Raw genomic sequence first — 52828 nt, 5'->3', positions numbered from 1 at the left:
CAAAGTGCGTCAGCAATACGCGCAAGGCTTGGTCAGCCGCGAGGTGTTGCTGCAAGCCGAACAAGCGGCCTACCACAGCGCGGGCACGTGTACGTTTTACGGCACAGCCAACTCCAACCAAATGCTGATGGAAATCATGGGTTTGCATTTGCCTGGCTCCTCCTTTGTCAACCCTGGCACACCGCTGCGTGAAGCCCTCACCGTGGAAGCTGTCAAACGTGCTGTAGCTTTGTCGCAAGACAAAGAAACAGGCGTGGGCTACCAAATCAATGCCAAGGCCATCGTCAATGGCATCGTGGGTTTGCTGGCCACAGGGGGCTCGACCAACCACACGCTGCACATCGTGGCCATGGCGCGTGCAGCGGGCCTCATCATCAACTGGGACGACTTCTCTGATCTCTCAGCTTGCGTTCCTTTACTGGCTCGCGTGTACCCCAATGGCAGTGCCGATGTGAACCACTTCCAAGCCGCAGGCGGCATGGGCTACCTGATAGCCCAGTTGCTCAGCGCAGGCTTGTTACACGACGATGTGCACACCATCATGGGCCAAGGCCTGCACCGCTACACCGTTGAGCCTTGGCTGAATCCCGCTCTAAATGGCCAACTTGATTGGCGCGATGTGCCAGCCAAGTCGGCCGACGAAGCTGTGTTGCGTCCCGTCACGCAACCCTTCAGCACCGATGGTGGCTTGCGTTTGCTCAAAGGCAACTTGGGTCGCGCCGTGGTGAAGGTGTCTGCCGTCAAGCCTGAACACCGCCAAGTGCGCGCACCCGCCATCGTGTTGACCGATCAAAAGCAACTCGGCCAACTCTTCAAAGAAGGCAAGCTCGAACGCGACTTTGTGGCCGTGGTGCGCAACCAAGGCCCACAAGCCAACGGCATGCCCGAGCTGCATCGCCTCACCCCCGTGTTAGGCCTTCTGCAAGACAAGGGCTTCAAAGTGGCTTTGGTCACCGATGGCCGCATGTCAGGCGCATCGGGCAAAGTGCCAGCGGCGATTCACCTCAGCCCCGAGTCGGTCAATGGCGGCTTGATTAGCAAGGTGCAAGACGGCGACATGATTGCGCTGGATTGCGACACCCAAACTTTGCAGCTGGAAGTCAGTGAGGCGGAGCTCGCCGCACGCACCGCGCCCACGCCTGACCTGTCTGGCAACCAACATGGCACGGGGCGCGATCTCTTCGCTTTGTTTCGCGCCCATGCCGCGCTGGCCGAGGAAGGCGCATCGCCTTTGTTCACACCCATTTGAAAAACACATTCGATATGTCCCCACTCAACCCCGCTTTCTCTCAGCCCGCGTTCACCTCGCGCGTCGTGCCCGTCATCGTCATCACCCATCCCGACCAAGCCGTGCCCATGGCACACGCGCTGCTCGAAGGTGGTGTGGATGTGATGGAAATCACCTTGCGCCATGCCGCAGGTTTGCCCGCGATGGAGCAAGTCGCCAAGCATGTGCCGCAGATGCACGTGGGCGCAGGCACCGTCACACGTGCCGACGAAATGGCGCGTGTACAAGCCGCAGGTGCCAGCTTTGCCCTCTCGCCCGGCATGACCAGCGCCTTGGTGCAAGCTGCTATGGCTTGCAAGCTGCCCTTCATGCCCGGGGTAATGACGCCCGGTGAAGTGATGGCGGCGCGTGACTACGGTTTTGGCCTCGTCAAACTCTTTCCCGCCGCACAAGCAGGCGGCTTGGCCATGCTCAAGGCTTTGGGCGGGCCTTTGGGCGATATGCGTTTCTGTCCTACGGGCGGTGTGTCGCTGGCCAACATGGGCGATTTTTTGAAGCAACCCAATGTGGCGATGGTTGGCGGCTCTTGGCTCACGCCTGTGGATGTCGTCGAGCGCGGTGATTGGGCTGAAATAACCCGCTTGGCCCGCGAAGCCACAGACGCAGCGCGTTCAAGTTAATTCAAGCATCCGATCAAAAGTTTCATGCCATGAACTCAAGAAAGTTCATTAATTTGACGAAAATCCAAACATGACTCCATTCGTGCCTCCACAAAAGCGCCAAGCTTGGCAAGCCCTCCAAGCCTTGGCCCAAGGTCCACAACCCCACTTGCGTGAGTTGCTCAAAAGTGCGGAGCGCAACGCGGCCTTGCACGCCAGTGGTGCGGGCATCAGCATCGACTACGAGCGCCAACGCGTCACCCGCGAAGTGATGACGCAGCTCTTGGCCTTGGCCGAAGAGTCACACGTCATGCCGCAAGCGCAAGCCATGTTCAAAGGCGAGCCCATCAACGCCACCGAGCAACGCGCCGTGTTGCATGTGGCCTTGCGCGGTAGCCATGTGCCCAACCCACCGTGGGGCCATGAAATTTCCAAACAAGTGGCGCATGAGTTGCACCGCGTGTGTACCTTCGCCGAGAAAGTGCGTGAAGGCCAAATCAAAGGCTTTGGCGGCGAGTCCATCACCGATGTGGTCAACCTCGGCATTGGCGGCTCCGACCTCGGCCCCCGCATGACCACCGAAGCGCTCAGCCACTTGACGCGTGACAGTTTTAAAAACAAAGTGCGCGTGCACTATGTGTCCAACGTGGACGCTTGGAGCCTGTACACCGCGCTGGCCTACCTCAACCCAGCACGTACCGCCTTTGTGGTGCAAAGCAAAACATTCACCACGCAAGAGACCATGACCCTGGCGGCATCTGCCAAGCGCTGGCTGACCGACGGTGGTTGCCCCACCGAGCAACTGGGCCAACACCTGATTGCGGTGACCGCCAACCCTCACATCTCTGCCGCACAAGGCTTCACGCCTGAGTACACCTTTGGGTTTTGGGATTGGGTGGGTGGCCGCTACTCGGTGTGGTCGGCCATTGGGTTGCCACTGGCCATCTCCATCGGTGCGTTTGCCTTCCAAGACATGCTCTTGGGCGCACGTGCGATGGACGAGCATTTTTTAACCGCCCCTGCTGACCAAAACTTGCCCTTGCTGATGGCCTTGTTTGGTGTGTGGAACCGCAACTTCTTGGGGGCCACCACACACAACATTGCGCCCTATGCCTCACCCTTAGGCAAGTTCGCCTCGTTCTTGCAACAGATGGACATGGAGTCCAACGGCAAAGCCACGCACATCGATGGCAGCCCTGTGCAAGTGGCCACCGCACCTGTGCTGTGGGGTGGCTTAGGGATCGACGGCCAACACGCTTACTTTCAGCTCATCCACCAAGGCAAGCACTTGGTGCCGATGGACTTCATTGGCTTGCGCACCGAGCGCAGCCCCTTGCCATTTGCAGCAGAACACCACCGCGTGGTCTTGCTCAACATGCAGGCCCAAGCCCAAGCCTTGGCGATTGGCCGCACACCTGAAGAAACCGTGCATGAACTGCGCAGCAGCGGCATGGATGAAGCCGAAGTACAGCGCCTGGCCCCGCACCGCAGCTACCCCGGCAACGTGCCCAGCACCACCATTTGGGTGGATGCCCTCACGCCACGCAGCATGGGTGCACTGATGGCCTTGTACGAACACAAGGTGTTCTGCCAAGCTGCCATCTGGGGCATCCACGCTTACGACCAATGGGGCGTCGAGCTGGGCAAGAAAATGGCGAAGGACATCGAGGCCGCAGAAGCAGCCCGCCTGAAAGCGTGATGCATGTTTGAGTCACGTGACCCAGCGGTTGCCAACGCACCGGCTTACCCACGTTTGTTGGGTGATATCGGTGGCACCAATACCCGATTTGGCTGGCAAGCCACTGAACACGCCGCCATCACCCACGTGCAAGTGTTGCCCTGTGCCGAGCATGAGTCGCTGCTCGTCGCGGCACAAACGTATTTGAAAGAACAAGACCTCACCGCCCCACCCTGCGCGGCGTTTGGCATTGCCAACCCTGTCACGGGTGATCAAGTGGCGATGACCAATCACCACTGGAAGTTTTCGGTCAACGCCCTGCGCGAAGGCTTGGGCGTGTCGCGCTTTTTGTTGCTCAACGATTTCACCGCACTCGCTTTGTCGCTCACGCTGTTGCCCGATGCACAAAAGCGCCAAGTGGGCAGTGGCACTGCGGCGGCGAATGCCGCCATTGGTTTGATTGGCCCAGGCACGGGCTTGGGTGTGTCGGGCTTGTTTCCTGTGGGCTACCAAAACAAGTGGATGCCGATTGCGGGTGAAGGCGGCCACGTCAGTTTGACGGCCAGCACGGCACACGAATTTGCTGCCATCCAACAATTGCAAAAACGCTACGGCCATGTGTCCGCCGAACGTGTCATTTCAGGTGCGGGTTTGGTGGACCTGTATCACGCGCTGTGTGATTTGAAAGATGGTCAGGGCCAAAATGGGAATCACGATCTACGTCGTGAAATCACCACCCCAGCCGAAGTGATTGAGCGTGCGCAAGACGTGCCCACCTCCACCGCCAACGAGGCGCTAAATATGTTCTGCGGCTTCTTAGGCTCTGTGGCGGGTGACTTGGCTTTGACCTTGGGCGCACGAGGCGGCATTTACATCGGCGGCGGCATCGTGCCGCGTTTGGGTGAACGCTTTGATGCGTCGCCCTTTCGTGAGCGCTTCGAGGCCAAGGGTCGGTTCAAAAAGTATTTGCAAGAAGTGCCGACGTGGGTCATACACAGCCCTGTGTCGCCGGCCTTGCAAGGGGCTTCGCAGGCTTTGTCTTTGACGCAATGGCAATAGTTTCTTCATCAGCTGCGCTTGTTGCGCTTTCTCCGACTGCGGTGACGCAGCTGACGGAGCGGCAGTTTCCTCATGTTGGAGTACCAGAAATCGTCAACTGCCGCTCCGCCAGCTGCATCACTTTGGGTTTGCGGAAAGCACGGAGCTTCACTCGTTGCACTGCGCTCGCTCAACTGCTCACCTCTGCGCCATCTGGCCTTACGCAGGTTCACCACTTCATCACGCCGCAGCTTGGATGCAGGGGAATGCGCAGGTGACGATTTCTGGTACTCCAGCATGAGAAACCTGCGCATTCCCCTGTAGCCAAGCGAGCACAGCAATCAAACGCAAGAACCAAATTCAAACATCACAAACAAGAGCACCCCATGACTGACAAAACTTCAGCCAAAGCCAAAGAAAACGAACGCCCGCTAGTAGAAGACATTCGACTCTTGGGCCGCATCTTGGGCGACGTGATTCGTGAACAAGAAGGCAAAGAAGCCTACGAGCTGGTCGAACAAGTGCGCAAACTCTCCGTGGCCTTTCGCCGCGACGCCGATGCCAATGCCGACAAAGCCCTGAAAAAACTCTTGGCCTCACTCAGCGCAGAAGCCACGGTGCGTGTGATTCGCGCCTTCACCTACTTCAGCCACTTGGCCAACTTGGCCGAAGACCGCCACCACATCCGCCGCCGAGCCATCCATGAACGCGCAGGCCACACACAAGAAGGCAGCCTCACCCTCGCCTTGAGCCGTCTCAAGAGCGTGGGCATTGCACCCAAGAGCATTGTGCAAACGCTGGCACACAGCCATGTGTCGCCCGTACTCACCGCACACCCCACTGAAGTGCAACGCAAAAGCATCTTGGACGCCGAGCGCGGCATTGCTCAGCTCTTGGGTTTGCGTGACGACATCAAATCACGCTCTTCCCTGTACGCCTCAACCAAAGTACCCGATGCGTTGGCACAACGCGAACTCGCCGCCAACGAAATGCAATTGCGCGCCCGTGTGCTGCAACTGTGGCAAACCCGTTTGCTGCGCTTCACCAAACTCACGGTGTCGGATGAAATTGAAAATGCGCTCAGCTATTACGAATCCACATTCCTCAGTGAAATTCCCAAGCTCTACGCCGACCTCGAAGCCGAGCTGGGTCACGCCCACGTACACAGCTTTTTGCGCATGGGTCAATGGATTGGCGGCGACCGCGATGGCAATCCCAATGTCAACGCCGAGACCCTGCACTACGCCCTGCGTCGCCAGTGCGATGTGGCCTTGCGCCACTACCTGACCGAGCTGCACTACCTTGGCACCGAGTTGTCGATGTCGGCGATGTTGGTGGATGTCACGCCCGAGATGCATGCCTTGGCCGAACACTCACCCGACACCAATGCGCATCGCCAAGACGAGCCCTATCGCCGCGCCCTCACCGGCATGTACGCCCGCTTGGCGGCCACCCTCAAAGACCTCACGGGCGGTGAGGCAGCACGCCATGCGGTGGCACCACAAAACCCCTATCTCTCAGCACAAGCGCTGTTGGCAGATTTGCGGGTGATTGCAGACTCACTCGAAGCCCAACACGGCAGCGCCTTGATGGCCCAACGCCTGACCCCGTTGATGCGTGCGGTGGAGGTGTTTGGCTTTCACCTCGCCACGGTGGACTTACGCCAAAGTTCTGACCAGCACGAGTTGGTAGTGGCCGAGCTGTTAACCACTGCAGGCGTGGAAAAGCACTATGCCAAGCTCGACGAAGCACAACGCGTTGGTGTGTTGACCCAACTGCTGCAAGACGCCCGCCCTTTGCGCGTGATGGGCGCGAGCTACTCCGAACTCGCCCTCAAAGAACTGGCGATTTTTGAAACTGCACGCCAAATGCTGCAAGCGTTTGGCAAAGATGCAATTCGCCACTACATCATCAGCCACACCGAAACTGTGAGCGATTTGCTGGAAGTGTTGTTGCTGCAAAAAGAAACCGGCTTGATGCGCGGCACCTTGGGCAGCAAAACATCGACTTGCAATTTGATCGTGGTGCCTTTGTTTGAAACCATTGAAGACTTGCGATGTGCTGCCGACATCATGGGTGGTTTTTATGCCATCGATGGCGTGGCCAATTTGGTCAAGCGCAGCGGTGGCGAGCAAGACATCATGTTGGGCTACTCGGACAGCAACAAAGACGGCGGCATCTTCACCAGCAACTGGGAGCTGTACCGCGCCGAGATTGCCTTGGTCACTTTGTTTGATGGCCTATTCAAACAACACGACATCACCCTGCGCATGTTCCATGGCCGTGGCGGCACCGTGGGTCGGGGCGGTGGTCCTAGCTACCAAGCGATTTTGGCGCAGCCCCCCGGCACCGTGCGTGGGCAAATTCGCCTCACCGAGCAAGGCGAAGTCATTGGTTCCAAATACGCCAACCCCGAAATTGGCCGCCGCAATTTAGAAACCCTCGTGGCCGCCACCTTGGAAGCCACGCTGTTGCAAACCACCCAGCCAGCACCGCAAGCATTCTTGGATGCAGCGCAGTGGCTCTCACACGCCAGCATGGCGGCTTACCGTGGCCTCGTGTATGAGACGCCAGGCTTTAGCGACTATTTCTTTGCCTCCACGCCCTTGCGTGAAATTGCCGAACTCAACATTGGCTCGCGCCCTGCGGCACGTCCCAAGAGCGGTAACGCGTCGCCGCGGATTGAAGACTTGCGTGCGATTCCTTGGGGCTTTAGCTGGGGCCAATGCCGTTTGACCTTACCCGGATGGCTGGGCTTTGGCTCAGCAGTAGACCAATTCATCCACCAGCACCCCACCCTCAAGCCCAAAGACGCGTTGGCCTTGCTGCAAAAAATGCAACGCCAATGGCCGTTCTTCCGCTCACTGCTGTCGAACCTCGACATGGTCTTATCTAAGAGCGATTTAGGCTTGGCTTCGCGCTATGCCGAACTGGTGAGTGACGCTCGTTTGCGTAAAAGGATTTTTGGTCTGATCGAAGCCGAATGGCACCGCACCTCCGACGCATTGAAACTCATCACGGGTGACAAACAGCGTTTAGTCAACAACGCCGCGCTGGAGCGCTCGATGCGCCACCGCTTCCCCTACATCGACCCGCTGCACCATTTACAAGTGGAATTGATTCGCCGCTACCGCGAAGGCAAACGCCCACAAGACCGCGATGAAAAAGCCCAGCGCGGCATTCACATCTCGATCAACGGGATTGCGGCGGGGTTGAGGAATACGGGATAAATCCACGCAGCCTGCACAAAAAAACGCCACCCAAGGGTGGCGTTTTGCATGGCACGTTACGCTAAAAGAAATTACTTCTTCGCACGCAAGCGTGTGAGTTCTTTCTGCGTGTCGCCCCATAAGTCCATGCCAATGTTGGTGGCAATACCAGCATTGACGTGCGTGAGTTTGTCGCGCATGCGGTTCACTTCGGCCACCGACAGCTCGTTGATTTGCATACCTTTGGCTTTCAAATCATCCAAGGCTTTGGCGGCTTCGTCGCGGGTGTCTTTGCGTTCGAAGTCGCGGCTCACGCGTGCGGCGTCGAGCAAGATTTTTTGTTCGGTCTTGCTCAAGCCATCCCACCACTTTTTGCTCACGGTGACGATCCAAGGGCTGTAGACGTGGTTGGTCACGCTCAGGTACTTTTGCACTTCGTAGAACTTGCTCGACAAGATGGTGTTGTACGGGTTCTCTTGACCGTCCACGGTCTTGGTTTCGAGTGCGCTGAACAATTCAGAGAAAGGCATGGGCACCGCATTGGCCCCCAAGAGCTTGAAGCTATCGAGGTACACATTGTTTTGCATCACGCGCAGCTTGACGTCGTTCAAGTCTTCGAGCTTCGTCACAGGGCGCTTGCTGTTGGTGAGGTTACGGAAACCGTTTTCCCAATAAGCCAAGCCGACCAAGCCTTTGTCTTGCAACTTGTCCATCACCTTTTGGCCAATGGGGCCGTCGAGCACCGTATCCGCCTCTTTGACGTTGTTAAATAGGAACGGTGTGTCCCACAAGGCCATTTCTTTGGTGATGCCCACCAAGGTGGCGGTCGAGCCGACCATCATCTCTTGTGCGCCGCCAATCAAGGCCTGTTGCATTTGTGTGTCGGGGCCCAAGGCAGCGGCACCAATGGCACGCACTTTCATCTTGCCACCAGAGGCTTTCTCTACTTGTTCTGCAAATACTTTGGCTGCACGGCCTTGGTTGCTTTGCTCGTTCAAGCCGTAGCCAAAACGAATCAAGCGGGGCTTGATGTCTTGCGCGAAGGTCGAAAAAGAGGCACTGGCCACGGCCACGGTGGCAGCGGCAATCAGGGTTCGACGAATAAATTTCATAACAGTCTCCTTGGGTTAAAACTTATCGCATCCATACCACAGGGGCTGTCACGATTTCTGGGAACAAAACAAACGCAGTCAAGATGATGAGGTAAGTCACTAAGAATGGATTCACCCCTTTGATGACTTGGTGCATGGACAAACGCCCTACACCAGCCACCACATTGAGCACGGTGCCCACAGGCGGCGTGATCAAACCAATCGCACCGTTGAGCACAAACATCAAACCGAAATACACAGGGTCAATGCCCGCCTTCACCGCGATGGGCAGCATCACGGGTGCAAAAATCAAAATCGTGGGAGTCAGGTCAAGCGCAGTGCCAATCAAAACCAAGGTCACCATCATCACGGCCATGAGGACGCGCGGGCTGTCGACCAAAGGCCCCAGCCAGCCAGTGAGCACGGTTGGCAAATTCGCTAAGGTGATCATGTAGCTGGCGACTTGTGCACCCGCGCACAAGAACATCACCACCGCTGTCGTTTTGGCTGCACGCACCAGTACTTCGTGAATTTCAATCAACTTCATTTCGCGATGAATCACAAGGGCGACTACCAAGGCATAAAACGCAGCAACCACAGCAGCTTCGGTCGGCGTGAAGATCCCCGTCTTCATGCCACCGATGATGATGAGTGGCATGAGCATGGCCCAGAACGCTTTGCGTGTGGCGTGCAAGCGTTCGATCAAAGGTAGTTTTTCACCTTGAGGCAAGTCCATGTCACGCAATTGAAGCTTCCACGCGACGATCAAACCAATGCCCATGATGAGTCCTGGCACGATGCCAGACAAAAACAAAGAGGAGATGGATGTGTTGGTGGTCACACCGTAAATCACAAAGGGCATCGACGGCGGAATGATGGGCGCGATGATGCCGCCCGACGCAATCAAACCTGCCGAGGTGTGCATGGGGTAGCCCTGACGCTTCATCATGGGCAGCAAGATGGTGGCCAGTGCCGCCGTGTCCGCTAAAGCCGAACCACTCATGCTGGCCATGAGTACCGCAGCACCAATCGCCACAAAGCCCAAGCCACCACGGATGTGACCGACCCACGCTTGGGCCATGTCGATGATGCGGCGACTGATGCCACCAGAGTTCATCAACTCACCGGCCAAGATAAAGAACGGTACAGCCAACAAAGGAAAGCTGTCCACACCGGCCACTAAGTTTTGCGCGAGCAACTGGGTGTCCCAAAAGTCGAGTACCCAGGCCATACCAGCGCCCGTCAAGACCAAGGCAAAGGCCATGTTCAGGCCAACCCCCATGAGCAACAACATGCCCGCCGAGAAAACAATGAATGCTTGTGCTTCAGGTGTCATGTTGGTTTACTCCACGTCCACGCCGTGGTCAAAGTCCACAGGCATGTTTTGAGTCAATTCTTTGAGTGCCATCAGGCCAATGGCCAGTGACGACAACAGCACAGGCAATGGCAGCAGCCAATTGGGATAACCCAGCACCACGGAATTACTGGCGAAGCCCACGTCCACTTGTTGCCATGCACCACGCCCCAACAACACACAGCTGAGGACGACCAATGCACGGATCAACACGGTCAAGGCTTGCATGGTTTTGGGATGCTGGCGCAAGCCCGCAACAAAACTGGTGAAGGCCATGTGCTCACCTGCGGGATAAGCCGCCGTGGCACCAATGAACACCATCCACACAAACAACAAACGCGACAGTTCCTCGCTGGCCGCAATGCCGCTGCCAAATCCGTAACGCAACACCACGTTGAAAAACACGGCCACCGCCATGACACCCAGGCACACCGCCATCAGCACGTGTGCGATGGACTGGCTGCGTGAGGGGGATGAATTTGAACTCATACACACTCCTGGTTGGTCATCCAAGCACACACCTGCGCTTGAATGGTTTCGATACTTTGCGTGGCATCCACGCGCAGTACACCTGCCTCGTTGACAGGTTTTTCTAAAGCTGCGAATTGGCTGTCCACCAAAGCGGGCTGAAAGTAATGCCCTGGACGCAGGGTGACGCGTGCGATGGACTGCTCACGTGTGAGCTCAAGATGCACAAAACGTAAGGTCGGTACGCTTTGGCGCAAGCGGTCACGGTAGGCCTTTTTCAAAGCCGAACAGGTGAGCACCGCGCATGCGCCACTGCGGACTAATTCATCGGCCAAGACAGCCAACCAACCCGCACGGTCCTCGTCCGTCAGCGCAATGCCAGCGCGCATTTTGTTGACGTTGGCGATGGGATGAAACTCATCACCTTCAATCAACGGCCAACCCAACGCCTGTGACAGCGCGGCTGCAAAGCTTGACTTGCCGCAACCGGCGACACCCATGATGACGACTGGAACATTCATTTTTAAATACTGGATAGCGCTATCCAATTTGTGCAAAAAGTAGAGAGCTTTACGTGTTTTCGATGACATGCACAGCTCTCGGATAGCGCTATCATAAATAAAGTATGTCGCTCAAACCCTAGCAAAAACCCTAACCCTTATGACATCCAAAAACACACGTTCACGCGCTACAGGCCGTGTCACGCTGGCAGATGTGGCCGCATTGGCAAAAGTCAGCCCCATCACGGTGTCGCGGGCGCTACGGGGTGAACGCGCAGTCGCCCGTGATTTGACAGACCGCGTGAAAGCCGCCGCATTGAAACTTGGCTACACACCAGACCCCGCAGCTCGTGCCCTCGCCTCACGCCACAGCGACCATGTGGCCGTGCTCATTCCCATGTTGTCCAACAACTTGTTTGTCGACGTGTTGGAGTCGATTCAAAAAACGCTGCGTCAAGCGGGCTATCAAACGCTGATTGGTATCACCCATTACGACACGCGTGAAGAAGAACAACTGTTGCGCGAGCAACTGCAACATCGACCTGCGGGCATTCTTGTGACGGGCTTAGATCGCAGCGACGCGGCACAAGCCTTGATCGAAAAAAGTGGCATTCCCTGCGTACACATGATGGAGCTGTCGCCATTGCCCCATGTCAACAGTGTTGGGTTTTCTCAAACGCAAGCGGCCAGCACACTCACCCAGCATTTGCTGAGTCGTGGGCGCCAACGCATTGCATTTGCAGCAGCTCAGTTAGACCCACGCACCTTACAACGGCTGGAGGGTTGGCGCAAAACACTCAAGTCAGCCAAACTCTACGACAAAGCGCTGAGTTACACCAACAAGTCGCCCTCTTCCATGGCTCTTGGCGGCGAAATGTTGCACCACATCATGACAAACGACCCGAGCATTGATGCCATCTTTTTTTGCAACGACGACTTGGCCCAAGGCGCTTTGCTGGCAGCACAGCGTTTGAAAATCAAAGTCCCGCAGCAACTGGCTATTGCGGGTTTCAATGACCTCACGGGCAGCGACCTGATGGGCCCGGGCTTGACCACCATCCGCACCCCACGCGCAGTCATTGGCGAGGCTGCGGCCAAGATGCTGCTGGCTTTGATGCGCAACGAAGCGCTGGCCTCGTCCAGCGTCGATGTGGGTTATGAGTTGGTGGTGCGTGGCAGCACCTGAGTCACCGCCATGACGCAGCCCGACAGGCTGACTGATTACACTCAAACTCATGCATGCAAATACACCTACCCCAACGCCACGTTTGACGGGCAAAGTCAGCCTCATCACAGGCGCCGCACAAGGCATTGGCTTGGCCACTGCCCTCAAATTTGCACAGGAAGGCGCCAGCGTCATCGTGTGTGATGTCAAGCAAGCAGCAGTCGATGCCGCTGTCGCGCAGTGCCAAGCCAAAGGCGCACAAGCCGTGGGCTATGTGATGGATGTGACGCAACGCGACATGGTGGATGCCACGGTCAAAGCCGTGCTCGACAAGTTCGGGCGCATTGATGTGTTGGTGAACAACGCAGGCATCACCCAAGATGCGCGTTTGCAAAAAATGACACTCGAACAATTTGACCGCGTGATTGATGTCAATCTGCGCGGTGTATTCCATTGCTCGCAGGCCGTGACCGATGCAATGGTGGCGCAAGGCAGTGGCGTGATTTTGAATGCCTCATCCGTGGTGGGCATCTATGGCAACTTTGGCCAAACTAACTATGCGGCCACCAAGTTTGGTGTGATCGGTTTCACCAAAACGTGGAGCCGTGAACTCGGTCCTAAAGGGATTCGTGTGAATGCGGTCGCCCCCGGTTTTATTGCCACGCCAATCCTGTCGACCATTCCAGAAAAAGTGATCACAGAAATGGAAGCACGTGTGCCACTCAAACGCCTCGGCCAGCCCGAAGACATTGCCAATGTGTATGCCTTCTTAGCCAGTGATGAAGCGTCTTATATCAACGGCACGGTGATTGAGGTGGCAGGCGGCCTCACCCCATGAGCGCGAACGACCAGAGCTATCACAGCGCAGCGGCTCAGGCGCCTAACAGCAAAACAGACCTGTTCATCTCCTTCACACTGCTCGCTTTGCAAGGCTTTGGTGGTGTGCTGGCCGTGGTGCAACGCGAGTTGGTGGACAAAAAGCAGTGGCTTACCACCGATGAGTTTGTAGAAGACTGGGCTGTTGCACAAATTTTGCCTGGCCCCAATGTGGTGAACTTGGCGCTGATGATCGGCGGGCGTCACTTCGGTCTTGCGGGTGCGTTGGCGGCTTTGAGTGGCTTGTTGTTGGCCCCCACCATCCTTGTGCTGTTACTCGCCGCTGCTGTCGCTGGCGTAGCGGACACGCCCGCTGCTCAAGGCATGTTGCGCGGCATGGGGGCCGTCTCCGCGGGTTTAATTGCGGCAGTGGGCATCAAGCTCATGGGGGCACTCAAAAACAACCCCATGGGCATGTTGACTTGCATCGGCATCAGCACCCTCACCTTCATCGCGATTGGTTTGCTGCGTTTGCCATTGGCTTGGGTTCTTCTCACACTGGGCCCCTTGGCCAGCATGTGGGCTGCGCATTGCATCAAGCAGCGAGGTGCAGCATGAGCATCACCTTAACCCTGGCCGATTGGGGCTCGCTGTTTTTACACTTCATCTCACTCTCACTCTTGGCCGTGGGCGGCGCCATCACCACCGCCCCCGATATTCACCGCTACTTGGTAGATGAAACGCATTGGCTCAGCGACACCCAGTTCACCTCGTCCATCGCTTTGGCACAAGGCGCACCCGGACCTAACGTGATGTTCATCGCCTTGATGGGCTGGAATGTGGGTCTCAACGCAGGCGGTGGGTTGGCGGCGGGTTGGCCTGCCGTGGCATTAGCCTTGTGGGGCGTGCTCATCACCATGGTGGGCATCATGATTCCGTCATGCACCCTCACCTTCGTTGCCACGCAATGGGCGCATCGCAATCGCGACATGCTGGCGGTCAAAGCCTTCAAAAGTGGCATGGCTCCGATTGTGATTGCACTACTCATCGCCACAGGCTGGTTGCTCACGGGCAATCACGAAAACCCTGCACATGATTGGCCGCTCTGGGTGTTGGCAGGTGCCACCACACTGATTGTGTGGAAGACCAAAACGCACTTGTTACTGCTCTTAGGTTTTGGCGCCTTGCTAGGCGTCCTAGGTTGGATCTAAGAAAATGAGATCTAAAAACCATGTAGGCCGCAGTCTTCGGCGGTTGGGTATTGGCCGCAACGATTTCTGGTACCCCAGCATGAGGAAGCGGCCAATACCTGACTGCCGAAGCGAGCCCAGTAAAAACTAACCAGCAGTCCGCTGACGCCGTGCCTCGTACAAGCACACCCCACTGGCCACCGACACGTTCAAGCTCTCCACACCACCGCACATCGGAATGCTGATGTGCTCGTCACACGTCTTGCGCGTGAGCTGACGCATGCCGTCCCCCTCGGCACCCAACACCAAAGCAGTTGGGCCTTTGAGGTCGACTTGGTACAAGGTCTTGGGTGCATCGTCGCTGGTGCCGATGATCCAAATGTTGCGCTCTTTGAGCTCGTTCAAGGTACGCGCCAAGTTGGTCACCATGAAATACGGCACGGTCTCTGCCGCACCGCTGGCGACTTTGGCCACGGTGGCGTTGATGCCCACCGCGTGGTCTTTGGGCGCGATTACCGCATGTGCACCCGCACCATCGGCCACACGCAAACAGGCACCGAGGTTGTGCGGATCGGTCACACCGTCAAGCACCAAGATCAAAGGGGCTTCAATTTTTTCAATGCCTTCGAGCAACTCATCCAACGAATGCACTTGTTTGATTTCGCTCACACGCGCAGCCACACCTTGGTGGCCATGACCGCCCGAGAGTTTGGTCAAACGTGGGCCATCGGCCTCGATCAAACGGATGCCAGACTCGGTGGCACGCTCGATGAATTGACGCATGCGCGCATCGCGACGTGTGGGGTCGAAATAGATTTCGATGACGGATTGCGCCGCTGTTTTGACGCGCACGCCAACGGCGTGAAAGCCGAAGAGAACTTTAGGGGCTGAAGACATATCGAGGGATTATCCCTTGACCTGCCCTGCCTCAATCGTGATGGCTTGGTCACACCTTGCCGCCAGCTTCAAATCATGCGTCACCAACACCAGCGTGGTGCCCAATTCTTTGTTCAATTCGAACATCAAATCCATGATGCGCTCGCCACTGGCATGGTCTAGGCTGCCTGTAGGCTCGTCGGCCAGCAGCAGCGCGGGTTTGACCACAAAGGCACGGGCCAAAGCCACGCGTTGTTGTTCACCGCCTGACAGCACTTTGGGGTAGTGGCCCAAACGCTCGCCCAAGCCCACGCGCACCAGCATGTCTTTGGCGGCGGCGCGCGGGTTGGGCAGGCCTGCCAGCTCTAAGGGCAGCATGACGTTTTCTAGCGCCGTCATATTGCCCAAGAGCTGAAAGCTCTGAAACACAAAGCCCACTTGCCGCGCACGCACAGCGGCGCGAGCGTCTTCGTCCATGGCAAACAGGTCCACACCAGCCAGCCACACCGTCCCCTGCGTGGGTGTGTCCAGTCCCGCCATGATGGACAGCAAGGTGCTTTTGCCCGAGCCCGAAGCGCCCACAATGGCCAATGATTGTTGCGGCGCAAGGTGGAAGTCGATATCGCGGAGAATGTGCAAGGTACCGCTGGCGTCTTGTACCGATTTCGACAAGTGCGAGACGACCATCAACGGTGCAGGCGATGAGGATGAATTTTCAAATGAAGGCTGGGTCATGAAGCGCAATGGGTGGTTAAGACGTGACTTTAACTTGGGCGCACTGAGCGCTGGCTTGCTAGGGACTTTTGGCCTTGGCACAGCCACGGCGCAGCAAAGCATCATCACCTCCACAGGTCCACACCGCCGCCGTGGCCAACCCATGCCCAACAACGTGCCACCACCAGGCTCTGCCCCGGGCACGATGCCCGCAGCCACCATCTTGGTTTTGGGCGATTCGCTCAGTGCCGAGTACGGCATTGCGCGTGGCAAAGGTTGGGTGGCCTTGCTGGCCGACAAGCTGCAAGCCGAGCGCCCCGATGTGCGCGTGGTCAACGCCAGCATCAGCGGTGACACCACCGCCGGTGGCCGCTCTCGTCTGCCCGCCATGCTCGACCAAGTGCGCCCCGTGCAAGTGGTGATTGAACTCGGCGGCAACGACGCGCTGCGCGGCCTCGACTTGGACGGCACCCACAATAACCTCGAAGCCATGATCCAAGCCTGCCACGCCGTCAATGCGCGCGTGGTGCTGGTGGGCATGCAAATACCGCCCAACTATGGGCCGGACTACAGCGCCAAGTTCTCGGTGATGTTTGCCAACCTTGCCAAGAAATACCGCACCGGGCTTGTGCCGTTTTTCCTCAAGGGCATTGCCGATGCGCCCGACACTACCGCGCAGTTTCAACCCGACCGCATCCACCCCAAAGCCGAAGCGCATCCGCGCATGTTGGCCAATGTGTGGCCCGAAATCAAAAAGAATTTATAAACCGTGAGCGTGACCTTTATTTCGGAGCAAGACGCCATGAGCCGCATGGCCATTCCGTTGGGTGCGTCCGGCGGCTTCAGCACCATCATCGATGCCCGCAGCGAAAACGAGTACGCGCTTGACCACCTGCCGGGTGCCGTGAATTGGCCTTCGCTGAACAACGAAGAGCGCATCTTCGTGGGCACCATGTACAAGCAAGTCAATGCCTTTGAAGCGCAAAAACACGGCGCAGCCATGGTGGCCGCCAACATTGCACGCCACATCCAACGCGAAGTATTGGCACTACCCAAGAACTGGCAACCCCTGATTTACTGCTGGCGTGGCGGCAAACGCAGCGGTTCACTGTCTTTGGTGCTGGGGCACATTGGTTTCAAGGTGAACTTGATCGAAGGCGGCTACAAAGCATTTCGTGCAGCCATGGTGGAAGACATCCCCACGCGTGTGGCGCCACTGCACTTCAAAGTCATCTCAGGCCCCACAGGCTCGGGCAAGACACGCTTGCTGTACGCCTTGGCCGCTGAAGGCGCGCAAGTGTTGGACCTTGAAGACTTGGCCTGTCACCGCAGCTCGGTCCTTGGCCATATCCCAGGCCAGCCACAGCCCAGCCAAAAACGTTTTGACACACTGGTGTGGCAAGCCCTGCGCAGCTTTGACCCCACACGCCCTGTGTTTGTGGAGTCCGAAAGTCGCAAAGTGGGCAACCTGTCTATCCCCGAGTCCCTGATGCTCGCCATGCGTGAGAGCCCGTGCTTTGAGTTGCAACTGAGTTTGGATGAACGGGTCGCCTTGCTGATGGAGGACTACAACTTCTTTGTAGATGACCGTGATTTGTTTTGCCGTCGTTTGGATGCCTTGGTGGCCATTCGTGGCAAGGCCGTGGTGGACGCTTGGAAAACACAGATCGACACAGGCCACATCGAAGATGTGGTGCGCGACCTGCTGGTACTGCACTATGACCCCACCTATGCGTCGTCCATGTTGCGCAACTTCACGCAATCGGCACAAGCCACCGTGTGTGTGGCCGAGAACCGTCACAACGACAGTTTGCGCAAAGTGGCTCAGGCCTTTTGCCAAGCCTGAACCGCCGCTGAAAAACCTAGCGCATCACGCCGCTGATGCTGGCGTCACATGCACCGCAGCGCGGTAAGCATGCCAACTGGTAAAACCCAGCCAAGGCCCCACCACCAACAAGCCTGCGGCTGAAGGCAGCATGGCCAACACCACCAACAGTGTGATCAATGCGCCCCAAAACACAGACACCGCGGTGCGGTCCACAAACACACGCAAGCTGGTGATGCAGGCGGTGACGGCGTCTGTGTCGCGGTCCAAAATCATGGGGATCGACACCATCATGCTGGCGAACACCAGCCCTGCAAAGAAGCCGCCTACGCAAATGTAAGCCGCAATAAATTCCCAGTTTTGCGGGTTGAATACAGCTTCTAGCACCGTGGCCGTGGTGGGCATGCCCGCACTGTTGAAAAACACGGCAAACACCACCAGTGATGCACGGCCCCACAACAACTCCATCACCACCATGACCATGATGAGCATGCTCATGCTGCGAATGTGCGACTCCCAGCAGGTGAGAGAACTGCCCATGCTCGGCGGCTCACCGCGCTCCATGTGCATGCTCACGTCATACAAACCCATCGCCAAAAATGGACTGATCAGCAAAAAGCCAGACACCGCTGACAAGGTGTACTCGGGATTACTTTTGAAGACCGCCAACAAAATCAGCGCCATCAACCAAAAACACATCCCATAAAAAAGTGAAATCAAAGGCTGCGACACCATGTCGCACAAGCCATGCCACAGCCAGCGTAAAGGGTCGATCAGGCGAATGGGGTGGATGTCAATACGGTCATGTGCCTCGTCAGGTACCAGTTGCTGCATGCCTCCTCCTCATCTAGGTTTGGTTTTTATCAATGCGCGAGTTTCAGCGCTCGCGACACATCGTTTTGTAAATCATGCACATCCTCCAGCCCGATGCAAAACCGCACCACACGCCCTCTTTGCATGTGGGCCGTCGACCGTGTGCGGCTAGAGGCCATGTTGTAGGGCATGACCAAGCTCATGGGACCACCCCAGCTGTACCCAATTTTGAACAATTGCAAGGCTTCACAAAACGCATCGACTTGTGATGCGGTGAACCTTTCGTCCATCACCACGCTGAAAATGCCGGCTGCCAAACCCTCGGGCGCTTGTGGCGTGACGCACAGCTGCTGCCAATGCGTGTGACCGGGTGAACCGCTGAGGGCAGGATGCAGCACTTGGCTGAATGCGGGCTGTGATGCGCACCAAGTGGCCAAGCTGCGTGCAGCGAGGTCTTGGGCGTGGTAGCGCAGCGGCAAGCTGGGCAAAGCGCGCAACACCGCCTCGGCATCGTTGGCCCCCACGCCTGTGCCCATGCGCATGTGGCTGAGTTTCAACACACGCGCTAACGCATCGCTGCGCGTGACGATGCTGCCCATCAACACATCGCCACCACCACTGGGGTATTTGGTGAGGGCATGGATGGTCAGGTCTACGCCTAGTGAGGCATCGCCCTGCCCTGGCGTGAGGTCAAACGCATTGAAGGCCAAGCCTGCGCCCCAGGTGTTGTCGAGTGCGCACAGCACGCCACGGGCTTTGCACAGCTGCACCATGGCCACCAAGTCTGGGAACTCCATCGTCAGCGAACCTGCCGCTTCGAGCCACACCAAGCGTGTGCGCGCTGTGATGCGAGCGGCCAAGTCGCTCACATCCAGCGGGTCATACACCTGATGCGTGATGTCAAACCGCGCCAACTCGCCCTCAGCCAAGGACTTGTTGGGGGCATAGGCGTTGTCCGGAATCAACACCTCATCGCCTGTTTTCAGCAGCGCGAAATCGACATGCGCAATCGCCGCCAAGCCACTGGGTGTGAGGATGCAATGGGTGCCGCCTTCCAGCGTGGCCAAGCGCTCTTCCAGCGTGAAGGTGGTGGGAGTGCCGTGCAAGCCGTAGGTGTAGGCCGACTTGTCCAGCCACTCGCGTGTGCGCATGGCGGCCACGTTCGGAAAGATCACCGTCGAGGCTTTGAACACCCCCACTTGCGGCGCTTCGAACTCAGCGGGGGGTTGATACGGGTGGTGAATGAGGTCGGTGCTGCGTGACATGCAGCGATATTAACCAGCCGAGAAACGAAAAAATCCGCCGAAGCGGATTTTTAAAACCAGTCATCAGGACGAGTCGCCGTCAAGGGCTGAAGTTAAACCTTCCACTTCTCCAGCAAAGCCGCGGGTCGCATGTTGTCATACGGCTCGAACGGTTGATGAATCCAAGGGTTGGTGGGCAAGTAGTCCATCGAGTAATCAGGCGCAAACGCAGACACGCCCTTTGTCCAGATCACAGCGGTGCGCAACTCAGTGATGGGCGCATAGTTGTTTTTGAGCTGGTCCACCACGGCCTTCAAGGTGTGACCGGTGTCAGCCAAGTCATCCACCAACAGCACGCGGCCCGCGATTTCGCCTTTGGGTGTGGTGATGAAGCGGGCAATGTCCAAATGGCCTTGCACGGTACCGACATCGGCACGGTAGGAGCTGGTAGACATGATGGCCAAAGGCTTGTCAAAGATGCGCGACAAGATGTCGCCCGGGCGCATGCCGCCTCGTGCCAAGCACAGAATGGTGTCGAACTCCCAACCCGATTGGTGAATCTTGATGGCGAGTTTCTCAATCAGGTTGTGGTACTCGTCATACGACACGTACAGGTGTTTGCCGTCTTCAGTCAACATGGTTTGATCCTTTAAAAATTAAGCGATGTAGGGGTGGGTCAGCAAGATCGTGTGATCACGGTCTGGGCTGGTGGACACCATGTGGATGGGCACGCCCGTGGTTTCAGCGATGCGGTTCAGGTAGTGCTGGGCGGCCTTGGGCAGCTTGTTGTAGTCGGTCACACCCACGGTGCTGTCGGTCCAGCCGGGGATGGTTTCGTAGATGGGTTTGCAACGTGAAATCTCGTCGGCGCCCATGGGCAAGATATCGATCTTTTCGCCATCGAGTTCATAGCCCACGCACAACAGCAATTCGGTCAAACCGTCGAGCACGTCGAGCTTGGTGATGCACAGGCCGGTGAGGCCGTTGACTTGTGCGCTGCGCTTGAGCAAGGCCGCATCGAACCAGCCACAACGGCGCGAACGACCTGTCGTCACGCCTTTTTCAGCGCCCACCGTAGACATGTGGTAGCCGGGGTTGCCGGGCGTTTCCCAATCCAGCTCGGTGGGGAATGGGCCTCCGCCCACGCGTGTGCAATAGGCTTTGGTGATGCCCAAGATGTAGTGCAACAAGCCAGGGCCCACGCCTGCGCCCGCAGCAGCGTTGCCAGCGACGCAGTTGCTGGAGGTGACGAAGGGATAGGTGCCGTGGTCCACATCCAGCAAAGTGCCTTGTGCGCCCTCGAACAACAAGTTGGCACCCGCTTGGTGGGCCTCGTTCAGTTCGCGTGAGACGTCTGCCACCATCGGCAAAATTTCTTTGGCGTAGGCCATCGCTTCGTTATAAACGGTGTCGTAGTTCACGGCAGGTGCGTGCAAGATGTCAGTCAACACGTGGTTATGCAACTCGAGGTTTTCACGCAGTTTGGTGGCGAAGCGCTCGGGGTGCTTCAGGTCTTGCACGCGCAAAGCGCGGCGGGCAATTTTGTCTTCATAGGCAGGGCCAATGCCGCGGCCTGTGGTGCCGATCTTGGCGGTACCGGCTTTCTCTTTGGCAGCTTCACGGGCGATGTCAATCGCGGCGTGGTAAGGCAAGATCAAAGGGCAAGCTTCGCTGATGCGCAAGCGTGAACGCACTTCCACACCCGCCTTTTCGAGGCCCGCAATTTCTTCCAGCAACTTGGTGGCAGACAACACCACACCGTTGCCGATGTAGCACTTCACGCCCGGACGCATGATGCCGCTGGGAATCAAGTGCAAAGCGGTTTTTACGCCATTGATGACCAAGGTGTGGCCTGCGTTGTGACCGCCTTGGAAACGAACCACGCCCGTGGCGGTTTCGGTCAACCAATCGACCAACTTGCCTTTGCCTTCGTCACCCCATTGGGTGCCGACCACGACGACGTTACGGCCTTTGGTTGCAGCCACGGTTTGTCCTACGGGTTTACTCATATCAACTCGATTGCTTAAAAAATTAAAGGGCTTGACCGAAGGGAACAGCTTGCACTGCCCATTGGCCGGCGACTTCGATCAGTTCACGATCGCAGTCAAATTCATCGACTTCACTCTCGTGGCCCGGCATGATGCAGACCACGGTTTCACCCTTGGCACGCAAGGCGGCAATGGCTTCGCGCAGGCCTTGGGCCGTTCCCCAAGGTGCGCGGATGGCGGCTTTGAGGGGACGCACGGGCACCACACTGACCAATTCTTTCAGGTCCAAACTGAATCCTACGGCGGGCCGCTTGCGGCCAAACACCGCGCCCACCTCGTCGTAGCGACCGCCGCGCACCAAGGCATCACTGGCACCAGGCACAAAGATGGCAAAACGCACGCCGCTGTAGTAGGCGTAGCCGCGCAAGTCGGCCAAGTCAAAGGTGGTGGGCACACCACGCAAGTCAGTCGCAATTTGGCGCAATTCAGCCAAGGCTTGCACGACCACAGGCCATGCAGCAAATGCTTTTTCAGCTTGGTTCAGCACAGATGCATCGCCATACATGCTGACCAAAGCCAGCAAGGCTGTGCGCACATGAACGGGCAAATCTTTGGTCAGCGCTTGAACACCTGAAGTGTCTTTGGCCGCCAAGGCGCTGTGCAAAGCATCGCGGGTTTGAGCGGTTAAGGCCACACCGTCTAGCAAAGCGGGCACGATGCGGGCATCGCTCAAATCGACCGTGAATTGGTTGATGGACACAGCCTTGAGGCTGTCCAAGGCCAGATGCAGCACTTCAAGGTCTGCCTCGATGCCTGCATGGCCGTATATTTCAGCGCCAAACTGCAAGGGCTCACGGGTGGCAAAGGGGCGGTCTGGGCGTGTGTGCAGCACAGGGCCGCAGTAACACAGGCGCGTCACGCCCGCGCGGTTGAGCAAATGGGCGTCGATGCGGGCCACTTGCGGCGTGGTGTCAGCGCGCAGCCCTAGGGTTCGCCCTGAAAGTTGGTCGACTAATTTGAAGGTTTGCAAATCCAGTGCGCGCCCCGTGCCTGAGAGCAATGATTCAAGGTACTCAAGCAACGGTGGCATGACCAACTCGTAGCCATAGCCCCTTGCCGCGTCCAAATAAAGACGACGCAGCTCTTCGATGTGCCGGGCCTCAGAAGGCAGAACATCGGCGATGTGATCCGGCAGAACCCAAGCAGACATGAAATAAAGGGAGGCTGTTAAAACCGAGATTTTACAGGGCTTATCGCCTGCTAACTCAGCCACCACACCATCACGCAACCGATCAACACACAGACCAAACCAAAAAATCGGATTTGTCCGTCTTCGAGTACCAAGATTTGCGTCATCTTGTCGCGCCACCCTTTGGGGGAGACGAAGGGCACGAGGCCTTCAAAGACCAGCATCAACCCAAACGCAAGCCACAGCGTATGGCTGTCCAAGTTCATACAAGCTGCCTTTTACTTCTTGGATGCAGGTGCGCTGGTGCCACCGCTGCCACGCAGGGCTTTGAAGAAGTCGCTAGAGGGGTCGACTACCATCACGTCACTCTTTTTGCTGAACGTGGTTTTGTAGGCTTCCAAGCTGCGGTAGAACTGGGCAAAGTTGGCGTCACGTCCAAACGAGTCAGCATACAAACGAGCAGCTTCGGCATCGCCCTCACCTTTGATTTTTTGGGCTTCGCGATAGGCATTGGCTAAAGCGACTTCGCGTTGGCGGTCTGCATCAGCGCGGATTTTCTCGCCCTCCGCGGCGCCTGTAGAGCGCAACTCATTGGCCACGCGTTTGCGCTCGGCTTCCATGCGGCGGTAGACCGACTCGGTGATTGCATCCACGTAGTCAGAGCGTGTGATGCGCACATCGATCACATCCACACCCCAAGGCTTGGCGCCTTTGACCGCAGCCAACACTTCACGCTTGACGTTTTCCAGCAACTCCTCACGCTTGAGTGAGAGCAACTCTTTCACGGTGCGTTTGTTGATCTCTTCTTGAAATGCATTGCGTACCACGCGGGCGAGTTGAATCGCGCCTGCGTTTTCATCCAAGCCCACATTGCGAATGTATTGCGAAGGGTCGGTGATGCGCCAACGGGCATACCAGTCAATCACCACACGTTGTTTTTCAGCCGTGAGCATGGGCTCGGTGTCCGCGTTATCAAGGGTGAGCAAGCGCTTGTCGATGTAGCTCACGTTTTGAAAAGGTGGCGGCAGCTTGATGTTCAAGCCAGGCTCTGTGATGACGTTCTTGATTTGGCCAAAGGAATACACCACGCCAAACTGGCGTTGGTCCACGACAAACAGCGTCGAGCTGATCAGTGCCAAGACCACCAGCACCGAGGAAATATAAAAACCGATTTTGTTGCTTTTCATGTTCGTTCCCTATCAACGGCCATCACGGTCGCGTGAACGACCATCGCGTGCGCGGGCATCTGCCGCAGCCGCTGGGTTGGTGGTGATGTTTGCCGCGTTGTGTGCGGGGTCCGTCGGTGTTGCAGGTGCTGCACTGGTGGCTTGCTGGTGGCTCTGCTGAATGATTTTGTCCAGCGGCAAATACAACAAGTTGGAGCCTTGCTTGGTGTCCACCAAGACTTTGGTGGTGTTGCTGTAAATCTGCTGCATGGCGTCGATGTACAAACGGTCACGCATGACTTGCGGGGCTTTTTGATACTCACCCACCAAGGACTTGAAGCGTTGGGCATCGCCCTCGGCTTGCGCCACGATGCGGGCTTTGTAGCCATCGGCCTCTTGCTTCAAGCGCGAGGCTGCGCCCACGGCACGGGGCACCACATCGTTGGCATAGGCTTCGGCTTCATTCTTGGCGCGCTCGCGTTCTTGGCCAGCTTTGAGCACATCATCAAAGGCAGCTTGCACTTGCTCGGGTGGACGCACGCCACCTTGCTGCAAATTGATGCCGACCACTTCGACACCGACCTTGTATTGGTCAAGAATGGCCTGCATGATGGTGCGAATGCGGGGACCAATTTGGTCCCGCTCTTCGGACATGGCCGCATCCATCTTCATCTTGCCCACCACTTCACGCACGGCTGTTTCAGCAGCTTGCACGACGGTGTCAGTGGGGTTCTTGGTTTCGAACAAATAGGCCCGCGCATCCGTCAAACGATATTGCACGGCAAACTTGATTTCGAGGATGTTTTCGTCTTCCGTCAGCATGGCCGACTCGCGCAAGCCCGTGGATTTAACGATGGTGTCGCGTCCCACGTCGACCGAGCGAATTTGCGTGACAAACACCAGCTCGTGGCGCTGGAACGGGTAAGGCAAACGCCAATTAAAACCGGCACCGACCGTGGCGTGGTAACGGCCAAACTGCGTGATCACTGCTTGCTGGCCTTCTTGCACGATGAAAAAGCCCGTGCTCATCCAAATCGCCAAGACCACAGCACCGATCACGCCCACACCAAAGCGTGCCGCTTTGAAGTTGGGGCCTGTGGGGCCGCCGTTGTGACTAGGAGGCTCTGAGCCACCGTTTTTGCTGCCAAACAACCCTGTGAGCTTGGCGTTGAAGTCGCGCCATAACTCATCCAAATCAGGCGGCCCACCTGCGTTGGGGCGCGAAGGCGCAGCTTGCGGTTTTTTCTCGTCGCTGGACGCGGGTGGCTGTTGACTCCCATTGGGGTCAAACGTGGGATTGCCGTCTTTGTCTCGGCCCCAGCGACCATCGTTGAGGTTGAACATACCGCGCAGTCGTGCGCGCCAAGAGGTGGAGCTGACCGTGTGTGTGTTGGAGTTCATGCGTATCGTTGTTTTCTTCTCTGAAGTCTCGATTGTGCCTAATGAATCAGGTCTCATTCCAATTCCTGCGAATTCGCATGGTCTTCGGCTGGCATCTGGGCCACGGCCTCTTGTGCCAAAAACTCACGCAAGGCGGCCAAGCCCTCGCCTGTTTGGGCGCTGACAAAAAAGCGTGGCACGCTGTGGCCTTCCACGGTGTAGTGGTCGTGCAATTGGAGCGGGCGTGTCTCAGGGCTCATAGCGTCAAGTTTGTTGAGCACCAAGACTTGCGGGACATCAGCTGCGCCAATTTCGGCCAAGACTTTTTGCACCTCCGCCATTTGCTCGGGGTAATTGGGATTGGACGCATCCACCACGTGCATGAGCAGCGTGGCATCCGCCGCATCTTGCAAGGTAGCTTGAAAGGCATCAATCAAGCCGTGCGGCAAATCACGGATAAAGCCAACCGTGTCCGACAACGACACCGAACGGCCTGTGCCGTCTTGGTTGCCCAAGTAAAGCTGGCGAGTGGTGGTGTCTAGCGTGGCAAACAACTGATCTGCCGCATAGGCGCGGGCTTTGACCAAGGCATTGAACAAAGTGGACTTACCTGCGTTGGTATAGCCCACCAGCGAAATGGTGAATGCATCGCGGCGGTTGCGTTGGCGACGTTGGGTGCTGCGTTGCTTCTTGACCTTTTCAAGCCGCTCACGCGTGCGTTTGATGGCGTCGTTGATGATCCGGCGGTCCAACTCAATCTGGGTCTCACCGGGACCACCGCGCATACCGATACCGCCGCTTTGACGCTCCAAGTGCGACCAGCGACGCACCAAGCGCGTGCTGAGGTAATGCAGCTTGGCTAACTCAACTTGCAACTTGCCTTCGTGGCTGCGCGCACGCTGGGCAAAGATTTCCAAAATCAACAAGGTGCGGTCAATCACAGCCAGCCCCATGTGGCGTTCTAAGTTGCGTTGTTGTGCAGGGCTGAGGGACTGGTCAAACAAAATCTCCGAGGCTCCATGCATGAGGGCCAACGCTTTGATTTCATCGGCTTTGCCGCTGCCCACAAACAAGGCAGCATCTGGCGCTTTGCGTTTGCAGGTGATGCGTGCTACGGGTTTGAGGCCCGCCGTTTCAGCCAGTAGCCCTAGTTCTTCAAGCTCGCCATCGAAATGCGGCAAGCCAAAATCGACCCCCACCAAAATGGTGGTGCCAGCGGTGGGTTGAGAGGTGTCGTTCAAGCGGTCAGTCTAAAAAGGAGACGTAAAAAAAAGGGCTGAAACAGCCCTTTTCGCAGAGCGTTCAAGCTCAGACTTCAGGCGAACTGCCTGTACCGTCCGTGGGGTTGAAGTTGACAGCGCGGCCCGGCACGATGGTCGAGATGGCATGTTTGTAGACCATTTGCGTCACCGTGTTGCGCAGCAACACCACGTATTGGTCAAATGATTCGATTTGGCCTTGCAGCTTGATGCCGTTGACCAAATAAATGGACACTGGCACATGCTCGCGGCGCAGGATGTTCAAAAATGGGTCTTGCAACAGTTGGCCTTTGTTCTTTGAGTTGTCGGTGTTCACGATATTCTCTGTGTCTGCATAATTAAAAGAAATACCACGTTACCACAGAGTCAGAGGGCTTTTGAACTCAGTTATCTTTATCTGCGTAAGGGTTACTTGAGGTCTTCATCTCAATTCGCAAGGGGGTGCCTTCTAAATTAAAGGCCTTGCGAAAACGCCCTTCCAAGAACCGTTTGTAGGCCTCAGTTACATGCTCTAGCGAGTTGCCATGAATCACGATGATGGGTGGATTCATGCCCCCTTGATGGGCGTAACGCAGCTTGGGGCGATACATGCCACCGCGTTGGGGTGACTGAAACTGTACGGCCTCCAGCAACAAGCGCGTGAGCAAGGGTGTGGGCATCTTGCACATGGCCGCTTTGTGCGCTTGTGCAATCGCGCCCCACAACGGCCCCAAGCCTTGACGCTTCTTGGCCGAGATGAAGTGCATGGCAGCAAACTTCAAAAACGGCAAACGCGTCTCAATCGAGCGCATGAGCAATTCGCGTTGGTACGAATCCACCGCATCCCATTTGTTCACGGCAACCACCACAGCGCGACCGCTCTCCAAGATATAACCGGCAATGTGGGCATCTTGGTCGGTCACACCTTGGGTAGCGTCGAGTAACAGCAAAACAACATTGGCCGACTCAATCGCTTGCAGAGTTTTGACGACCGAGAACTTCTCAATCGCTTCAAACACCTTGCCCTTGCGACGCAAACCAGCGGTGTCGATGAGTTCAAACATCTGACCGTTACGTTCAAACGGCACGCTGATGGCGTCGCGTGTCGTGCCCGGCATGTCAAATGCCACCAAGCGCTCTTCGCCTAGCCACGTGTTGATGAGGGTCGATTTGCCCACGTTGGGGCGGCCCGCGACGGCCAGCTTGATGATGCCGTTGTCGGCATCGGCATCGGCGTCGTCGTCGTCGGGGTCTGCCAAATTCAAAGGTGCCAGAGCACTCGCCATCATGTCGCGGATGCCTTGACCGTGTGAGGCCGACACAGGCAACACCTCACCCAAGCCCAACTCGTAGAACTCCACCAACTGAGCGCCCTCTTTCATGCCCTCGGCTTTGTTGGCCACCAAAATAGTGGGCTTGCCCAAGCGACGCAGGTAGTTCGCAATGTCGTGGTCTTGGGCCGAGATGCCGCCACGGGCATCCACCACAAACACCACCACATCTGCCTCGGCCACGGCTTGCTGGGTTTGACGGGCCATTTCTTTGTAGATGCCTTTGTCGGCGGTCGGCTCAAAGCCACCCGTGTCGATGACGATGAATTCGTGCTTGTCAAAACGAGCGTTGCCGTAGTGACGGTCGCGGGTCAGTCCCGCGAAGTCGGCCACGATGGCATCACGCGATTTGGTCAAACGGTTGAACAACGTGGACTTGCCAACATTGGGGCGGCCCACCAGGGCCAATACGGGTTTCAAAACGGAATCCTTTAACTTCCCAATTACGGGATTTGGAGACCTGTCACGCGACCGTCGCGTGTGACCACCACATAGCGCTCACCAGCCAACACAGGGGCTGTTGCCAACGCTTCGCTGTCCAGCTTGATGCGGTTGAGCAACGCACCATCCGCCAGCGACAGCAGGTAGAGCCAGCCGCCGTTGTCGGCCACCAGCACACCACGCGGCGTCACCAAAGGTGCGCTCAAGATGCGGTATTTCAAGCGGTCGGTGTCCCACACGCGTTCGCCAGTGGTTCGGCTCCAAGCCTGCACCACGCCGTTCGACAAAGGCGTGACCAACAAAGTTTCGTTGCCACTGATACCGTTTTCGCCAGCCGAGGGGCGTGTCCACACGCTCTGCCCACGTTCCGCGTTCACGCAACCCACTGAGGTTTGAAAGGCACGCACACACACCACCTCACCCACACGGCTTGACGGGCTGACCAAATCGACCAAACGTTCAATGTCATTGATGCCGCGCGGCGTGGCAATGGCCGATTCCCAGCGAATCACGCCTGTATTGGGGTCGAGTGCGACCAAGCGACCAGACAACCCCACCAACAAGGTGTTTTTATAAGCCAACATGACGCCCGCTTGTTTGAGCACCAAAGGTTCGCCCGGACGTTGTTGCGTCCACAGTTGGCGGCCAGTGCTGCCATCAAACGCCATGACCGAGCGGTCAGCCGTGAGTACAAACACGCGTGCACCTGCAACCAAGGGCGGTGTGAAGGACTGTGCAGGCAAGCTCTTGCGCCATTGCACTTTGCCGTCTTGCAAGATGACGAGTTCGTTGCTGCGGGTGACCACCGCCACTTGCTGACCATCACTGCCCACACCGGCAGCGATGGCTTGGTCCAACGTTAAGCGCCACACGTCTTTGCCTGTCGTGGCATCCAGCACCGCGACCACGCCTTGGCTGTTCGCCAAAGCGATGCGGTCTTCGCGGGCAGACACAACCAACGGGAAATCAACCTTCCCGAGGGTCGCTATCCAACTGACATGCACGTCTTGCAAGACGGGGACACCGGGAATTTCAGTGGGTTTCGGGCGTGATGACCCCGCGCAAGCGGCAAGCGCGACACAGACGCCAGCCAAAACAAAGCGCACGCCACATACGCGCATCATGTTCGTCCAGCTGAGCGATGTGGTGTTCACTTTTTGCTCTCCACAACGGGTGCTTCTTCAGGGGCTGCGCCCAAGGCAGCCAACTTCACCGCCACCAAACGGCGGTACTCAGCGTTGGGCTCGAAGCCTTTCCACGCATTTTTGTAATGTTGCACAGCCTCGGCAGGTTGCGATTGCAACATGGCCAAGTCACCCAAACGGTCGGCCATCAAAGGCGCAAAGGCATCAGGCGTTTTGGCACTGAGTTGCTTGCGTGCCTCGTCGTAGGCTTTGTCATCGATCAGCAAGGAGGCCAAACGCAAACGGGTCAAGGCTTGGTAGCCCTCGTCGCTGGCTTTTTCGGCAACCCATGTGAGTTGCACTTTGGCATCGGCTTTACGGTTTTTATCCTGGTACACGCGCGCTGCCAGCAACGCAGCCTGTTGCGCGTAAGTGGTACTGGCGAACTTGTCTTTGATGTCTGTGACCGAGCGGTCGAGCAAGGCCATGTCAGACCCCATCGCGGCACGCTCTACCGTGTCGTACAAAGCGGCGGATTGCATGGCTTGCTTAGACGTATAGGACTGCCACCCCATCCAAGCGGCATAGCCACCCAACACGGCAATCAGTCCCCAGGTGATGAGGTCGCCCCAGCGCTTCCAAAAGTGCTTCAGCTCGTCAAGTTGTTCTTGTTCTTCAAGGTCGAGGTGGGATGCCATGGTGTCGTTGCTCAGCTAAAAAATGAAATGAATTGTAGGGTGCGACGTGTCAGACCGTGGTTTGAGGCTGGGCCGTGGTTTACGCCAGTTTCTCGGCTACGCGAGCAGCGACATCGGTCAAAGGTACCGTCGCTTGCGTACCCACACCATCACGCAAAGATTTGAGGGTCACTTCGCCTTGCGCTAGCTCATCCTCACCAAAAATCAAAGCCAACTGTGCGCCACTCGCGTCTGCTTTTTTGAACTGCGATTTCATGCTGCCCATGCCCTCGCCCGTGCCCTGCGCTGCGTGCATTTGCACAGACAAGCCTTGCGCACGCAAAGCTTGGATAGTTTGAAACACCACGGGCAAGGCAGCCGCATCGGGCACGATGGCATACACGTCAGGCCCCGCAGCTTGTGGCAAGGTGCCCTGCTCTTTGAGCAATTCCAGCACACGCTCTACACCCAGCGCCCAGCCCACGGCAGGGGCGGATTTACCACCCACTTGCTCAATCAGGTAGTCGTAGCGGCCACCACCGCAAATCGTGCCTTGCGAGCCCAAGCGATCGGTCACAAACTCAAACACCGTGAGGTTGTAGTAGTCCATGCCACGCACCAAGCGTGGGTTGATGCGGTAGCTCACGCCACTGGCATCCAAAATCGCGCGCACGGCGTTGAAGTGGGCCAACGAGGCTTCGCCTAAAAAGTCCATTAGCTTGGGCGCGGCTTCCACCAGCGCTTGCATAACTGGGTTCTTGGTGTCCAAGATGCGCAGCGGGTTGCTGTGCAAGCGGCGCTTAGCTTCTTCATCCAACACGTCGAGGTGTTGTTCCAAATGCGCAATCAATGCGATGCGATGCGCCGCACGTTCGTGGGGTTGCCCCAAACTATTGAGTTCCAAGCGCACATCTTGTAAGCCCAGCTCTTGCCATAACGTGGCTGCCAACACAATGAGTTCAGCATCGACTTCTGCGCCGGGAAAACCCAAAGCCTCTGCGCCGATTTGGTGGAACTGGCGATAGCGCCCACGTTGCGGGCGTTCGTGGCGAAACATCGGCCCCATGTAGTACAAGCGTTTGCCACCGTCGTAAAGCATGTTGTGCTCCACCACGGCGCGCACCACGCCAGCGGTCGCCTCTGGACGCAGTGTGAGTTGCTCGCCATTCAAGCGGTCTTCAAAGGAGTACATCTCCTTTTCCACAATGTCGGTCACCTCACCCAAACCACGCACAAACAAAGCCGTGGGCTCCACGATGGGGGTGCGTAAGTTGCGGTAGGCGTGTCGCGCCATCAGGCCGCGCACTTTGTCTTCCAACCATTCCCATTGGGCTGAGGTAGGTGGCAGCAAATCATTCATGCCTTTGACGGCCACAAGTGCTTGGGCTTTGCGAGGTTTAGCGGGGGGTATTGGGTTATCGGTCGTCACAGTAGATGGGCGCAGGCGTTAATAAGGACAAGACGTTCATGGGGCAAATGCAGCCCAGCTTCATGCACGTGGTGCAAAGCGTTTTTCAATGTAGTTTTCAACAATCTGGTGGAACTCTTGGGCAATGTTGTCACCACGCAAAGTCAGGGCTTTTTCGCCGTCGATGAACACGGGGGCTGCCTGTGCTTCGCCGTTGCCGGGCAAGCTGATGCCAATGTCTGCATGTTTGCTCTCGCCAGGACCGTTGACAATGCAGCCCATGACGGCCACTTTCAAGTCTTCCACACCTGGGTACTGCTTGCGCCACACCGGCATTTGGGCGCGCAAAAAGTCATCAATGGTTTTCGCCAACTCTTGGAAGGTGGTGCTGGTGGTACGGCCACAGCCGGGGCAAGCCGTCACACTGGGCACAAAGGTACGCAGGCCGAGGGCTTGCAAAATTTCAGAAGCAATCACCACCTCTTGTGTGCGCGCTTCACCAGGCTGCGGCGTCAATGAGACACGGATAGTGTCGCCAATCCCCTCTTGCAGCAAGATAGACAAAGCAGTGGTAGAGGCCACTGTGCCGCGTGTACCCATGCCTGCTTCAGTGAGCCCCAAGTGCAGCGGGTAGTTACAGCGTTGGGCAAGTTCGCGGTAGACCGCAATCAGGTCTTGGACGCCACTGACCTTGCAGCTCAGCAAAATTTGTTCAGGGGACATCCCCATGCTTTGCGCCAACTTGGCTGAATCAATTGCCGAGGTGATGAGGGCTTCGTACATCACTTGCTTGGCATCGAAGGGGTGCACACGTTGGGCGTTATCGTCCATCAGTTTGGCGAGCAACTCTTGGTCTAGGCTGCCCCAGTTCACACCAATTCGCACCGCTTTGTTGTAGCGCATGGCGACTTCAATCATCTGACCGAACTGTTTGTCGTGTTTATCGCCCTTGCCCACATTGCCAGGGTTGATGCGGTACTTGGACAAAGCTTGTGCGCAATCGGGGAATTCGGTGAGCAAGCGGTGGCCGTTGTAGTGGAAGTCACCAATCAATGGAACGTGGATGCCCATGCGGTCGAGTTGCTCGCGCACATGCGGCACAGCGGCGGCGGCTTCGGGCGTATTGACCGTGATACGGACCAACTCAGAACCCGCCAAGGCCAACTCTTTGATTTGAATGGCCGTACCAATCGCATCCACCGTGTCGGTGTTGGTCATGGACTGCACGCGCACAGGCGCATCCCCCCCCACGGTGACCACATGGTCGCCCCAAGTCACACGCGCTTGCAAACTGCGACGTGCTTTGGGTATTGACAAGGCAATCCCTTGCGTGGGGGTGTTAGCGGGCATCTGCGGCCTTGGGTGTGCTAGCAGCAGGTACAGCAGCCGTAACGGATTGGGCTGTTACGGCCGTTGAGTGAACCGTGGTCAACACCATATTGCTGGATTGGGTTTGCGCCTCTGGAGCAACCTCTTCAGAAGGCGGCAGGGTGACGACAGGCAAAGACACAGGGGGCTCAACCACATGGGTGGCAGGCTCTTCTTTAAAAACAAGCAAGGTGTGAATGTCAGGCCAAAAACCCAAGATCAACGCCAACGACAACACCACCAAAGCAGCCCAACGCATCGGCGTAAATAACCGTGCGACAACAAGGAAGCTGGACTGAGGCAAAAACGAAGGACGGTCCAGCGGAAAATCTAGCCCACGCTCGTTTTTAGTAGCCAAACGCGAGACATCTTGGCTCGGCAACAAGGCCAACACGGGCGAGGCATCAACATTCAAATGACGACAAACCGCCAAAGTCAAAGCACGGGCGAACACTGTGTCGGGCAACTCATCTAAACGGTCGGCCTCTAAGGCTTTGAGCTTGGCGGGTGAGACGCGCAGGACTTGCGCCAAAGCCTCCAGCTTGAGTCCACGGTTTTCACGGTGCTGGCGCAGCAATTCACCAGCAGTCACGCTAAGCGTTGTAGGTGTGTAGGTTTCTTCTGTCATCTGTCTTGAAGTTTTATCTAGGCGCTGAGCTTTCACACAACACCCATAGGATAAGTGGATGTCAATTATTACTTTTGGAGGCGCCTGTTTGCATCATTGCGCGATCTTTGCAAAAACGAATGGCGCCCACAGTCTTGTCGACTTGGCGGTAGCTCGCTCGAGACACCGCACGGTCAAACTGGATTTGCGCTTCATCGAAACGGTTTTGTTGGCACAAGAACCAGCCGTAGTTATGTTCTATCGCAGCCAAATCTGCCACACGCACATTGGGCCCAGAGGCTAGCTGCACCGCTTGCTCAAAACTTTGCTGCGCCAACACAGGTCGGTTATCACGCTGGTGAATCAGGCCCAGTAAGCTGTACGCATCCGCAAAATCTGGATCAATTTGCAAAGCTGCACGCACTTCTTGCTGCGCCACCTCGGTTTGACCTTGCTCGTAATAGGCACTGGCTAGACTCAGGCGACGCATGGCACGTTGGCGCGTGTGGTCTGGCTCTGCTTGTGTGAGGCGGTCGAGTCGCGCCGTCGAGGTGCTGCACGCATTCAAGCCCAGCACAATCAGGAACATACTCACGGACAAGCCCACACACAAAAGCAAACGCACCCCACTCACGACGACACCTGTGTGAGTGGAATCACGCGTTGCTTGGCCATGCGCGCGTCGACTTGGGTGCGGTCTTTCACATCGCCGGCGAGCTGGCCACAGGCGGCGTCAATGTCGTCACCGCGTGTTTTACGCACCGTGGTGATGATGCCGGCGTCACTCAGTTGCGCCGCAAAGGCTTTGACCGTGGCCGCACTCGAACGTGTGAGACCCGATGCAGGGAATGGGTTGAACGGAATCAAGTTGAACTTGCAAGGCACACCTTCGTCCTGCCCGCGTTTGGGTTTGACCAAGTCAATCAAAGCTTGCGCATGCTCGGGCTGGTCGTTGACGCCGTCCAACATGCAATATTCAAATGTGATGAAGTCGCGTGGGGCATGCGCCAAGTAACGGCGGCAAGCGTCCATCAACTCGTGCAAGGAGTATTTGCGGTTGAGCGGTACCAAGTTGTCGCGCAAAGCGTCGGTCGGTGCGTGCAGCGACACTGCCAAAGCCACTGGGCAGTCATCGCCCAAGCGGTCCATCATGGGCACCACACCCGATGTGGAGACGGTCACACGGCGACGCGACAAACCATACCCGTGGTCGTCCAACATAGAACGCAAAGCAGGGACCAAAGCGCTGTAGTTTTGCAGCGGCTCGCCCATGCCCATCATCACCACGTTGGAGATCACGCGTTCGGTGGTGTTGAACTGTTGGCGCAGCGTGTGCTCGGCAAACCACAGCTGCGACAAGATTTCACCCGTGGTGAGGTTGCGACTGAACCCCTGATGACCGGTGGAGCAAAAACGGCAGCCCACCGCGCAACCCGCTTGTGACGAGATACACAAGGTGCCTCGGTCATCTTCGGGAATGAACACGGTCTCGACGGCATTGCCGTCGCCCACGTCGAACAACCACTTGATGGTGCCGTCGGCGGAGTCGTGTCTGGAAATGGGGCGAAGCGGCTGAACCTGTGCGCAGGTTTTCAGCTTTTCACGCAGCGACTTGGCGAGATCAGACATTTGATCAAAGTCTTGTGCGCCTTTTTGGTGGATCCACCGGAACAGCTGCGTCGCGCGAAAGCGCTTCTCGCCCAAGCGCTCACAAAAAACGGCCAAACCGCCGAGATCAAAATCAAGCAGGTTGGCCGTCATTTTTTGCGTAGGCGTGGCTGCAAGCAGCGACGCCCATTGCCTCTTAGTGACCGTAAACGTTCATGCCAGCAAAGAAGAAGCTGATTTCAGCTGCTGCTGTTTCTGGACCGTCAGAACCGTGCACGGCGTTGGCATCGATGCTGTCGGCGAAGTCAGCGCGGATGGTGCCAGGTGCTGCGTCTTTAGGATTAGTCGCGCCCATCAAATCACGGTTTTTCAAAATTGCGCCTTCGCCTTCGAGCACTTGGATCATGACGGGGCCAGAGACCATGAAGTCGACCAAATCTTTGAAGAAAGGACGTGCTTTGTGCACAGCGTAAAACGCTTCAGCTTCACCGCGTGAGAGGTGAGCCATGCGAGCAGCCACCACTTTCAAGCCAGCCGCTTCAAAGCGTGCGTAGATTTGGCCAATGACGTTCTTAGCAACAGCGTCAGGCTTGATGATGGAGAGAGTGCGTTCGGTCATTTGGAGTTTCCCTGTATTGACTGTGATTGAAATTTTTGTGCGCCATGCGCGTAGCCTGCTATTTTAACCACTTGAAGGGATTTCCCTTGAGCGCGCAAGCGTTTTGCGTGCATCTTGCGTGCGATTTAGCGCCCGCCTCGGCCACGATTGCCACCCGCCCCGCCCGTGTTGCCTCCACCCGAGCGGCCGCCACCAAAACTACCGCCGGCTGAACCACCTCTGCGCGGTGCGGCACTCGATGGACGTGAGCCACCGACCAAGCCAGCTTTGAAGGCTTTTTGGCCATCTTTTTTACGTTGACGTTCCACCGCATAGCTGTCCGCACCGATGTAGCCCACGGAAGTTTGCATCGGGTCAGGTTGCGGCGCACGCTCTGGTGGCTTGCCGCCCCGTCGACGCTCGGTGCGCACCAACCGCTCGGGGCCACTGTTGCGGTCTTCAGCGATACGCGGCGTCGATGGGCGTGGGCCAATGCTGTTGCCGCGACGGCGGCTGTTGGCGCGCTCGCTGCGGTCATGGCGCGAAGGGCCACTTTGCATCGGAGCTTCTGCGCCCGCCGCCTCCATCAGAGCACGGATGTCACGCTCGCCCAGCTCCACAAAGGCTCCGCGTTTCAAGCCGCGAGGCAACACCATGGCGCCGTAGCGAATACGAATCAAACGGCTCACGGCGTGACCGACGGCTTCAAACATGCGGCGCACTTCGCGGTTGCGGCCTTCTGAAATGGTCACGCGGTACCAGCAGTTGGAACCTTCGCCACCGCCTTCTTCGATCGAGCCAAATTGCGCGGGGCCATCATCCAACTCGATGCCGGTGATGAGTTGTTCTTTTTGGTCTTTGCTCAGTTTGCCCAGCGAACGCACCGCGTATTCGCGTTGCAAACCAAAACGTGGATGCATCAGCTGATTGGCCAATTCGCCTGAGCTGGTGAACAGCAACAAGCCTTCGGTGTTCAAGTCCAAGCGACCCACAGACTGCCACTTGCCTTGGTACAGGCGCGGCAAGCGGCGAAACACCGTGGGACGGTTTTGAGGGTCATCGGTGGTCACCACTTCGCCCGCAGGCTTGTGGTAAGCAATCACGCGGGGGGGTGGCGGTGCAATGCGCACCTTGAGCTGACGGCCATTGACCTTGATTTGGTCACCAAACTGCACGCGTTGCCCCACGTGAGCCACTTCGTTGTTGACGGCCACATGGCCTTCGGCAATCAGGCGTTCCATCTCGATGCGCGAGCCCAAGCCCGATTGGGCTAAAACTTTGTGCAACTTGGGCGATTCGGGTTGTGGCAACAACACGCGTTTTTCGGGTGCGGCTTCGGCACGGATCAGTTCGGCGTCGAACTCGCCAGAGACCACGTCTTCAAAGTCAAAAGCGGTTTCGTCGTCGTTCAAAAATTCGTCGTGTGATTCGGTAGGCTGGCCACCCAGGTCGTGGTGTTTAGTGCTCATGCGTGTCATCGCCAGTTGGGGCGGGGTCTCTGGGTGAGGAAAGTTCAAAAATAGGGGCGTCGTCATGCAGCGCTGTGGAGCTTATCTCTGCCAAGTCCACATCGACCGTGGCGGCCGCTTCACCTTCGGCAGACTCGGATGACTCAAGCACCATGTTGAGTTGCAGCGACGGGTCGTCTTCACCCAAACGGGCAAAAGCATTGGCTTGCGCTTGGGCGCTGTCAAACACAGGCAGTTGATCAAGCGAAGCCAGACCCAAATCGTCCAAGAATTGACGGGTGGTGGCGTACAAAGACGGACGTCCTACCGTCTCGCGGTGACCAATCACCTCCACCCAACCACGGTCCTCCAATTGCTTGAGCACCAAAGAGTTGATCGTCACGCCACGCACATCCTCCATGTCGCCACGCGTCACGGGTTGGCGGTAGGCGACGATGGCCAAGGTCTCCATCACCGCGCGGGAGTACTTGGGTGGCTTCTCGGGGTTCAAACGGTCTAAAAACTCACGCATCTCTGGGCGACTTTGAAAGCGCCAACCCGTAGCTACTTGCACCAGTTCTACACCGCGCTGTGCCCAGTCGAGTTGCAACTCTTCCAGCAAAGTGCGAATCGTGTCTGCGCCTAACGCGTCAGAGAACAGCACACGCAAATCGCGAATCTGAATCGGTTGGTGCGAACAAATCAGAGCGGTCTCAAGTACGCGCTTGGCATCCACGGTGTTCATCGTGAGAGTTCCGGGTCAAGGTTCGAGGAAATGGCCTACGAAAATTCATCTCGAGGCTGGTAAGGGCAATGCGGGGCACCGCCAAAGTCAGAGCCAAAGGGCTCACCGCTTTCACAAGCGTGAGCACAGATTGTAGCGGAGGTGGCTTGAAAGACCTATTCGGGGCGCTTGAGGTTTAAACCGGCCAGTAAATTGACCATGTCGTTAGGCAACGGCGCTTCAAACTTGAGCAGTTCGCCCGTGATGGGATGGTCAAAGCTCAGGCGGAAGGCGTGCAAGGCTTGGCGGTCAATGCCCAGCGTCATAGGGCCCGCGTAGAGCGAATCGCCCACCAACGGGTGCCCAAAGTGCGCCATGTGGACACGAATTTGATGGGTCCGGCCTGTGTGCAAAGTGCATTGCACCAAGCAGGCTTCTTCTTGGCTGCTCAGGCATTCAAAGGTGGTGTGAGCTTCTTTGCCAGGCAAGCGCTCTAAGTCGACTACGGCCATGCGCAAGCGGTTGCGGTAGTCGCGACCAATGGCAGCAACGACATCGCGGACGGGACCGCCGTTCCATTTACGGTAGGCGACGGCCAAGTATTCGCGATGGACGTGACGCCCAGCAATCATGGCGACCAAGGCGTCCATGGCGCGGCGGGTTCGCGCCACGATCATCAAGCCACTGGTATCTTTGTCTAAGCGATGCACGATGCCTGCACGCGGCAGCATCACGGCTTGCGGGTCTAAGGCCAGTAAGCCGTTGAGCAAGGTGCCGCTCCAGTTGCCAGGCGCTGGATGGACAACCAAGCCTGCGGGTTTGAAGATGACACGCAGGTCTTCATCTTCGTGAATGACATGCAGCGGGATGTCTTCTGGCTTGAAGGCTTGGCTTTGGGGTGTGGGCTTCAAGATGAGTTGGTAACGCTCACCCATGCGTACCTTGGCAGAGGCTTTGGTCATCACGCGCGCAAGGGGTTGCAAACAAGACACACAGCCTTCGCTGAGCAACTGCTGCGAGTAGCTGCGCGAAAACTCGGGCAGCAACACGGCCAAGGCACGGTCAAGGCGCTCACCATGCAGCTCAGCCGGAATCGCAAGTTCGCGTGCTTCTACTTCTGGGCCGTCGATGAGATCGATATGTTCATCAAGTAAAACATCTTCCGACATAGCGGTTGGAGATGACGGCTGTGCCGATAGAATAGTTTGACTTTGCTTCAAGAGGTTGACCTGTGGTGTTACGACTTAAATTATCGACGGTATGGATGGCTCTGGGCCTGACCATCACTCTTCTTTTCACAGGATGCGCCGACAGTAACTACGATCCAACCAAAGATTGGAGCATTGACAAGCTCTACAACGAAGCCAAAGATGAAATGACTGCTGGCGCTTATGACAAAGCGATTGGCATGTACGAAAAACTCGAAGGGCGCGCCGCAGGTACCTTATTAGCACAACAAGCTCAGCTCGACAAAGCTTGGGCACAGTACAAAACCAACGAGCCTGTGCAAGCCGTGGCAACGTTGGATCGTTTCATCAAACTGAATCCTGCCAGCCCTGCGCTGGACTACGCGCTGTACTTAAAGGGACTGGTGAACTTCAACGACAACTTGGGGCTGTTTTCATCTTGGACGGACCAAGATTTGGCTGAGCGTGACCCCAAGCAAGCCAAAGAATCGTTTGAAGCGTTCCGCGAGTTGCTGATTCGTTTTCCTGATTCCAAATATTCGGTTGATGCACGTTTGCGTATGGCGTTTATCAAGAACTCACTGGCCCGTTCAGATGTGCATGTGGCGCGGTTTTACTACCAGCGCGGTGCGTATGTGGCCGCGATCAATCGCGCACAAACTACGGTACAAGAGTACCGCGATGTGCCGGCCGTGGAAGAAGCTTTGTTCATCATGGTCCAGTCCTATGACAAATTGGGCTTGAACCAATTGCGCGATGACACCAAGCGCGTCTTGGAAACAAGCTATCCCAACACCGTGTTCTTGTACCCTGAGCGCTTGGCGGCTAAAAAGTCGTGGTGGAAGTTTTGGCAATAAGGTCTTGGCTGAGCGCCTCTAGCGCCTGTGCCAAGTCGTCATGGCTTTGCAGGGGCCGCATAGGCGGCAATGCAGCAATCAGGCGGCGACCATAACCAGTGGTCACCAAGCGGTTGTCACACAAGACCAAGATCCCTTGATCTGACTCGGTGCGAATCAATCGCCCCGCACCTTGCTTCAAAGCCACCACCGCTTCTGGCACAAAGTATTCATTGAATGAGCTACGCCCTTGAGCTTCTAAACGTTTGCTGCGGGCCTCGACCAAGGGGTCATGCGGCGGCGGGAAAGGCAGCTTGTCAATGATGACCAGTTGCAGCGCATCACCCGGCACATCAAAGCCTTCCCAAAAGGTGGCCGAAGCAACCAACACACAGCCGCTCTCACCGGCTTTGGTGCCCTCACGAAAGCGCTCCATCAAATGGCGTTTGGGCCACTCACCTTGCACCAGCACCTCGATGCCTGTGCCGTCAAGCTGCTGCTTCATCACATCGCCAATGGCACGCAAAGCACGCAAGGTGGTGGTGAGTACCAAAGTACGGCCACCGAGGCGGCGTACCGCATCGCTGGCAATCGCGGCCACTTGTGCGCTGTGCGCGGGGTCATTTGGACGCACGATGTCGCGTGGCACATAAAGGCCCGCTTGCGTGGGGTAATCGAAGGGGCTGCTGACGCGCAAGATGGTGGCGGACTCTAAGCCGCAAGGCTCGGTGAACCAACGCAAACGTGGATCATCCCCCAAGGTGGCCGAGGTGAAGACCCAGCTACGCGGGCGTGTGTCTTCGACAGGGCGAATGACCATAGCGCTGTCAAAAGGGGCCCCGTCTAGGCGATGGTCGTGTTCGTGGGAGTCGTCTTGCGTTGCAAACGTTTCTTGCAACAAAGGCTCGTCATGCCAAGGCGGGGGGGCGTCTGACGTGTCTTCTGGCGATGCCAACGGACTTTGTTTCATCAACCGTTCGCGCACGGTTTGGGCAATGTCTAAGGGGGCTTGCATCAAACGCATTTGCGAGGCGCTGACGTCGACCCAACGCACCGCATCAGGGGCGCACGGATTTAAAAAAGCATCCACACGCTGAGCGATTTCACCCACACGGTCATGCAGGCGCATGAAATCGGGGGCGATCTCGCTCACCGTATCGAGCGCTTGCAGGGCTTGCACACAGGCGGCGCCGACGTCTTGCAACGACTGCTCCCACACGCCGAGGTGAATGCCTTCTGGAGCTTCCTGCGTCCAACGCAGTTTGACCGCACCAGGACGCTTGCCGCCAATGAGCCGCAGTTCGCGTGCGGCGCGCTCCAAACCTGCGCACACGCCTTGCCAATCCGCCAAGCCACGTGCCAACTGCAAACCGGTGGCGAGCATGTCGCGCGTCACGTCCAGCAACTGAGCCGTGCCGAGTTGATGGCCCAAGAAGTTGACACCCGTTTCGTTGAGCTGATGGGCTTCGTCAAAGATCACCACCCGTACGCTGGGCAACAACTCGGCCATGCCAGTTTCACGCACCGCCATATCGGCAAAAAACAAATGGTGATTAATGACCACCACATCAGCACCGAGCGCCTCACGACGTGCGGCGTTGACGTGACATGTTTTGAATTTGGGGCATTGAGAGCCCAAACAGTTTTCACGGTTGGAGGTGATGAGTGGAATCAAGGGCGATCGCTCATCCAAGCCAGGCAACTCTGCCAAGTCGCCCGTGCGGGTGCTGAGGGACCAAGTTTCCACACGCGACAACAAGTGCGTGGTATGGCGGTCGGGCATGCTGGTGTCGCGTCGCGCCATCTCTAGGCGATGCGTACACAGGTAGCTCGATCGACCTTTGAGCAAAGCCAAACGCACGGGTAAGTTGAGTGCTTGCACCAAACGTGGCAAATCACGGGCAAAGAGCTGGTCTTGCAAAGCTTTGGTGGCCGTCGAAAGCAACACGCGTTCACCACTCAACAGCGCGGGTACGAGGTAGGCAAAAGTCTTGCCCACGCCTGTGCCCGCCTCCACCACCAAACTGCCCCCGTGTGCAACTACATCAGCGACGGCTAAGGCCATGTCGGTTTGCCCTTGGCGGGGGCTGAAGTGATCGGTGGCACGGGCCAAAACACCGAGGGGTGCAAAGGCCTCTTGCACCAAGTCACGCAAGGGGTGGGTCATTGGCTGGGCACAGGCAGTGGCGCTGCGGGCTCTTTGTTGCGTTCACGTAATTTTTTTTCGGCATCGACCCGACGCTGTGCCGCTTCGCGTTGTTTTTGCTCATACTCGCCGCGTTTGGTGCCTTGCAAGGCATGGTCGATTTGTTTTTGTGCGTTGACGTCAGTTCGCTCTTTGGCGGCGGCGATGGCAGCGGCACGCTCGGCCTCAGCTTTTTTGCGCTCGGCTTCGCTATTGCGTTCAGCCAGGCTACGAATGGCTTCATCACCTTGAATTTGACGCTCTATGGCGTTGAAATGCAGCTCCTCTTTGCGCAGCGCTGCATTGGCTTGAATGCGTCGATCACGCGCTTGAAGGCGACAACTGTTGACATCAAAATTTTGATAACACTGCTTCATCTCTTGCCGGTATTGATCATCGAGTTGTTGGCGTCGGCGCGACAAATCGGCACTTTTGAAATTGCGTTCATCCTCGGAAGGAAAAGCTGCAGCACTTTGGTTGGCTGCCACCACGGGTGCTGACGCTGACAAAACCGCATCCACCGACGGCTGCGCCAGTGCAACAGCTGTAACAACACAGAGCAGCCAAGACAAGCCTATTTTTTTCATATCAGCGAGGTGTCCACGGTGCGGCGCTCTAGCGCCAAAAACTCAGCCGATTGCATCTCGTTCAAACGCGACACAGTGCGCGGGAACTCATGCGCGATCGGACCTTCGGTGTACAACTCTTCAGGTGGCACAGCAGCGGACAGCATCAGCTTGACACGGCGGTCGTACAACACATCAACCAGCCAAGTGAAGCGCCGCGCTTCAGCCGCTTTGTTGACCGGCATGTGGGGCACATCGCTGAGCAAAACGGTGTGAAACTGACTGGCGATTTCAAGGTAATCGTTTTGGGAACGTGGCCCACCACACAAGTCTTTGAAATCAAACCACACCACCCCACCGGCGCGGCGACGGGTTTTGATTTGACGGGCTTCGATGTGCAATAGCGGCTCTTCGTCTTGACACTCCGCCAAGCGGTTGAAGGCATCCGTCATGGCCGCATCGGCCTTCTCACCTAAGGGGCGCAAATACAGATCGACCTGCTCTAAGGTGCGGCGACGGTAATCCGTACCGTTGTCCACGTTGATGATTTCCAACTCTTTGTTCAGCAACGCAATCGCAGGCATGATGCGGTCGCGGTGCATGCCACCCGGATACAAATCATCGGGCTTAAAGTTAGACGTGGTGACAAAGCCCACACCGTTGTCAAATAAGGCGTCGAGCAAGCGATGCAAGATCATCGCGTCCGTGATGTCGGCCACATGAAACTCATCAAAGCAAATGAGCTTGTAGCGCTTGGACATTTGTTTGCCCAACACATCGAGTGGATTGACCGTGCCTTGCAACTCACGCAATTCACGGTGTACTTCGCGCATGAACTCATGGAAGTGCAAACGCGTTTTGCGTTGAATGGGGACTGCCGAAAAAAAGCAATCCATCAAAAAACTTTTGCCCCGTCCCACGCCACCATACATGTAAACGCCACGCGGAATCGCAGGACGGTTAACCAACTTTTTCAACGAGTTCGAACGCTTCTCTTTGTAAGCGACCCACTCGGTCGCGCAACGCTCAAGCGCATCAATCGCGCGCAGTTGCGCAGGGTCGCTTTGAAAGCCTCGAAGCTCGAGTTCTTGGAAGTAATTTTGGTGAACGGACTGATGGTCTGGCATAGGCCTCTATTGTGCCTTGCCCATAAAAAAAGCCCGCTGTCGCCAGCAGGCTTTGAGACGCAAGTTTTTGAAGTTTTTTAGAAGTTCAACGTGCGTTTGTCCACCGCCAACGCCGCTTCTTTGGTCGCTTCGCTCAACGAAGGATGCGCGTGGCAAATACGCGCGATGTCTTCCGCAGAAGCTTTGAACTCCATCGCCACCACGGCCTCCGAGATCAACTCAGACACCTGCGGGCCCACCATGTGCACGCCCAAGATTTCGTCGGTCGTGGCGTCAGCCAAGAACTTCACCATCCCTGTGGTATCGCCCAAAGCGCGGGCCCGTCCGTTCGCGAGAAACGGGAAGGTGCCTGCTTTGTACGCCACGCCCTCGGCCTTGAGTTGCTGCTCGGTGCGGCCCACCCAAGCGATTTCGGGGCTGGTGTAGATAACCCAAGGGATGGTGTTGAAGTTGACGTGACCGTGTTGGCCCGCCATGCGCTCGGCCACTGCCACGCCCTCTTCTTCGGCTTTGTGCGCGAGCATGGGGCCACGCACCACGTCACCCACCGCCCACACGCCGGAGACGTTGGTTTTGCACTCACCGTCCACCACGATGCAGCCGCGCTCGTCGAGTTGCAAGCCAATGGCTTCGGCATTCAGGCCCGTGGTGTTAGGCACGCGACCGATGGACACGATGAGCTTGTCAGCATCCAACACAATGGCTTCGCCTTTGGCGTTGGTGTAGTTGACGGTGACGCCCTTCTTGCCGTTGACGATCTCGCCGACTTTCACGCCGAGTTCGATCTTTAAGCCTTGTTTGTCGAATGCTTTCTTGGCTTCTTTGGCGATTTGCTCGTCCACAGCGCCGAGGAAGGTGGGCAGACCTTCGAGGATGGTCACATCAGCGCCGAGACGACGCCAGACAGAGCCCATCTCCAAACCGATCACGCCAGAACCAATCAAAGCCAGTTTCTTAGGCACTGCGCCACCAACTTTCCCGATTTGCAAAGCGCCGTCGTTGGACAGCACATTCACTTCGTCAAACGGTGTACCGGGCAAAGCGCGGGCGTTAGAGCCCGTGGCAATGATGACTTGCTTGGCCGTGATGGCTTCTTGGGTTTTGCCAGCGACGTGGATGATGTAGCCGCCTTCAGCCTTGCCAGCAAAGCTGCCGCGACCGTGAAAAAACGTGACCTTGTTTTTCTTGAACAAGTAAAGAATACCGTCGTTGTTTTGCTTCACGACGTTGTCCTTGCGGGCAATCATCTTGGCCACATCCATCTTCACATCCTTGACAGTGATGCCGTGGTCTGCGAAGTGGTGGTTGGCCTGCTCAAAGTGCTCGCTGGACTGCAACAAAGCCTTAGAGGGAATGCAACCCACGTTGGTACACGTGCCACCGGGCGCTGGGCCACCGGCTGCGTTTTTCCACTCGTCGATACAAGCGACTTGGAAACCGAGTTGTGCAGCACGAATCGCTGCGATGTAGCCACCGGGGCCACCACCAATGACGACGACGTCGAATTGTTTAGACATGTGAATCCTTCAATCAGATATCAAACAACAGACGCGCTGGATCTTCCAGTGCTTCCTTCATGGCGACCAGGCCCAGCACAGCTTCGCGGCCGTCGATGATGCGGTGGTCATACGACATCGCAAAGTAGTTCATGGGGCGAACCACGACTTGGCCGTTTTCCACCATGGCGCGGTCTTTGGTGGCGTGTACGCCAAGAATCGCAGACTGAGGTGGGTTGATGATCGGGGTGGACATCATGGAGCCGAAGGTGCCGCCGTTGGAGATAGAGAAAGTACCGCCCGTCATCTCTTCGATGCCCAATTTGCCGTCACGTGCTTTCACGCCGAATTCGGCAATCTTCTTCTCGATGTCGGCAAAGCTCATTTGGTCGGCGTTGCGCAAAATGGGCACCACCAAACCGCGTGGTGAACCCACGGCGATACCGATGTCGAAGTAGCCGTGGTAGACGATGTCGTTGCCGTCCACCGAAGCGTTCAGCACGGGGAACTTTTTCAAGGCGTGCACGGCCGCTTTGACGAAGAAGCTCATGAAGCCCAGCTTGACGCCGTGTTCCTTCTCGAAACGCTCTTGCATGCGCTTGCGCATGTCCATGACCGGCGCCATGTTGATTTCGTTGAAGGTGGTCAGAATAGCGTTGGTCGATTGCGATTGCAACAAACGCTCGGCCACGCGGGCACGCAGACGTGTCATGGAAACGCGCTGCTCTGGACGCTCACCCAAGTTCACAGTAGGTGCAGCTACTTGGGGCAATGCTTTTGTGGGTGCGCCTGTAGGAATGGCAGCGGCAGTGGACTGCACGCCACCAGCCACGGCAGAACCAGAAGCGCCGCCTTGCACGGCTGAACCAGAAGCGCCACCTTGCACGGCGGCGAGCACATCACCTTTGGTGACGCGACCGTCTTTGCCTGTGCCAGCCACAGAGCCAGCGGCTAAATTGTTGTCTGCCATGAGCTTGGCAGCGGCGGGCATGGCCACGCCCGCTTTGCTGCTGGATGCAGCGGCGGCAGCAGGCGCGATTGCTGCGGGAGTAGAGGCAACAGGAGCCGCTGCTGCGGGCGCAGCAGCACCCACTTTGCCCTCGGTATCGATACGAGCAATGAGCTGCTCAGCAGCAACTGTGCCGCCATCGCCAACCAAGATTTCGCACAACACACCAGCAGCAGGTGCGGGCACTTCGAGCACGACTTTGTCGGTCTCGATGTCGATCAAGATTTCGTCAGCCGCCACCGACTCGCCGACTTTCTTTTTCCATTGCAGCATGGTGGCTTCGGCCACGGATTCGGACAGCTGTGGAACTTTAACTTCTACGATTGCCATATCAATTCTTTCTGTATTGGGTGTTTCGATTCAACGATTTATTTGGTCAGCACGAAGCCTTTGATCTTGCCGAATGCACCTTCGACCAGCGACTTTTGCTGCTCTTGGTGCAAATGTGAGTAACCCACGGCAGGCGACGCAGAAGCGGCGCGACCCGAGTAGCCGAGCTTTTGGCCAGGCAACATGTTTTCGTGGATGTAGTGCTGCACGAAGAACCATGCGCCTTGGTTTTGTGGCTCGTCTTGCGTCCACACCAATTCGGTGGCGTTCGGGTACTTCTTGAGTTCAGCAGCGAAGGCTTTGTGTGGGAATGGGTAGAGCTGCTCGGCGCGCAAAATCGCCACATCGTCGGCACCCAACTCTTCACGCTTTTTGACCAAGTCGTAGTAGACCTTGCCTGAGCACACCAACAAGCGTTTGACCTTGTCAGCCTTGAGCGCTTTGTTCTCAGGAATGACCGTTTGGAACGAACCCTTGGTGAATTCAGACACAGGCGATGTCGCATCTTTGTTACGCAACAAGGACTTGGGTGTGAAGATGATCAATGGCTTGCGCAAGTCACGCACCATTTGACGACGCAACACGTGGAAGATCTGGCTGGCCGTGGTGGGCTGCACGATTTGCATGTTGGTGTCAGCGGCCAATTGCATGAAGCGCTCTAGGCGTGCCGAGCTGTGCTCTGGGCCTTGGCCTTCGTAGCCGTGTGGCAGCATCAAGGTCAAGCCGTTCACACGACCCCACTTCACTTCGCCAGAGGCAATGAACTGGTCAATCACCACTTGGGCGCCGTTGGCGAAGTCACCGAACTGGGCTTCCCAAATCACCATGGTGTTGGGATCGTTGGAGGCATAGCCGTACTCAAAACCAAGCACCGCTTCTTCCGACAAGATCGAGTCGATCACGATGAATGGCGCTTGGTTTTCAGTCACGTTTTGCAAGGCAACATACGTACCAGTGTCCCACTTTTCACGCTTTTGATCGTGAATCACCGCATGGCGGTGTGTGAAAGTGCCACGGCCGCAGTCTTCACCCGACAAACGCACGGGGTAGCCACTGGCTACCAAGGATGCGAACGCCATGTGCTCGCCCATACCCCAGTCCACAGGGATGTCGCCACGGCCCATCGCAGCACGGTCGTCGTACACCTTCTTCACCAACTGATGTGGTGTAACGGAGGCTGGGATGGTGGTGATTTTCTCGGCCAAGCGCTTCCACTCGGTCATGGGAATGGCGGTTTCGCCTGCATCTGTCCACTTCTTGCCCATGAAGGGTGACCAGTCCACGGTGAACTTGGTTTTGAAGTTGGTCAGCACGGGATCATCGGTGTGCTTGCCCGCATCCAAAGCGGCGCGGTAGGCCTTGACCATGTCGTCGCCCAAAGTCTCGCCCAAGCCTTGAGTGGACAACTTGTCGGCGAACAGCTTGCGGGTGCCAGGGTGTGAAGCGATTTTTTTGTACATCAGCGGCTGGGTCAGCGCTGGCGTGTCTTGCTCGTTGTGGCCGAGTTTGCGGAAACACACGATATCGAGCACCACGTCTTTGCGGAACGTCATGCGATATTCGAGGGCCAACTGGGTGGCCAACACCACGGCTTCTGGATCATCCCCGTTGACGTGCAGCACCGGTGCTTCGACCATCTTGACGATGTCGGTACAAAACACGCTGGAGCGCATATCGCGTGGGTCCGAGGTGGTGAAACCGATTTGGTTATTCACAATGATGTGGACCGTGCCACCTGTGGTGTAACCACGGGTCTGAGCCAAGGCCAAAGTTTCTTGGTTCACACCTTGACCGCCGAAAGCGGAGTCACCGTGGACCAACACAGGCAACACTTGGCCGCCTGTGGGGTCAGCGCGGCGGTCCATGCGGGCGCGCACAGAGCCTTCGACCACGGGGTTGACGATTTCCAAGTGCGAGGGGTTGAACGCGAGCGACAGGTGAACGGGGCCACCCACGGTTGACACGTCAGAGCTGAAGCCTTGGTGGTATTTGACGTCACCGGCTGGCAGTTCTTCGGGTGCGGTGTGGTCAAACTCTGCGAACAAGTCGACGGGCAACTTGCGCATGGTGTTGACCAAGACGTTGAGACGCCCACGGTGGGCCATGCCAATCACAACTTCTTGCACCCCTTTGAGGCCGGCTTGTTGAATCAGCTCGTCCATGGCTGCAATGAAGCTTTCGCCACCTTCAAGTGAGAAACGCTTTTGGCCCACGTATTTGGTGTGCAGGTAGCGCTCCAAGCCTTCAGCCGCAGTCAAGCGCTCAAGAATGGCTTTCTTTTTGTCGGAGTTGAAATTGGGTTTGCTGCGAATGCTCTCCAGCTTCTCTTGCCACCAGCGCTTTTCAGCTTGCTCAGAGGTGTACATGTACTCGGCGCCCAAGGTGCCGCAGTAGGTTTCACGCAGTGCGTTGAGCAACTCGCGCAAGGACATGTTGTTCTTGCCGAAGAAGGTATTGCTGGTGTCGAACACGGTTTCTTGGTCGGCATCGGTGAAGCCGTAGAACGCAGGGTCGAGGTCAGGAATATGAGGACGCTCTGTGCGCTTGAGTGGATCGAGATCAGCCCAGCGTTGGCCAACGTTGCGGTAAGCGGCAATGAGTTGCTGCGCAGCGGTGCGCTTGCGACCCATCTCAGCGTTTTCGCTGGCCATGACGACTTTGGTGCCGCCGGCCTTGGCGCGTTCTGCGAAGGCATTGATCACGGGCAAGTGCGGCACGTCTTTGGCATTCGAACCATCCACGGCAGGCACGTGTTGCAGGGCATCAAAGTATTCGCGCCACGAATCGGGCACGCTACCAGGGTTGGCTAAATAGTTTTCGTACATCTCTTCGACATAAGGGGTGTTGCCCCCGAAGAGATGGGTATTGCCTGAATAGGCTTGATAGACGGTTGTCTCACTCATTTGCGCTGACCTCCGTTCCCCTGCGGGAAACATTAGTTGGTTGGAAAAAAACCTCTGCGACACGGCTGGACCGGTTAGCAGATGCGACTTTGGTCAGGATTGACCCAAGCAACACCCAAGATTGTGCCACCGAAAACTCAGCCGAACGCGCCAAATCAAACGATTTGGTCTTTGATTTGTTGCAAAGCGGTGGGGTCGTCGATGGTGGTCAAGTCACCGGGGTCACGCTTTTCACACACGGCTTGGATGGCACGGCGCAGCAATTTACCGCTGCGGGTCTTGGGCAAGGAGCTCACAAAAATCACGCGAGCAGGACGCGCCACAGCGCCGAGCTGGTTGTCCACCACTTTCATGACTTCGGCTTCTAAGGTTTTGCGCGCCGCGTCATCGGTCAAACCAGACGTGTCTTTGGCGATGGCAAACGCCATAGCGACTTGCCCCTTGAGTTGATCGGCCACACCGACCACCGCCACCTCTGCGATGTTGGGGTGGCTGGAGATGCTCTCCTCGATTTCGCGGGTGCCCAAGCGGTGGCCTGCGACGTTGATCACGTCGTCGGTGCGGCCCAAGATGAAGTAGTAACCGTCTTCGTCGCGCACCGCCCAGTCGAAGGTGCTGTAGACCAGTTTGTTGGGCACGGTGTTCCAGTAGGTGCTAACAAAACGCTTGTCGTCGCCCCAAATGGTTTGCAAGTTGCCGGGTGGCAATGGACCTTCGATGGTGAGCACACCTTTTTGGTTGGCACCTGTCAATTCTTCCCCTGTTTGGTCATCCACCAGCTTGACGTTGTAGCCATACACCGCTTTACCAGGTGAGCCAAACTTGCTCGGGGCTTTTTCGACACCGTTGCAAATCGTCAAGATAGGCCAGCCCGTTTCGGTCTGCCAGTAGTTGTCGAGGATGGCTTTGCCGTTTAGGCCTTCAGAAATCCACTTGGCCGTGGGCTCGTCCAAAGGCTCGCCCGCCAAGAACAAGGCTTGCAAGCTGGATAAGTCGTACTTGGTCAACAAAGAAGGGTCTTGTTTTTTGAGCACACGAATCGCCGTGGGTGCGCTGAACATGACGTTGACTTTGTACTTCTCGACCAAACTCCACCAAATGCCGCCGTCTGGGCGAATGGGTAAGCCTTCATACATGATGGTGGCCATGCCACCGATCAACGGGCCGTAAATGATGTAGCTGTGGCCCACCACCCAACCGATGTCGCTGGTGCAAAAGAACGTACCGCCTGGTTTTCCTTGATAGATGTGTGGAATGCTGGCAGCCAAAGCCACGGTGTAGCCGCCCGTGTCGCGTTGTACGCCCTTGGGTTTGCCCGTGGTCCCCGATGTGTAAAGCGTGTAGCTGGGGTGCGTGGATTCGACCCATTCGCAAGGCACGGGTGTATCCATGTGCTTGGCGCGTTCGGTGGCGTAATCCACATCGCGACCCACCAAGGGTGTGAATGCCGCCAACTTGCGGTCCACCATGATGACGTTGTTTGGTTTGTAAGCGGACAGCTTGATGGCTTCATCCAGCAATGGCTTGTAAGGTACGCCCTTGCCGCCGCGTGAGCCAGCGTCTGCGCTGACGATGACTTTGGGGGATGCATCTTCAATGCGTGTCGCCAGCGAGTGCGATGCAAAGCCACCAAACACCACCGAATGGATCGCCCCCAAACGCGCACAGGCCAACATGGCAAACGCCGCTTCAGCAATCATGGGCATGTAAATCAAGACGCGATCACCTTTGACCACGCCCAAGTCTTTCAAGATAGCAGCCATGCGCTGCACTTCGGCATGCAGTTCGCGAAAGCTGTAGGTGTGCTCTTGATTGGTTTCGGTGGAAACGAAGATCAAAGCCGCCTGTTCAGCGCGGTCCTTGAGGTGACGGTCCACCGCGTTGTGACACAAGTTGGTTTTGCCACCGACAAACCACTTGGCAAAAGGTGGGTTGCTGTAATCGCAGATGTATTGTGGCTGGGTCTGCCAGTCCACCAATTTGGCCTGCTCAGACCAAAAAGCGTCGCGGTCCTCAACGGAACGGCGGTGAAAATCTGCGTACGCAACCATCGACTTCTCCTAAAAATGAATTTGTACTGGATTCATAATTATGAGAAGCGTGGACTTGCAACAAGCTGACTTTTTAGGTGGATGAATACCCTTTATTTGAGCAAGGCGTGAATTTCTTTGAAGGGATCAGCGTCGGCAGAGCGCAGCCATTCAAACAACACCATCTCGGTCGTCACCAGTTCGGCACCAGCCCCTGCGAGACGGTCAAATGCGGCATCGCGGTTACGCTCGGTGCGTGAACCACAGGCATCGGTCACCACCCACACCGAATACTCTTCTTCCAGCAAATCCAAAGCCGTTTGCAGCAAACAAACATGGGCCTCACAGCCTGCAATGACGATGCTTTGGCGCGTGGGCTCTTGCGGCACTGCTTTTTGCAAATGCTTGGGCAAGCTGCGGGCATTGCCAGATGGCGCACGTGCAGCTGGGCGCAGCAACTCGCTCAGGCCAGCGGCACAAGCGCTGAAGCTCATCTTGGCCAAGGTATGGCGGCACAAAGCGCGTAACTCGGCGGGGTTTTGCCCCAGCTTGTCGGGGTTTTGCTCGGTGCCGTAAGTCGGCACCTCCATCCAGTGGGCGGCTTGGGCCAAACGCATGGCGTTGGCCAACACCAGATCAGCCTCGAAAATCACGGGCATCAAGCGTGCTTGGTAGTCCACCAGCACGAGCTGGGATTCTTGGTCGTCGAGCAACATGCTTAATTACATAGGTTTGAAGAAGGCCCTAAGTATCGACGATGGCTCATTCAAAGCCATTCCAACATCAGCGCCTAGGAGTAACCTCAATCAAATCAACGACTTACCTTCTTTACTTGATAAGTCTTAATATCAAAAACAGCTAGGGAACATCTGCATAACCTTCTTGTAAACCCTGACAGCGTGAACGCCATAGACTGCGTTGAATACACATGAAACAAACCAGCCTATCGATCAGCGGCTTTGAGCTGCAAAGTAAACGCACACGTCGACGAGAGTT

Annotated in this window: 48 protein-coding genes; 12 read left to right on the top strand and 36 right to left on the bottom strand. The window is 56.8% G+C overall.

The window, feature by feature from the left end; translation table 11 throughout:
• The 5 genes from RMS03_RS05670 to ppc form a co-directional block, all read left to right on the top strand.
• On the top strand, positions 1-1249 hold a 1249-nt coding region (locus RMS03_RS05670), incomplete at its 5' end, for a dihydroxy-acid dehydratase (protein WP_310626122.1).
• Between the two features lie 14 nt (positions 1250-1263).
• Positions 1264-1908 (top strand): bifunctional 4-hydroxy-2-oxoglutarate aldolase/2-dehydro-3-deoxy-phosphogluconate aldolase, encoded by a 645-nt coding sequence (gene eda / locus RMS03_RS05665; protein WP_310626121.1) that lies wholly within the window; start codon positions 1264-1266, stop codon positions 1906-1908.
• Positions 1909-1978: 70 nt separating this feature from the next.
• The gene (gene pgi / locus RMS03_RS05660) at positions 1979-3586 is read left to right on the top strand and encodes a glucose-6-phosphate isomerase (RefSeq protein ID WP_310626120.1); all 1608 of its coding nucleotides are present in this window, start codon (positions 1979-1981) and stop codon (positions 3584-3586) included.
• Positions 3587-3589: 3 nt separating this feature from the next.
• Positions 3590-4624, top strand: a complete 1035-nt coding sequence (locus RMS03_RS05655; RefSeq protein WP_310626119.1) for a glucokinase — start codon at positions 3590-3592, stop codon at positions 4622-4624.
• Between the two features lie 365 nt (positions 4625-4989).
• Positions 4990-7833, top strand: a complete 2844-nt coding sequence (gene ppc, locus RMS03_RS05650) for a phosphoenolpyruvate carboxylase (RefSeq protein WP_310626118.1) — start codon at positions 4990-4992, stop codon at positions 7831-7833.
• 71 nt (positions 7834-7904) lie between these two features.
• On the opposite strand, the gene RMS03_RS05645 is transcribed toward ppc, so the two are convergent.
• Genes RMS03_RS05645 through RMS03_RS05630 form a run of 4 tightly spaced genes read right to left on the bottom strand, consistent with a single transcriptional unit; the run spans position 7905 to position 11246 of the window.
• Positions 7905-8924, bottom strand: coding sequence for a TRAP transporter substrate-binding protein (locus tag RMS03_RS05645; RefSeq protein ID WP_310626117.1), 1020 nt, complete (start codon positions 8922-8924; stop codon positions 7905-7907).
• A gap of 22 nt (positions 8925-8946) precedes the next feature.
• On the bottom strand, positions 8947-10239 hold the full coding sequence (locus RMS03_RS05640) for a TRAP transporter large permease subunit (protein ID WP_310626116.1): 1293 nt from the start codon (positions 10237-10239) through the stop codon (positions 8947-8949).
• A gap of 6 nt (positions 10240-10245) precedes the next feature.
• Complete coding sequence (locus RMS03_RS05635; protein WP_310626115.1) at positions 10246-10746, bottom strand: TRAP transporter small permease subunit; 501 nt, start codon at positions 10744-10746, stop codon at positions 10246-10248.
• Positions 10743-11246 carry a gluconokinase gene (locus RMS03_RS05630; RefSeq protein ID WP_310626114.1) on the bottom strand — a complete coding sequence of 168 codons (504 nt, stop codon included), beginning with the start codon at positions 11244-11246 and terminating at the stop codon, positions 10743-10745. Before RMS03_RS05630 ends, RMS03_RS05635 begins: the two co-directional genes overlap by 4 nt.
• Positions 11247-11385: 139 nt before the next feature.
• Here RMS03_RS05630 and RMS03_RS05625 point away from each other — a divergent pair, with 139 nt between their 5' ends.
• From RMS03_RS05625 to RMS03_RS05610, 4 genes are read left to right on the top strand one after another with little or no spacing between them, the layout of a single operon-like run.
• Positions 11386-12411, top strand: a complete 1026-nt coding sequence (locus RMS03_RS05625; RefSeq protein WP_310626113.1) for a LacI family DNA-binding transcriptional regulator — start codon at positions 11386-11388, stop codon at positions 12409-12411.
• A gap of 49 nt (positions 12412-12460) precedes the next feature.
• Complete coding sequence (fabG, locus tag RMS03_RS05620) at positions 12461-13228, top strand: 3-oxoacyl-ACP reductase FabG (RefSeq protein ID WP_310626112.1); 768 nt, start codon at positions 12461-12463, stop codon at positions 13226-13228.
• Complete coding sequence (locus RMS03_RS05615; RefSeq protein WP_310626111.1) at positions 13225-13824, top strand: chromate transporter; 600 nt, start codon at positions 13225-13227, stop codon at positions 13822-13824. The genes fabG and RMS03_RS05615 overlap by 4 nt, the downstream gene beginning before the upstream one ends.
• Positions 13821-14417, top strand: coding sequence for a chromate transporter (locus RMS03_RS05610; protein ID WP_310626110.1), 597 nt, complete (start codon positions 13821-13823; stop codon positions 14415-14417). The genes RMS03_RS05615 and RMS03_RS05610 overlap by 4 nt, the downstream gene beginning before the upstream one ends.
• 126 nt (positions 14418-14543) lie before the next feature.
• On the opposite strand, the gene rlmB is transcribed toward RMS03_RS05610, so the two are convergent.
• A complete protein-coding gene (gene rlmB / locus RMS03_RS05605; RefSeq protein ID WP_310626109.1) occupies positions 14544-15293 on the bottom strand; it encodes a 23S rRNA (guanosine(2251)-2'-O)-methyltransferase RlmB in 750 nt (249 codons plus the stop codon).
• A gap of 9 nt (positions 15294-15302) precedes the next feature.
• Positions 15303-16007 carry an ABC transporter ATP-binding protein gene (locus tag RMS03_RS05600; protein ID WP_310626108.1) on the bottom strand — a complete coding sequence of 235 codons (705 nt, stop codon included), beginning with the start codon at positions 16005-16007 and terminating at the stop codon, positions 15303-15305.
• On the opposite strand from RMS03_RS05600, the gene RMS03_RS05595 reads away from it, so the two are divergent.
• Positions 16006-16752, top strand: coding sequence for an arylesterase (locus RMS03_RS05595; RefSeq protein ID WP_405023506.1), 747 nt, complete (start codon positions 16006-16008; stop codon positions 16750-16752). The two genes, RMS03_RS05600 and RMS03_RS05595, sit on opposite strands and share 2 nt — an antisense overlap.
• 3 nt (positions 16753-16755) lie before the next feature.
• Entirely contained in the window at positions 16756-17832 is a 1077-nt protein-coding gene (gene mnmH / locus RMS03_RS05590) for a tRNA 2-selenouridine(34) synthase MnmH (RefSeq protein WP_310626107.1), read from the top strand.
• Between the two features lie 24 nt (positions 17833-17856).
• Here the strand turns inward: mnmH and RMS03_RS05585 are convergent, their stop codons facing one another.
• From RMS03_RS05585 to RMS03_RS05480, 22 genes are all read right to left on the bottom strand, one after another.
• Positions 17857-18645 carry a DUF2189 domain-containing protein gene (locus RMS03_RS05585; RefSeq protein WP_310626106.1) on the bottom strand — a complete coding sequence of 263 codons (789 nt, stop codon included), beginning with the start codon at positions 18643-18645 and terminating at the stop codon, positions 17857-17859.
• A gap of 29 nt (positions 18646-18674) precedes the next feature.
• Positions 18675-19889: a PLP-dependent transferase gene (locus RMS03_RS05580; protein ID WP_310626105.1), complete on the bottom strand. Its 1215-nt coding sequence runs from the start codon at positions 19887-19889 to the stop codon at positions 18675-18677.
• 92 nt (positions 19890-19981) lie between these two features.
• Positions 19982-20506 carry a phosphoribosyltransferase gene (locus RMS03_RS05575; RefSeq protein ID WP_310626104.1) on the bottom strand — a complete coding sequence of 175 codons (525 nt, stop codon included), beginning with the start codon at positions 20504-20506 and terminating at the stop codon, positions 19982-19984.
• 18 nt (positions 20507-20524) lie between these two features.
• A complete protein-coding gene (locus RMS03_RS05570) occupies positions 20525-21853 on the bottom strand; it encodes an adenylosuccinate synthase (protein WP_310626126.1) in 1329 nt (442 codons plus the stop codon).
• 46 nt (positions 21854-21899) lie between these two features.
• Positions 21900-23066: an ATP phosphoribosyltransferase regulatory subunit gene (locus RMS03_RS05565; protein ID WP_310626103.1), complete on the bottom strand. Its 1167-nt coding sequence runs from the start codon at positions 23064-23066 to the stop codon at positions 21900-21902.
• Positions 23067-23116: 50 nt separating this feature from the next.
• Positions 23117-23311: a DUF2065 domain-containing protein gene (locus RMS03_RS05560; protein WP_310626102.1), complete on the bottom strand. Its 195-nt coding sequence runs from the start codon at positions 23309-23311 to the stop codon at positions 23117-23119.
• A 12-nt stretch (positions 23312-23323) separates the two neighbouring features.
• Entirely contained in the window at positions 23324-24232 is a 909-nt protein-coding gene (gene hflC, locus RMS03_RS05555; protein ID WP_310626101.1) for a protease modulator HflC, read from the bottom strand.
• Between the two features lie 12 nt (positions 24233-24244).
• Positions 24245-25612 (bottom strand): FtsH protease activity modulator HflK, encoded by a 1368-nt coding sequence (gene hflK, locus RMS03_RS05550; RefSeq protein WP_310626100.1) that lies wholly within the window; start codon positions 25610-25612, stop codon positions 24245-24247.
• Positions 25613-25665: 53 nt separating this feature from the next.
• Entirely contained in the window at positions 25666-26832 is a 1167-nt protein-coding gene (gene hflX / locus RMS03_RS05545; RefSeq protein WP_310626099.1) for a GTPase HflX, read from the bottom strand.
• Between the two features lie 67 nt (positions 26833-26899).
• Complete coding sequence (hfq, locus tag RMS03_RS05540; RefSeq protein WP_104798699.1) at positions 26900-27166, bottom strand: RNA chaperone Hfq; 267 nt, start codon at positions 27164-27166, stop codon at positions 26900-26902.
• Positions 27167-27233: 67 nt separating this feature from the next.
• The gene (gene der / locus RMS03_RS05535; protein ID WP_310626098.1) at positions 27234-28580 is read right to left on the bottom strand and encodes a ribosome biogenesis GTPase Der; all 1347 of its coding nucleotides are present in this window, start codon (positions 28578-28580) and stop codon (positions 27234-27236) included.
• Positions 28581-28603: 23 nt separating this feature from the next.
• Complete coding sequence (bamB, locus tag RMS03_RS05530) at positions 28604-29755, bottom strand: outer membrane protein assembly factor BamB (protein WP_310626097.1); 1152 nt, start codon at positions 29753-29755, stop codon at positions 28604-28606.
• On the bottom strand, positions 29752-30423 hold the full coding sequence (locus RMS03_RS05525; protein WP_310626096.1) for a tetratricopeptide repeat protein: 672 nt from the start codon (positions 30421-30423) through the stop codon (positions 29752-29754). The genes bamB and RMS03_RS05525 overlap by 4 nt, the downstream gene beginning before the upstream one ends.
• 79 nt (positions 30424-30502) lie before the next feature.
• Positions 30503-31762 carry a histidine--tRNA ligase gene (hisS, locus tag RMS03_RS05520; RefSeq protein ID WP_310626125.1) on the bottom strand — a complete coding sequence of 420 codons (1260 nt, stop codon included), beginning with the start codon at positions 31760-31762 and terminating at the stop codon, positions 30503-30505.
• Positions 31763-31891: 129 nt separating this feature from the next.
• Positions 31892-33160: a flavodoxin-dependent (E)-4-hydroxy-3-methylbut-2-enyl-diphosphate synthase gene (ispG, locus tag RMS03_RS05515; protein WP_310626095.1), complete on the bottom strand. Its 1269-nt coding sequence runs from the start codon at positions 33158-33160 to the stop codon at positions 31892-31894.
• A complete protein-coding gene (locus RMS03_RS05510; RefSeq protein WP_310626094.1) occupies positions 33150-33806 on the bottom strand; it encodes a helix-turn-helix domain-containing protein in 657 nt (218 codons plus the stop codon). Before RMS03_RS05510 ends, ispG begins: the two co-directional genes overlap by 11 nt.
• 61 nt (positions 33807-33867) lie before the next feature.
• Positions 33868-34374, bottom strand: coding sequence for a tetratricopeptide repeat protein (locus tag RMS03_RS05505; RefSeq protein WP_310626124.1), 507 nt, complete (start codon positions 34372-34374; stop codon positions 33868-33870).
• A gap of 41 nt (positions 34375-34415) precedes the next feature.
• On the bottom strand, positions 34416-35546 hold the full coding sequence (gene rlmN, locus RMS03_RS05500; protein WP_310626093.1) for a 23S rRNA (adenine(2503)-C(2))-methyltransferase RlmN: 1131 nt from the start codon (positions 35544-35546) through the stop codon (positions 34416-34418).
• Between the two features lie 43 nt (positions 35547-35589).
• Positions 35590-36012, bottom strand: a complete 423-nt coding sequence (gene ndk, locus RMS03_RS05495) for a nucleoside-diphosphate kinase (protein WP_310626092.1) — start codon at positions 36010-36012, stop codon at positions 35590-35592.
• Between the two features lie 125 nt (positions 36013-36137).
• Entirely contained in the window at positions 36138-37526 is a 1389-nt protein-coding gene (locus RMS03_RS05490) for a pseudouridine synthase (protein ID WP_405023505.1), read from the bottom strand.
• The gene (scpB, locus tag RMS03_RS05485) at positions 37450-38184 is read right to left on the bottom strand and encodes an SMC-Scp complex subunit ScpB (protein ID WP_310626090.1); all 735 of its coding nucleotides are present in this window, start codon (positions 38182-38184) and stop codon (positions 37450-37452) included. The genes RMS03_RS05490 and scpB overlap by 77 nt, the downstream gene beginning before the upstream one ends.
• A gap of 155 nt (positions 38185-38339) precedes the next feature.
• Positions 38340-39332 (bottom strand): RluA family pseudouridine synthase, encoded by a 993-nt coding sequence (locus tag RMS03_RS05480; protein ID WP_310626089.1) that lies wholly within the window; start codon positions 39330-39332, stop codon positions 38340-38342.
• 65 nt (positions 39333-39397) lie between these two features.
• Between RMS03_RS05480 and RMS03_RS05475 the strand changes: the two genes are divergently transcribed.
• Entirely contained in the window at positions 39398-40207 is an 810-nt protein-coding gene (locus tag RMS03_RS05475) for an outer membrane protein assembly factor BamD (RefSeq protein WP_310626123.1), read from the top strand.
• On the opposite strand, the gene RMS03_RS05470 is transcribed toward RMS03_RS05475, so the two are convergent.
• From RMS03_RS05470 to RMS03_RS05435, 8 genes are all read right to left on the bottom strand, one after another.
• Complete coding sequence (locus tag RMS03_RS05470; RefSeq protein WP_310626088.1) at positions 40176-42353, bottom strand: ATP-dependent DNA helicase; 2178 nt, start codon at positions 42351-42353, stop codon at positions 40176-40178. The two genes, RMS03_RS05475 and RMS03_RS05470, sit on opposite strands and share 32 nt — an antisense overlap.
• The gene (locus RMS03_RS05465) at positions 42350-42958 is read right to left on the bottom strand and encodes a hypothetical protein (RefSeq protein WP_310626087.1); all 609 of its coding nucleotides are present in this window, start codon (positions 42956-42958) and stop codon (positions 42350-42352) included. The genes RMS03_RS05470 and RMS03_RS05465 overlap by 4 nt, the downstream gene beginning before the upstream one ends.
• Positions 42955-44064, bottom strand: a complete 1110-nt coding sequence (zapE, locus tag RMS03_RS05460; protein ID WP_310626086.1) for a cell division protein ZapE — start codon at positions 44062-44064, stop codon at positions 42955-42957. Before zapE ends, RMS03_RS05465 begins: the two co-directional genes overlap by 4 nt.
• 77 nt (positions 44065-44141) lie before the next feature.
• Positions 44142-45581: a dihydrolipoyl dehydrogenase gene (gene lpdA, locus RMS03_RS05455; RefSeq protein ID WP_310626085.1), complete on the bottom strand. Its 1440-nt coding sequence runs from the start codon at positions 45579-45581 to the stop codon at positions 44142-44144.
• Positions 45582-45594: 13 nt separating this feature from the next.
• Positions 45595-46899, bottom strand: a complete 1305-nt coding sequence (odhB, locus tag RMS03_RS05450) for a 2-oxoglutarate dehydrogenase complex dihydrolipoyllysine-residue succinyltransferase (protein ID WP_310626084.1) — start codon at positions 46897-46899, stop codon at positions 45595-45597.
• 38 nt (positions 46900-46937) lie between these two features.
• The gene (locus RMS03_RS05445; protein WP_310626083.1) at positions 46938-49802 is read right to left on the bottom strand and encodes a 2-oxoglutarate dehydrogenase E1 component; all 2865 of its coding nucleotides are present in this window, start codon (positions 49800-49802) and stop codon (positions 46938-46940) included.
• A 155-nt stretch (positions 49803-49957) separates the two neighbouring features.
• The gene (locus RMS03_RS05440; protein ID WP_310626082.1) at positions 49958-51853 is read right to left on the bottom strand and encodes a propionate--CoA ligase; all 1896 of its coding nucleotides are present in this window, start codon (positions 51851-51853) and stop codon (positions 49958-49960) included.
• Between the two features lie 92 nt (positions 51854-51945).
• Positions 51946-52548, bottom strand: a complete 603-nt coding sequence (locus tag RMS03_RS05435; RefSeq protein ID WP_310626081.1) for an isochorismatase family protein — start codon at positions 52546-52548, stop codon at positions 51946-51948.
• Positions 52549-52828 lie beyond the last annotated feature (280 nt).

Source organism: Limnohabitans sp., from assembly GCF_031538885.1.
Classification (GTDB): Bacteria; Pseudomonadota; Gammaproteobacteria; order Burkholderiales; family Burkholderiaceae_C; genus Limnohabitans.
Note: the sequence above shows the minus strand (reverse complement) of the source record. Positions and strands in the feature narration are given on the sequence as shown.

Coding starts and splice junctions, on each gene's coding strand:
- RMS03_RS05585 (WP_310626106.1), bottom strand. CDS start 18,645: ATGCAGCAACTGGTACCTGACGAGGCACATGACCGTATTGACATCCAC.
- RMS03_RS05445 (WP_310626083.1), bottom strand. CDS start 49,802: ATGAGTGAGACAACCGTCTATCAAGCCTATTCAGGCAATACCCATCTC.
- rlmB (WP_310626109.1), bottom strand. CDS start 15,293: ATGTCTTCAGCCCCTAAAGTTCTCTTCGGCTTTCACGCCGTTGGCGTG.
- RMS03_RS05575 (WP_310626104.1), bottom strand. CDS start 20,506: ATGTTGACTGAAGACGGCAAACACCTGTACGTGTCGTATGACGAGTAC.
- RMS03_RS05635 (WP_310626115.1), bottom strand. CDS start 10,746: ATGAGTTCAAATTCATCCCCCTCACGCAGCCAGTCCATCGCACACGTG.
- lpdA (WP_310626085.1), bottom strand. CDS start 45,581: ATGTCTAAACAATTCGACGTCGTCGTCATTGGTGGTGGCCCCGGTGGC.
- fabG (WP_310626112.1), top strand. CDS start 12,461: ATGCATGCAAATACACCTACCCCAACGCCACGTTTGACGGGCAAAGTC.
- RMS03_RS05565 (WP_310626103.1), bottom strand. CDS start 23,066: ATGTCTGCTTGGGTTCTGCCGGATCACATCGCCGATGTTCTGCCTTCT.
- RMS03_RS05630 (WP_310626114.1), bottom strand. CDS start 11,246: ATGAATGTTCCAGTCGTCATCATGGGTGTCGCCGGTTGCGGCAAGTCA.
- RMS03_RS05490 (WP_405023505.1), bottom strand. CDS start 37,526: ATGACGACGCCCCTATTTTTGAACTTTCCTCACCCAGAGACCCCGCCC.
- ppc (WP_310626118.1), top strand. CDS start 4,990: ATGACTGACAAAACTTCAGCCAAAGCCAAAGAAAACGAACGCCCGCTA.
- RMS03_RS05610 (WP_310626110.1), top strand. CDS start 13,821: ATGAGCATCACCTTAACCCTGGCCGATTGGGGCTCGCTGTTTTTACAC.
- ispG (WP_310626095.1), bottom strand. CDS start 33,160: ATGCCCGCTAACACCCCCACGCAAGGGATTGCCTTGTCAATACCCAAA.
- hisS (WP_310626125.1), bottom strand. CDS start 31,762: ATGAATGATTTGCTGCCACCTACCTCAGCCCAATGGGAATGGTTGGAA.
- RMS03_RS05525 (WP_310626096.1), bottom strand. CDS start 30,423: ATGGCATCCCACCTCGACCTTGAAGAACAAGAACAACTTGACGAGCTG.
- hflC (WP_310626101.1), bottom strand. CDS start 24,232: ATGAAAAGCAACAAAATCGGTTTTTATATTTCCTCGGTGCTGGTGGTC.
- pgi (WP_310626120.1), top strand. CDS start 1,979: ATGACTCCATTCGTGCCTCCACAAAAGCGCCAAGCTTGGCAAGCCCTC.
- RMS03_RS05640 (WP_310626116.1), bottom strand. CDS start 10,239: ATGACACCTGAAGCACAAGCATTCATTGTTTTCTCGGCGGGCATGTTG.
- odhB (WP_310626084.1), bottom strand. CDS start 46,899: ATGGCAATCGTAGAAGTTAAAGTTCCACAGCTGTCCGAATCCGTGGCC.
- scpB (WP_310626090.1), bottom strand. CDS start 38,184: ATGAACACCGTGGATGCCAAGCGCGTACTTGAGACCGCTCTGATTTGT.
- RMS03_RS05435 (WP_310626081.1), bottom strand. CDS start 52,548: ATGTTGCTCGACGACCAAGAATCCCAGCTCGTGCTGGTGGACTACCAA.
- eda (WP_310626121.1), top strand. CDS start 1,264: ATGTCCCCACTCAACCCCGCTTTCTCTCAGCCCGCGTTCACCTCGCGC.
- RMS03_RS05655 (WP_310626119.1), top strand. CDS start 3,590: ATGTTTGAGTCACGTGACCCAGCGGTTGCCAACGCACCGGCTTACCCA.
- RMS03_RS05480 (WP_310626089.1), bottom strand. CDS start 39,332: ATGTCGGAAGATGTTTTACTTGATGAACATATCGATCTCATCGACGGC.
- RMS03_RS05645 (WP_310626117.1), bottom strand. CDS start 8,924: ATGAAATTTATTCGTCGAACCCTGATTGCCGCTGCCACCGTGGCCGTG.
- RMS03_RS05510 (WP_310626094.1), bottom strand. CDS start 33,806: ATGACAGAAGAAACCTACACACCTACAACGCTTAGCGTGACTGCTGGT.
- RMS03_RS05615 (WP_310626111.1), top strand. CDS start 13,225: ATGAGCGCGAACGACCAGAGCTATCACAGCGCAGCGGCTCAGGCGCCT.
- hflK (WP_310626100.1), bottom strand. CDS start 25,612: ATGAACTCCAACACACACACGGTCAGCTCCACCTCTTGGCGCGCACGA.
- RMS03_RS05470 (WP_310626088.1), bottom strand. CDS start 42,353: ATGACCCACCCCTTGCGTGACTTGGTGCAAGAGGCCTTTGCACCCCTC.
- ndk (WP_310626092.1), bottom strand. CDS start 36,012: ATGACCGAACGCACTCTCTCCATCATCAAGCCTGACGCTGTTGCTAAG.
- RMS03_RS05600 (WP_310626108.1), bottom strand. CDS start 16,007: ATGACCCAGCCTTCATTTGAAAATTCATCCTCATCGCCTGCACCGTTG.
- RMS03_RS05560 (WP_310626102.1), bottom strand. CDS start 23,311: ATGAACTTGGACAGCCATACGCTGTGGCTTGCGTTTGGGTTGATGCTG.
- RMS03_RS05625 (WP_310626113.1), top strand. CDS start 11,386: ATGACATCCAAAAACACACGTTCACGCGCTACAGGCCGTGTCACGCTG.
- RMS03_RS05440 (WP_310626082.1), bottom strand. CDS start 51,853: ATGGTTGCGTACGCAGATTTTCACCGCCGTTCCGTTGAGGACCGCGAC.
- RMS03_RS05580 (WP_310626105.1), bottom strand. CDS start 19,889: ATGTCACGCAGCACCGACCTCATTCACCACCCGTATCAACCCCCCGCT.
- rlmN (WP_310626093.1), bottom strand. CDS start 35,546: ATGACGGCCAACCTGCTTGATTTTGATCTCGGCGGTTTGGCCGTTTTT.
- RMS03_RS05505 (WP_310626124.1), bottom strand. CDS start 34,374: ATGTTCCTGATTGTGCTGGGCTTGAATGCGTGCAGCACCTCGACGGCG.
- RMS03_RS05465 (WP_310626087.1), bottom strand. CDS start 42,958: ATGAAAAAAATAGGCTTGTCTTGGCTGCTCTGTGTTGTTACAGCTGTT.
- RMS03_RS05595 (WP_405023506.1), top strand. CDS start 16,006: ATGAAGCGCAATGGGTGGTTAAGACGTGACTTTAACTTGGGCGCACTG.
- zapE (WP_310626086.1), bottom strand. CDS start 44,064: ATGCCAGACCATCAGTCCGTTCACCAAAATTACTTCCAAGAACTCGAG.